Here is a 56,778-nt window from a genome sequence, read left to right as displayed (position 1 = left end):
TCCAGGTCGGTGTGGGTGCTGGGCGGTGTGGCGGTGGCCTCGGCGGCGTACGGCGCCTTCTGGCTGAACGGCTCCGGCCCGCCATGAGCACCCAGGGTGGCGGGTGAGCAGCCGGAGAAGCGCGTGCGAGCATTCGGTGAACGAAATTCAAAAGCACCCCAAAACTTCACATTGGAATGATCAATCGAATGGAAGGAAGAGCGCACGAGGGATTCCATAATCCAAGGAAATAAACGGCCTCCTGAGAGCAATCCCACATCACATCGTCATCACAAAGAGGGTGCTTCGGCCTGGAACACAGCTCACTCGCTGTAACGTCGATTGAGTGCGTACCGAACGAAAGCTGACTCGTCTGGACCGGGTCTTCGCCCGGCTGGACCGTGAGCCGGAACGACCGGCCCACATCGACGTGCCCAGGATGAGCCGGCACCGAGTGGTCCTCTTCGCGTCCACGCTCGCCTTCTACGTCGCCATCGTGTGGGCCATCGTGATCACGTCGTGGCTGGTCCGGTTCGACTGGCAGGTCATGTTCTTCCGGCCGTACCAGCAGTGGCCGGAGATCCACGCGTTCCTCGACTACTACGTGGTGCTGGGCCAGCGCGGCCCCACCGCCGTGATGATCGCGGCCTGGCTGGGCTGGCGTTCCTGGCGGCAGCACACCCTGCGTCCGCTGCTGGTCCTGGGCGCCTCGCTGCTGCTGCTGAACATCACGGTGGGCGCCGCCAAGCTGATCATGGGCCGTCTCGGCCCGCACTACGCGACCAGCGTCGGCTCGAACGAGATGTGGCTGGGCGGCGACATATTCCCTTCGGGCCACACCGCGAACGCCGTCGTGACCTGGGGCATCCTCGCCTATCTCGCCTCGACGCCGCGCGCCCGCCGCTGGCTGTCGGCCGTCTCCGCCGTGGTCTCCCTCGGCGTCGGCCTGACCACCGTCTACCTCGGTACGCACTGGCTGAGCGACGTGGTGCTCGGCTGGGCCGCGGGACTGCTGATCCTGCTCGGGCTGCCCTGGTGCGAGCCGCTGATCGCGCGCGCCGAGACCGGGCTCTTCGACCTGCGCGACGCCTGGCGCAACCGCCGTCGCCGCACCGCGCCCGCTCCGGCCGCCCCGGTGGGCGCTCCCGCGGCGCTCTCCCCGCTCGGCAGCCCGGCCGGCGGCAGTCCGGCCGGCGACGAGGAGCCCGCGGTACGCGAACCGGTGGCCGCCTCCCGGCCACCCCGGCCGCAGGGCTACCTGGCGCCGGGCCCGCATCTGGCCCGCTCGGAGCGCACCCCGGTGACGCCCGTCGGAAGCCGCAGACCTCCACAGTCGGACCGAGTGACACGTGGCACCACCTCGGCCCGCCCGCTGGCAGGCGGCTGAGCAGGACTGCGGGGCCGGTACGCACACACCACGCCCCGCGCACGGCGAAGGCCCCGGCTCCTGGAGCCGGGGCCTTCGCCGTGCTTGCGATGCTTCACGAGGCGCGCTCTCACGACGTGCACGCCTCACGGTGTGCGGACAGGTGGCGGGTCAGCCCTTCCAGCAGCGCCTCACCCGGCCGTCGGCGACCTCGAAGTTCAGCCGCCCCGAGAGGTACTCCATCGTGATGATCGCTCCCGGTGGCAGCGGCCTCACCTTGGACCAGCCGCGTTCACGGGCCAGCCGCTCGGCGCCGCTCGCCTCCAGTCCGACGTACGCGTCCGGAGTGTCCGAGGGCTCTGCGGGAGGAGTGGGAATCGGTGCCATGCCGCCACGTTAGGCGGCGGAATGCGGCGGCGGAAGCCCGGACCCGCCACGATCAGTCACCGGTCCCTCTCCGGTCACGCTTCTGTCACAGGACAACGACACCCGTTTCGACTGCGGTGACATCAGCAGGCCATCACACGTACGAGCGGTTCCGTGCATGTTCCGCCCGCCTTCGAACGTAATTCGGGAGTACCCGGGACTACCGCGGCCGCAGCCCGAATATCGGGCCGGAAAGCGTGTTGCCGACCAGTGTCCGCGCCATTCTTTTCCGATTCCGTGATGTGTTCCGGAAGCTGACACACCATAGGAAATGCATGGCTCAAGCACAGGACCCACGCCTCAGGACGCCGTGCGCGCCTCCTGCGACGGAACCCGCTCCAGCGCCCGGGTCAGCAGGTCCCGTGACGTCCTGATCGCCTCGACGAGCTCGACGGGTTCCAGCACCTCGAACTCGACGCCCATCAGCATCACGTGGATCACCATCACGTCGAGGCTCGCGGCCCCGGTGCGCAGGACGCAGCTGCTGTCGCTCTCCGCCTCCAGCGTCCCGGCCGAGGGCGAGATCCGCTGGGCCGCCTCCTCCTTCGGCACGAGCAGCCGGACGACGGCGTGCGTGGCGTACGCGCGGACGGACACCCCCTTTGACACATAGGCGGCCAGGTCCTCGGCGGGCGGCGGCCGGGGCGTGAAGCGCGGTCCGTGCGGCGGCCTGGGCGTGACGCGGTCGGCCCGGAACGTGCGCCAGTCGTCGCGGTCGACGTCCCAGGCGACCAGGTACCAGCGGCGCTCGGTGCACACCAGCCGGTGCGGTTCGACCGTGCGGCGGGTCGAGGAGCCGCCGTGGTCGCGGTACTCGAAGCGCAGCCGCTCCGAGTCGCGGCAGGCGGCTGCCAGGTCGGTCAGGACGGCCGGGTCGACGGCGGAGGGCTGGGGGCCGCGCAGCATCGGCACGGTGAAGGCGTTGAGGGCGCCGACCCGGCGGCGCAGCCGGTGCGGCAGCACCTGTTCGAGCTTGGTGAGGGCGCGTACGGAGGTCTCACCGATGCCCTCGATGCCCTGCCCGGCGGCGGTGCGCAGGCCGACGGCCACGGCGACCGCCTCGTCGTCGTCGAGGAGCAGCGGTGGCAGCTCGGCGCCCACGCCGAGCTGGTAGCCGCCGCCCGTGCCGGGGCTGGCGTTCACCGGATAGCCGAGTTCGCGCAGCCGGTCCACGTCGCGGCGGACCGTGCGCGGGGTGACGCCGAGGCGGTCGGCCAGGGCGGCGCCCGACCATTCGCGGTGCGCCTGCAGCAGCGAGAGCAGACGCAGGAGTCGTGCCGAGGTCTCCAACATGAATCCGAGTCTGCCAGGCATTGCGGACAGAAGCTGTCCGCAAGGGTGCGTACCTTACGAGACATGGCAGACAACGCAGACAACAGCGCAAGCGAAGAGATCCGCCCCTTCCGGATCGACATCCCCCAGGCGCAGCTCGACGACCTGCACACCCGTCTGGACCTGACCCGCTGGCCGGACGAACTCCCGGGCGTGGGCTGGGAGTACGGAGCCTCGCTGCCGTATCTCCGTGAGCTGGCCGACCACTGGCGCGGCGCGTACGACTGGCGCAAGCACGAGGCAGCCCTGAACGAGATCCCGCAGTTCGTGACGGAGATCGACGGCCGCGCAGGTGCACTTCCTGCACGTCCGCTCGCCCGAGCCGGACGCGGTGCCGCTGATCCTGACGCACGGCTGGCCGGGCTCGATCGTGGAGTTCCTCGGCCTGATCGGCCCGCTGAGCGACCCGCGCGCCCTCCCCCACTCTCGAACAGGCTCGAGCGGGGGGACCCCCATCGGCGACCCGGCCGACGCCTTCCACCTGGTGATCCCGGCCATCCCCGGCTTCGGTTTCTCGGGGCCCACGAGGGACCGCGGCTGGAACGTCGGCCGGACGGCCCGGGCATGGGCCGAGCTGATGCGCCGGCTCGGCTACGAGCGGTACGGCGCGCAGGGCGGCGACCTGGGCGCGCTGATCTCACCCGCGCTCGGACGGGTCGCGCCCGAGTCGGTGATCGGGGTCCATGTGAACGCGGCGTCCGTCGGCTTCATCCCGCTGGGTCCGGTGGACGAGGAGGTCCAGGCCGAACTGACGGACCGGGAGCGACGGAGCCTCGCGTCCATCGGCCGGTTCACCAGCGACGGTTTCGGTTACAACGTCCTGCAGTCGACCCGCCCGCAGACACTCGCGTACGGCCTGAGCGACTCCCCCGTCGGCCAACTCGCCTGGATCATGGAGAAGTTCAAGGAGTGGACGCACTCCTCCGCCGAGCTGCCCGAGGACGCGGTCGACCGGGACACGCTGCTCACCAACGTGATGCTGTACTGGCTGACCGGGACGGCCGGCTCGGCGGCGCGGATGTACTACGAGAACGGCCACAACGGTGACTGGTTCCCCGTCACGCGCTCCGAAGTGCCCACCGCCGTCGCGAACTTCGGAGAGGACGTGGCGATCCGGCGCTGGACCGAGGAGACCAACACCGTTGTCCGCTGGACGGAGTTCGACCGCGGCGGGCACTTCGCGGCCCTGGAGGTACCGGAGTTGCTGACCGGCGACATCAGGGCGTTCTTCGGCTCACTTCGGTGAGTTCACCGGGGTGACGGTCACCGACAGGTCGTTGTCGCTCGTGTAGTACGGCCCGGTCTCCACCGGGCCGTACGCCGTCTCCAGCGTGACCTTGGGGTAGCTGAAGATCGGCTTCTTGTCGGCGATGTCGTCGAGCAGCCGGGCGATCCGTACCCGCGGCCCGGTCTCCCCCGCCGGGCGCAGCCACAGATCCCAGACGCCCTCCGTCAGCTCGGAGTAGGCCACCGTGAGTCCGAACCGGGCCTGGTCCCGGGAGACTTCGGCCCGCACCACGGTCTCCGGCTCGTCACGGCCGCGCAGTTCGGCGTAGGCGTCGGGGGTGAGCTCGACGCCGTACACCTGGCCGCGTACGCCCAACTCGTCCTTTTCGATGCGCAGTTCGCCCGCCTCCGCGTGCGGGGCGCGCAGCCAGCTGCGGACGGAGAGGTTGCCGTGCTTGGTGCCGTACGGGATACGGACGGCGACATGTCCGCGGGCGCCGCTCGGCACCCGGTCGACGAGCGAGCGCAGGTCGTTGAGGCCGGGTGCCAGGCGCTGCGGCTCGCCGTCGGCGACCTGGGCGTAGGCGTCCCAGCGGCCCTCGGGCAGCTCGACGCCGCTGGGCAGCGCGGCGCGCAGCCGGCCGTCGGCGGCCGGCGTGAGCGGCAGCCGGACCTCCTGAACTCCGTCCCGGTGCCGGAGCAGGAGATGCGTGTCGCCGGCCGCGACGCCCGGACCGGGGTCGGTGACGTCGAAGGTGAGCCCGCCCGCCGAGTCGGCGACGCAGTCGGCGCCCGGAGACATGGTCACGTCCTTGTCGGAGTGCCGGTGCGAGGCCTGCGGAGCCACCGTCATCATGCGGAGCTCTCCTTCCCGAGTACGGTCCGTCCGGCATCCCGAACGGCATACGCGCCGCCGAGCAGAGCGCCCCGCGTGCGATGCAGTGAGCCGCGCATCCGGCCGATCTTCGAGGCGCCGCCGCGTGGGACGAGACCGGAGAAGATCCCCTCGTAGCGTTCGGCGATCCGGGCGGGGTCGAAGCGCGCGGAGTCCTTGAGCGCGGCGTGCGCCATCTGCTGCCGCAGCTCGTCGTTGTTGATCAGTTCGAGCAGTCCGTCGGCGATGGCCCCGACGTTGCCGACGGGAACGAGACGTCCGTCCACGCCGTTGTCGATGATCTCCCCCGGGCCGTGCGGGCAGTCCGTGGAGACGACGGGCAGGCCGCAGCGCATGGCTTCGACGATCGTCATGCCGAAGGACTCAAGGCTGGAGGTGACGGCGGCGATGGATCCCTTGGCCCACTCCGGTTCGATGGGATGCGCCGGGCCCATCAGCAACACGTGGTTGTAGAGGCCCAGTTCGTCGATGAGCTTGCGCAGTTTGTCCTTCTGCTTGCCGCCGCCGTAGATCCGCAGCCGCCAGTCGGGCCGCTGCTCGCGCACCCGGTCGAAGGCCTTGATCAGCAGGTCGTACCGCTTGACCGGGGCGAGCCGCCCGGCCGCCACGACCCACTTGCCGGAACCGTCCGCGGGCTCGATGCCGGGCGCGGGCACCGGGTTGGGGACGGCTTCGACGTGCACGCCGGGCAGCCGCATCTTCTTGCGGTACGCCCCCGCGTCCGCCTCCGTGGTCGTGGTGAGCGCGTCGAGCCGCGGGTAGGCGCCGCGCAGTTCCGTGCGCAGGGACTCCGAGTGGGTGTCGAGCGTGAGGTGCTCCTGGCCGACGCGGAGCGGGCCCCGTCTGGTCTCGCGGGCCAGATGCACGTTCAGCCCGGGCCGGGTGCCGATCACCACGTCGGAGTCGACCTTCGAGAGGTGGTCCGCGATACGGCGGTCGGTGAGAGCGCTGTACTGGTCGTAGCGGACCTCCCCACGCGGGAAGACCCGGGCCGGCGTCCGGTAGGCGGGGTCGTCCCCCTCGTATCCCGGGCTGTTCGGGCGGATGTCCACGAGGTGGCGCGCACGCACGCGTGGATCCAGTGCGAAGACCGGCTCGTCGCGGTGGCGGAGCACGGAGACGATCTCCACGTCGTGCTGCTCGGCGAGCGTGTTCGCAAGGTTGTACGTCGTCCGGATCGTCCCCCCGATTCCGTAGGCGTTGTGTATCAGGAAAGAGATCTGCATGCGTCCCCGTATCTCCGGCTCATCCAGCTACCTGTGGGTTAGACCGGGGACTTGGGGGGATGGTTGGGCTTACTTATCATCCTGTTCCCGAACAGTTGCGCTATCGGTAACCAGATAGTGGAACCTTTTGCCGCCGGGACGCATCAGGGCTTGTAGGACAACTGCGGCACGTCGAAGCATTCGTCGTTCATGTCGCCCTGGCTGACCCATCCGCGGGCGTCCTCCCAGCGGGCCACCGAGAGGCAGGTCCTGCGGGTCTTCGGGGGTTCGGGCAGGCGCTCGTACCGGACGGGCAGCAGCAGACCGTCGGCCGTGTACGGCTTCCCCGTGTCCATGAAACGGTCGACGCACGCACGCGTGACGCCCGTTCTCGCGCAGGACCTCGCCGCGTCCGTGAACCACATCGCGGCGGCCCAGCCCTCCAGCTGCCACTGGGAGTGGCTCTTCAGGTTCTTCGTGCCGTCCCGGAACTCCCGTACGGCCTCGTGTCCCGTCGCCGTGCCCGTGGCCGTGTCGTCGTAATTGCGGCTCGAACCCGTCGCCCACAGGGCGTTGCGGCAGCGCGGCGCGTCCTTGTAGTCCTCGCGGACGGTGGACGTCCAGTTCTGCACGTTGGTGACCTTGGCGACGACGTCGGCGCCGACGTCGTCCATCGCCTTGCACAGCCGCGCGTTTCCGTACGTGTCGATGGCGTCGAAGACCACGTCGGCGCCCTGCTCCTTCAGGTCGGCGGCGGCGGCACGGAAGTTGGGCAGTGCGAAGTCGACCTGCTCGGTGACCACCTTGTAGCCTTCGGCCTTCAGGCCCTCGGTGACGAGCCGGGCGTAGGCGGCGGACGCGGACTGGTTGTACGAGACGACGGCCGCCGTACGGGCGCCCTGCTCGCGCTTGAAGTAGCGGTAGGTCTCGGTGCCGCCGTACAGCCTGCCGTCCCAGCCGGGCTCGCCGTCCCGTGGGGCGAGGCTGCCGTAGATCCCGTAGAGGTGCGGATAGGTGTCGTACGCCGCGCCGATGGGCTGTCCGCCGATGTCGGGCACGCGCGCGCGTGACACCCGGGAGGCGCCCGCGTAGTCGAGCGCGCTGGTAGCGACGAGGGCGACCACCTTGTCCTCGTCGACGAGCTTGTGCACGCATTCGTTGTTGCCGACACCGCTGCCGCCGTCGTCGCACGTGCGGACGTCGACCCGGCGCCCGGCGACGCCGCCACGCGCGTTCAGCCGGTCGAAATACGCCTTCGCGCCGTCGCGCGGCCCGGTGAAGGCGTTGCCGCCGACCGGGCTGGTGGCGCTCGTGATGATCCCCACGCGCAGGGGCTCCGCGGTGCCCGGCGTGGGCGTACCGCGCGGCCGGTCGGACCGGTCGGCGAAGGCGCTCTCCGGGAGACGGCTGCCGCAGGCCGTGCCCACCAGGAGCAGCAGGCCCGCGACAGCGCACTCAGCAACCCGGACCCGGCGACGCATTGCCGCTCAGCCCGACCAGACCGCACAGCGTCTTGACGGACACCTTCCACGTGTCGTCCTGCTCGACGGCGGTCCCCGCGGCGTTCGGCATGACCGTGGCGCCCTTCAGGGTGAGCGTGTACGTCACGTTCGCCGCGGTCGGCGCGGTGAACTCGACCTGGTCGACGGTCGCCTCCACCTGCCCGCCCCGCTCGTCGCCGCTGAAGCTCTCCAGGACCTGCGCCATGTTGTCGCCGTTCTCCAGAAGGGCCTGTTTGTCCTTCAGGGGGACGTCGGGGTCGAAGAACTTCTTCCAGTTCCCCTTGATCTCCTTCTCGGCCGCCGCCGGATCGTCCGGAGCGCTCGCGCTCGGACTCGGCTCGGTCGTCGTGGGCTGCTCCACGGAGGGCGAGGGCGGAGTCGTGTCGTCGCCGCCGCTGTCGTCGCCGCAGGCCGTGAGAGCCGAGGCGAGGACGAGTACCGCCACCGCCAGCCCTCGGCCCGTCCCCCGCCTGAGGTCACTCCCGAGAACCATCTGGCTCACCACCGGGTGTCGGTCCGGGCCAAGTGCGCCCGGAGCTTTCAGGGTCAGCTTGCAGAAGGCATAGTGCAAGTCCATCGGCGGACTTGGAAGACAGCCGGACACATGACATGGGAGCCCCCATGCGAACAGCTCGACCGCGGACCGTGCACCCCGTCCTCTGGGCCGGGTGGGCCGCGCTCGCCGCGGGAGCGGTGCTGTGCGTCCTCGGCTGGTACGGGATCTCCGGCGAGCGGTACGCGGAACGCCAGCTGCCGTACCTCGCGTCCTGCACCGTGCCGGGAGCCGCGCTGATCATCGCGGGCGCGGTGCTCCTCGCCCACGGCAGGAACACCCTCGCGGCGGCCCGCGTGGAGGAGCTGTACGGGCTCCTGGTGGCCGCCGATCCCGCCGACGCCGACGAGTCCGGGCAGGCGGCCGCCGCGCCCGTGGCCGTCGGCGGAGACCTGCTGATGGTGCCCGGCGGCACGCTCTGGCACCGCGCGGACTGCCCGCTGGTCTCCGGGAAGGCGGAGGCCCTGCCGGTCGACTCACGGGTCCTCGCGGGCGGCGAACTGGCCCCCTGCCCGATCTGCGAGCCCACCACCCCGGACCCCCGGCCGTCCGGGGCGGACGACTGATGTCCGGCGGCTGACGGCCGATGGCGTCACTGACGTACGACCTCACGCTCGCCGGGCTCTCCGTCGGCAGCGCCGCCGCGCTCAGCGGGATCGGCCTGGTCGTCACCCACCGGGCGACCGGCGTCCTCAACTTCGCGCACGGCGCGATCGCCATGGTGTGCGCCTATCTGCTGTGGCAGCTCACGGTCGAGTGGGACTGGCCGCTGCCGCTCGCCGCCGCGCTCACGCTGCTCGTGGTGGCCCCGGGCATCGGCATGGCACTGGAACGGTTCGTCTTCCGTCCCCTGTCCGTCCTCGGCAGCGACCCGGCGCAGACCCTCGTCGCGTCCATCGGCGTGTTCGTCCTCCTAGTCGGCGGCGCGGCCCTGATCTGGGGCCCCGGCGCACGCTCGGACGCGCCGACGCTCGTCTCGGCGGACCCGTGGGGACAGCTGGCAGTGACACTGGTCCTCGCCGTGGGCGTGGGCGCGGTGATCCGCTGGACGCGCTTCGGCCGAGAGCTGCGGGCCGTCGTCGACGACCGTTCGCTCGCCGTCCTGGGCGGCATCGACGCGGACCGGGTGGCCGCGGCCGGCTGGGCCTTCGGCTCGTTCACAGCCGGCCTGACAGGCGTGCTGCTGGCCCCGTACGTACGCCTGGACCCGTACGGCATGCCGCTCCTCGTGATGGAGGTGGTGGCGGTCGCCGTCGCCGCCCGGATGCGCAGCCTGCCGGTGGCCGTGGTCGTGGCACTCGGCATCGGGGTCGCCCAGAGCCAGCTGACGCGGCTGCACCCGACGGGCTGGCGCGAGCCGCTGCTCCAGGCGGTGGGCGCGAACCTCTTCGTCGTCGCCCTGCTGGTCGCGGCGCTGGTCCTGCCCGGCATCGGCACCCGGGACGCGCTTCCGCGCACCGCGAGCGCCCGGGTGGCGACCCCGCCGGGCGCGTGGATCGTGGCCGTGGTCCTGTTCCTGCTCCCCCTGGGCTTCGCGGGCTCGGACCTGCACACGTCCGTCCAGGTCCCGGCCCTGGGGGTCGTCCTGCTGTCCCTGGTCGTGGTGACGGGCCGCGGCGGCCAGATCTCCCTGGGCCAGGCGGCGTACGCGGGTCTGGGCGCCCTCTTCACCGCGCTGCTGGCGGCGGGCCGCTTCCCGGGCCTGCCTGAACTCCCCGAACTGGCCGCGCTCGCGGTGGCCGTCCTGCTGGTGGCGCCCCTGGGCCTGCTGACCGGCTGGCCCGCCATCGGCCGCCACGGCCTGGCCCTCGCCCTGGCCACCTTCGCGGTGGGTGTCGGAGTCAGCCGCTTCGTCTTCGCCCAGCCGTACGCGACCTCGGGTCTGACCCTGGGCCGCCCGGCGGGCTTCGACGGCGACCGCGCGTACTACGCACTCGAACTCGCCCTACTCGCGGGCGCGTTGCTGGCCGCCCACGCACTGCGCAGGGGCCGTACGGGCCGGGCCCTGGCGGCGATGCGCGACCACGAGGCGGGCGCGTCGGCGGCGGGCGTCCGCGTGCCGGCGCTCAAACTGACGGCCTTCGTCGCGGGCGCCGCCCTGGCCGCGCTGGGCGGCGGCATGCTCGGCATGGGCCTGCGCGCCTTCGACCCCGCCGCGTACGACCCGGTCCGCGGCCTGCTGTGGTTCGCCGCGATCGTCGTCCTCGGCGCCGACAGCGTCCTCGGCGCGCTGCTCGCGGCGGCCCTCCTGGTCGGCCTGGACGCGGGGACACGCGGCGGCGTCGCGGCGGCCCTGATCGGCCTCCTGGCGGTCTTCGTCGGCCGCTTCCCGGGCGGCCCGTACGAGGCCCTGCGCCTGGCGGCCGAACGCCTGCGGCTGCGCCGCGAGGTGACGCTCACTCCACTCGGCGCGAGCGTGCGGCGCCGACTCCGGGCGACGCTCACGGGCCCCGGCACGCACCCCCGGCCGGCAGCCGCGGCGGGGGCGACGGCACTGGCGGGACCGTCCGCCACCACGGTCACGGGAATGAGCGTCCTCGGTGGGCGCCCGCTGGTGGAGCGGCCGGTACGACGATCCGCTCCCGCGGCAGGTGAGTCCGCGGCGCCCTGGACGTCCGGCTCGCCTTCGACGTCCGACACACCGGGGCGTACCGGTGCGCCCGGGACCACGGACTCCGGCCTGCCGCCGGTGCCCGGCGGAATCAGGGGCGAAGGCCGGGGCGAAGACCCGCTTCGAGCGTCCGCCGCACCCGATGCGGAGGACACCGGACCGGCGGCGGGCACCGGACCGGCCGAACCCCACGAGCGTCCCGCCCCGCCGCCCGGCGCCCCGGAGCCCGGCGCAGCCGACAGTGGCGGCACGCCCGGCACGCCTCGGGCCGCCGTGGGCCCCGCCGAGCGATTCGGCGCGGCTCCCCCGCCGGACGCGGGCCGGGCCGCGGCGGGCGGTGGCCGACCCGTGTCGTCCAAGCCCGGCTCACCACATGACCCGACCTCCGAAGACGGTGAACCGGGCACGGCGGCCATTCCGAGGGCTCCCGAGTCCGACGCCCGCGCTACGGCCGTGCCCCGCGCCGCGGACCCCACGGCACGCTGGCCGGCCCGGCCCCGGCTCTCCCCCGCCCCGCCCGTCCTCCCCCTTCTCCGCGCACGCGGTCTCCGCGTCGCCTACGACGGGTTCACCGCCCTGGACGGCGTGGACCTCGATCTGAGCCCGGGCCGGATCACCGCCGTCGTCGGGCCCAACGGGGCCGGGAAGAGCACCCTGTTCCACTGTCTCGCCGGGACCGTGCGGCCGGATGCCGGGCGGATCGGGCTCGGGGAGCGGGACATCACCCGGCTGCCCGCCCACGCGCGGACCCGGCTCGGTATCGCCCGCACTTTTCAGCAACTCGCCGTCTTCCCGACCCTGACGGTGGCGGAGAACGTACGCGTGGGCGCCGAGCAGGGGCGCGTCGTGGACGCGGACGCCGTGGAACGGATGCTGCGGCTGCTCGGGCTCGACGGAGCCGTCCGGGCACTCCCGGCGGCGGGCCTGCCGACCGGCACGCTGCGGCGGGTCGAACTCGCGCGGGCCCTGGCGGGACGCCCGCGTGTCCTGCTCCTCGACGAGCCCGCGGCGGGACTGGACACGGGCGAGGTGACGGCGCTGGCCCGGGTGCTGGGCGCGCTGGCCGCGGACGGTACGGCCCTGCTCGTCGTCGAGCACGACCTGGACCTCGTGGCCGAGCTGGCCGACACCGTGCACGTCATGACGGCGGGCCGCGTCGTCGCCTCCGGCCCCGCCGACCACGTACTGGAAGGCCTCGACCGGCTCGAGGCACACCAGGGGCACCAGGGCGGCCGGGGAAGCCAGGGGCTCGGAACGGCGGTCGACGGATGAGCCCGCCCGGCATCTCCCTGCGCCACGCGCGCGTGCGGTACGGCCCGCTGGAGGCGCTGCACGGGGTGACACTCCACGCGCCCGCCCCCGGCGTCACCGTCCTGCTCGGCCGCAACGGCTCGGGCCGTACGACCGCGCTGCGCGCCCTCGCCGGAACCGTGCCCCTGTCCCGCGGGGCCGTGGTCTGGGACGGCACCGACGTCACGGGGATGCCCGCGTACGAACGGGCCCGCCGCGGTCTGTGCCTCGTCCCGGACCGCCGGGCCGTCTTCGGCTCGCTCACCGTCCGCGAGAACCTCTCACTCGCCGCCCCCGGCCAGGACTTCGCGCCCGCCCTGGACGCGTATCCCCAACTGGGCCCCCTGCTCCCGAGGAGGGCGGGGACCCTCTCCGGCGGCGAGCAGCGCATGCTCGCCCTCTCCCGCGCCCTCCTGGCACGCGCGCGCGTGGTCCTCGTCGACGAACCCGCGCAGGGCATGTCCCCGACGGTCGCCGCCCGCACCTACGAGCTGCTGAGCGGCCTCGACGCCTGCGTGATCGTCGCCGAACAGCGCCTGCCGCCCGGCCTGCACGGCGGGACGACGATCGTGTACGAACTCCGGCGCGGCGCGGTCGTGTTCAGCGGCGAGGCGACGGAGACGGCGGTCTCGGCAGCGGCGGACCCATCAGGACCGGCGGAGGCGTCGTGGCGGCGCGGTCCTGGGGGTCCGCCTGGTCCGACACTCCCGGGAGACTCGGGGAGCCGGTGGCCGCGTCCTCCGGAGGAACCGTCGGAGAAGTCACCGGAGGCAGCGCCGGAGTGACCAGCCGCCCCGGCCGTGCCCCCTTCGGCAGCTTCAGCATGGTGCCGGGACTCAGCCGCTCCGGATGCTCTCCGACCATCTTACGATTGAGCTTGTAGAGCGCCTGCCAGCCGCCCTTGACGCGGTAGCGGCGGGCGATCGACACGAGCGACTCGCCGGACCTCACCACATGCGCCCGGCCCTTGAGCTTGTACCTCTTGGAACAGACGGGCCACGCCTCCCATCCCTGGACGCGCAGCACCTCCTCCGCGACCCGGATCTGCTCGGCGCGCGTGGCGAGGTCGGCACGCGGTGCGTAGGCCAGACCGCCGAACGCCTTCCAGGTGGGCTGCCAGAACTGCAGTCCTCCGTAGAACCTGTTCCCGGTGTTCGCGTCCCAGCGGCCACTGCTCTCGCACTGGGCGAGACAGCCCCACGGCCACTGGTCCTTGGCGCAGTCGTACGGCACCCGGTCCGGCACCGGCGGACCGGGTGCCGTGGGCGGTGGTCCCCCGGGCGGTGGTGCCGCGACCGCCACCGCGGGGGCGAGTACGGCCAGGACGACGGCGACGACGGCCGCGTACCGCATGCGCTTGATCGACATCGGGCCACGCTAGGCAGGGTGGTGACGGCCCATCCGCGAGCCGCGCAGGCGTCCGACGGGGCCCCACCCGGTCGGAGGACCGGGTGGGGCCCCGGGCTCACAGCTCCAGCCGCTGGCCGGGGACGATCATGTCGGGGTCCCCGCCGATGGCGGCCTCGTTGGCGGCGTAGATCCGCTGCCAGGTGGTTCCGTGCCGGGCCGCGATGGCGCTCAGTGTGTCGCCGCCGCGGACGGTGTAGTCACCGCGGGACGAGCCGCGGCCGGTGTGGCCCGCCGAACGCTCGGGCGCCTTCGCTGCCTTCGCCGGCTTCGACGGGACGGCCTTGGCGGTGGGGGCGCTGGGCGTGGACGCCGCGGGCGCACCGCCGGACGCGCCCGCGCGTGACGAACAGGTGGGCCAGGCGCCCCATCCCTGCCCGCGCTGCACCTTGGTGGCGACAGCGATCTGCTGCGTCTTGGAGGCCTTGTCGGCGGTGGACGCGTAGGCCGAGCCGCCGTACGCGCGCCAGGTGCCGGCGGAGAACTGGAGTCCTCCGTAGTAGCCGTTCCCGGTGTTGATGTGCCAGTTGCCGCCGCTCTCGCACTGGGCGATGCGGTCCCACACTCCGCTGTCCGCCGCCGCGGCGTTCCCGGTGGCGGCGAGCAGTCCGAGCGGGGCGAGCAGTGCCGCCCCGGCGAGGACCGCCGCGGTACGAGTCTTACGGGTGGTATCGGCACATTCGGACATGTAGTTCCCTCTCCAAGGACCCGGGCTCCCCCAAGGCGGCCCGGAAGGTCCCGCGTGTCGACGCGACCCTTCCGTTTCACCCCGTCCGCCGGAGATGGTGCTGATGGAACTGGTGGAACTGGTGGAACTGGTGACGCTTCTGGTGGTGCTGGTCATACTTCTGGCTGACTTGCGGTGCGTCGGCGGACGTACCCGAGCGGTGCTCGTTGCACACAGCGGAGCAATGTAGAGAGCCGGGAGGCCCGGTAACAACCAACTCCTTGTCGTTCCAGGCCAGTTCATCGTTACCCGGAGTATCAGCGAATTTGAGACACCCGCTTCATTCGCTGATTTCCGGATTTGTCGACCAACCGACCTGACGATCCGTGACTCACCTCACCGGATCAACTTCCTTGGAACCCCGAGAAGTTGGCGTGGAGTAACAGATTCCGCAGCCGGGTTCACCCTGTGCGCAGGATGGTTCGATTCCGTTCGCTCCCGGGCGTGACCCCCGCCACAGATCGTCCGTTGTCTTCTTCATGAGCCGGGAACCCATCCGGTTCATGGGCCGGGGGCCACCCGGCCGCACCACGCACCGCATCCCGAGGAGCCACCCGTGCCGCGCATGCTCGACGTCAGCGACGACGTACGCGCCGAGATCGGCGACGAAGAAGCCGACCGGCTGCTCGCCGGAGAGAACGCCCCGGGCAGTTACGACTGCACGTCCTGCCGCACCCAGGGCGACTCCGAACAGGAGCGCACCAGCACCGTCCTGTTCATCGGCGACGAGACCGCCGTACTCGCCTTCGCCCACGCCACCTGCCTGCCCTCGCAGGTCGTCCAGGTGACCGAGGAGCAACTGCAGGGCGCCGTCCGTTCCATCACCGGCGACTCCACCACCGGGGCCGAGCGCCCCGCCGAGGCCCTGCCCGAGCAGGCCGTCCTCGGTGTCACCAGCGGGCTCGTCCTGCTCGGCGGCGAGCTGCACCCCGCGCTCGTCGTCGAGCCGACGGCACGCATCGCCCGGCCCGGCACGACGGGAGGAGCGGGCGACGACTTCCTGCCGCTCCTCATCGAGCAGGGCTTCATGCCGCTGAGCCAGGTCACGGAGGTGCCGCCCGTGCTGCACGGCTGGTCCGTGCTGCTCGCCATGGGCCAGCTGCACGCGGTCCTGCAGCCCGGCACCGGCGGCGGCTCGCCCGTCGCCTGGTGGCAGGCCCACCAGCCCCTCCAGGTCACCGACAGCTGGCGGGCGGCCGCCAACAAGCACCAGCAGGTGCTGCTGTTCGCGGCCCCGGTCGGCTCGATCGGCCGCCAGCCCCGCGAGGACCTGCTGCGCCAGGCCCTCGACAAGGCCGCCGCCAATGGCCAGCTGGTGGCGAGCGCGATGCCCCTGGCCGGCACCTGAGCGCGGGCCCCGGTCCACGAATGCGCCGGAAACGCTCCCGGTGACCGGCCAATACGGACCGTCGGCCGCATCCGAAGGGCGGCGGGGTCGTTGGCACAGACGTGCACACCTACGACTCCCCCCGCCGCCTGCCGTACACGTCCCCGATCCCGGCCATGCGGCCGGTACAGGACACCGCGGGCATCCATTCGGCCACGCCGATCTACGACGCGCTCTTCGCGGAGTTCCGCAAGGCCTTCCGGACCCTGCCGGGCGACCGCAGCGGCGAGGAGGAGCTCGGCTTCACGGCGTTCGGGACCGGGCCGCACGGCGGCGGCCTGTACGGCTCGGGCCTGCACGGGACGGGGCTGCTCAGCACGAGCTCGTACAACTCGGGCGCGTACACGCCGACCGCGTACGGCATGCGGCACGTCGGGCAGCACCAGACGGGGCAGGTGTCCACGCACCAGAGCCAGACCGTCACGTCCGTCTGGCAGCCGGTGGCGCGGCAGCACGCCACCGGCCTGATCCCGGCGGCGCTCCCGCCCGGACCGCGCCGCGAACGCTGAGGCACCGGGAAGACTGAGGCACATGGGTGAGGGCCCCGCAGTTCTGCGGGGCCCTCACCCATGTGCGTACACGTGCCGTGCGGCTACTTCTTCCTGCCGCGCTTCTCGCGGACCCGCACCGAGATGTGGATCGGCGTGCCCTCGAAGGTGAACTCCTCGCGCAGCCTGCGCTCCACGAAGCGGCGGTAGCCGTGCTCGATGAAGCCCGAGGAGAACAGCACGAACCGCGGCGGCTTCGTGCCCGCCTGGGTGCCGAAGAGGATGCGGGGCTGCTTGCCGCCCCTGACCGGGTGCGGGTGGGCGGCGACCAGCTCGCCCAGGAAGGCGTTCAGCCGGCCCGTGGGAACACGCGACTCCCAGCCCTCGATCGCGGTCTCGATCGCCGGGACGAGCTTCTCCATGTGCCGGCCCGTACGCGCCGAGACGTTGACCCGGGGCGCCCAGGAGACCTGGGCGAGCTCGGTCTCGATCTCTCGCTCCAGGTAGTAGCGGCGCTCCTCGTCGAGGGTGTCCCACTTGTTGAAGGCGAGGACGATCGCACGCCCGGCCTCGACCGCCATCGTGACGATGCGCTGGTCCTGGACCGAGATGGTCTCGCAGGCGTCGATCAGGATGACGGCGACTTCGGCCTTCTCCACCGCAGCGGCCGTACGCAGCGAGGCGTAGTAGTCGGCGCCCTGCTGGAGGTGGACGCGCTTGCGGATACCGGCCGTGTCGACGAACTTCCAGGTGACACCGCCGAGTTCGATGAGCTCGTCGACCGGGTCACGGGTGGTGCCCGCGACCTCGTTGACGACCACGCGGTCCTCGTTGGCCACCTTGTTCAGCAGCGACGACTTGCCCACGTTCGGGCGGCCGATGAGGGCGATGCGTCGCGGGCCGCCGACGGCGGTACCGAAGGTCTGCGCCGGGGCCTCGGGCAGCGCCTCCAGGACGGCGTCCAGCATGTCACCGGTGCCGCGGCCGTGCAGCGCGGAGACGGGGTGCGGCTCGCCGAGGCCCAGGGCCCACAGGTACGAGGCGTCGGCCTCGCCGCTCAGGCCGTCGACCTTGTTGGCGCACAGGACGACGGGCTTGCCGGCCTTGCGCAGCAGGCGCACGACCGCCTCGTCGGTGTCGGTGGCGCCGACCTTGGCGTCGACGACGAAGACGACCGCGTCGGACGCGTCGATCGCGTACTCGGCCTGCGCGGCCACGGACGCGTCGATGCCGAGGACGTCCTGCTCCCAGCCGCCGGTGTCGACGAGCTTGAAGCGGCGGCCCGCCCACTCGGCCTCGTAGGTGACGCGGTCGCGGGTGACGCCCGGCTTGTCCTCGACGACGGCCTCCCGGCGGCCGATGATCCGGTTCACCAGGGTCGACTTGCCGACGTTCGGGCGGCCGACGACGGCGAGGACCGGGAGCGGGCCGTGGCCGGCCGCCTCGATCGCGCCCTCGATGTCCTCGACGTCGAAGCCCTCTTCCGCGGCGAGCTCCATGAACTCCGCGTACTCGGCATCGCCAAGCGCCCCGTGCTCGTGCTCGGCAGGGCCTGCCGAGCCGTCGGGCTGGATGTGGTCGTTCATGAAGTCCGTACCTCGTAGTTCATCGTGGTGATCGGTGGACCGCCCGTATCGGGTGATCCACTACTGAAGTGTCTCTCAACGCCCCGTGAGGCGCCTGGCGTTTTCCAGGTGCGCGGTGAGCTGCTTCTGGATCCGCACGGTCGCCTCGTCGAGCGCCTTGCGCGTACGCCGTCCGCTGCCGTCGCCCGCCTCGAACGGGTCACCGAAGACGACGTCGACCCGGCTGCGCAGCGGGGGCAGCGCCTTTATCAACCGGCCGCGCCGCTCCGTGCTTCCCAGGACGGCGACCGGGACGATCGGGGCCCCGCTGCGGACGGCGAAGTAGGAGAGCCCCCCGCGCAGTGCGGCGAAGTCGCCCTCGCCGCGGGAGCCCTCCGGGAAGATCCCGAGGACCCCGCCGTTCTCCAGCACGCCCAGCGCGCGCGTGATGGCCGTCCGGTCGGTGGTGTCACGGTCGACCTTGATCTGGCCGACGCGGGTCATGAACGGGTCGAGCGGGCCGACGAACGCCTCTTTCTTGACCAGGAAGTGCGAGGGCCGGGGCGCCACGCCGATGACCATCGGGCCGTCGATGTTGTGGGAGTGGTTGACCGCGAAGATCACCGGGCCGGTCGCGGGGACCCTCCAGGCACCCAGCACCCGCGGCTTCCACAGGCCGTACATCAGGCCGACGCCGATGCGCCGCCCGACCTCGGCGCCCTTGACCGAGGGCATGGACGCGACGCTCACTTCGTGGCCCGCTTCTCCTCGACGAGGGTGACGACGCACTCGATGACCTGCTGGAGCGTGAGGTCGGAGGTGTCCACCTCGACCGCGTCGTCCGCCTTGGCGAGCGGCGAGGCCTTTCGGCTGGAGTCGGCCGCGTCCCGCTTGATGAGGGCCTCGCGGGTGGCGTTGACGTCGGCACCCTTGAGCTCACCGCTGCGGCGGGCCGCGCGGGCCTCCGGGGACGCGGTGAGGAAGATCTTCAGGTCGGCGTCGGGCAGCACGGTAGTGCCGATGTCCCGGCCCTCGACGACGATGCCCTGCCCGGCCGCCGAGGCGATCGAGCGCTGCAACTCGGTGATCCGGGCCCGCACCTCGGGCACCGCGCTGACCGCGCTGACCTTGGAGGTGACCTCCTGGGTGCGGATCGGGCCCGCGACATCCGTACCGTCGACCGTGATCGTCGGCGCCGAGGGGTCCGTACCGGACACGATGTCGGGCTTCCCGGCCGCGTCCGCGATCAAGGAGGGGTCGGTGACGTCGATGCCGTTGGCCACCATCCACCAGGTGATCGCCCGGTACTGGGCACCCGTGTCCAGGTAGCTCAGGCCGAGCTTCGCGGCGACGGCCTTGGAGGTGCTCGACTTGCCCGTGCCGGAGGGACCGTCGATGGCGACAATCACGGCCGGAGCGGTCCGGGCGGCGGTGGTTTCCACGGGTGCGGGCACCTTCCTGGTACGGGGTGGTGGGCTGGTTCGGGCGCGATCGTGCCCCGAACAAGGTTACTGGCTTCCCGGGCCCCGTTTTACGGACCCCGCGGTGCCCCTGCCACAGCCCCCTGGGCCACCGCCGCAACGATCACCGGGACGATCATCAAGACGTCCACCGGAACCGGGTTCACGGCGTCGTGTCGCGCACCGCCCGGCCCTACTGCCGGATCGACCAGCCCCGCTCCCGCAGCGACGCCGTCAGCACGGGCGCAGCGGAGGGCTTCACCATCAGCTCGACCAGACCCGCCTGCTGGCCGGTCGCGTGCTCGATGCGGACGTCCTCGATGTTGACGCCCGCGCGGCCCGCGTCGGCGAAGATACGGGCCAGCTGGCCCGGCTGGTCGTCGATGAGGACGACGACGCTCTCGTAGACGGTCGGGGCTGCGCCGTGCTTGCCGGGGACGCGGATCTGGCCGGCGTTGCCCCGGCGCAGGACGTCCTCGATGCCGGTGAACCCCTCGCCACGTTTGGCCTCGTCGGAGGACTGGAGGGCTCGCAGGGCCTGCACGGTCTCCTCCAGGTCGGCCGAGACGTCCGCGAGGAGGTCGGCGACCGGGCCCGGGTTCGCGGAGAGGATGTCGATCCACATCCGCGGGTCGGAGGCGGCGATCCGGGTCACGTCACGGATGCCCTGACCGCAGAGGCGTACGGCCGCCTCCTCGGCGTTCTCCAGCCGCGCGGCGACCATGCTCGACACCAGGTGGGGCATGTGGGAGACGAGGGCGACCGCGCGGTCGTGGGCGTCGGCGTCCATGACGACCGGTACGGCACGGCAGTGCGAGACGAGTTCCAGCGCGAGGTTGAGGACCTCGGTGTCCGTGTCCCGGGTCGGCGTCAGCACCCAGGGGCGCCCCTCGAAGAGGTCCCCGGTCGCGGCCAGCGGGCCCGACTTCTCGCGGCCCGACATGGGATGCGTACCGATGTACGCGGACAGGTCGAGGCCCAGCGCCTCCAGTTCACGGCGCGGCCCGCCCTTGACGCTGGCCACGTCCAGGTAGCCGCGCGCGACCCCGCGCCGCATCGCGTCGGCGAGCGCCGCGGCCACGTGCGCGGGCGGTGCCGCGATGATCGCGAGGTCGACGGGCCCGGTGGGCTCCTGGTCCGTGCCGGCGCCGAGCGCGGCGGCCGTACGGGCCTGCTCCGGGTCGTGGTCGACGAGGTGCACGACGACGCCGCGTCCCGTCAGGGCCAGCGCGGCGGACGTACCGATCAGTCCGGTACCGATGACGAGTGCGGTTCTCACTGGGCGATGTCCTTGCGGAGCGCGCCCGCGGCACCCAGGTAGACGTGCGCGATCTCGGAGCGCGGCAGATCGGACTCGATGTGCGCGAGGACCCGTACGACCCGGGGCATCGCGCCCTCGATGTCCAGCTCCTGCGCGCAGATCAGCGGTACGTCGACGATGCCGAGCTTGCGTGCCGCGGCGGCCGGGAAGTCGCTGTGCAGGTCGGGCGTCGCCGTGAACCAGATGCTGATCAGGTCCTCGGTGGTCAGCCGGTTCCGCTCAAGGACGGCGGTGAGCAGCTCGCTGACCTGCTCGTCCATGTGGCCGGCCTCGTCCCGCTCCAGTTGGACGGCGCCCCGGACCGCTCGTACCGCCACGGTGATGCTCCTTGCTGATGTACGTTCCGTCTCTTTGTACATCCAGCCTAGTCAGCCCTCGACGGCCCGGTACCGGGCGCCCGCCTGCCGAGACGCCCGCCGCGCTGTCCTGGCAGGGCGCGCGGACAGGCCGAGAGCCTCAGAACCGCTGCCGCTCGACGAGGCCTGCGAGCGAGGCGTCCGGCAGGTGTCCGTCGGGGCTCAGCCGGTCGACCACCCGAGGCAGGATCTGCGCGATCTCGGTGGCGGCCTGGTCGGTCGTGACGCCCGCCTCGTCGGCGACCTGCTTGAGGGTCTCGTCGGGCAGCGCCTGCCGGATCTGCGCGCCGGTCACGGACTGGTTCCGGCCGGTGCCGACCCAGGAGTCCTTCTGCTCCGCGAGGCCGGACCGGGTCAGACAGGTCCATCAGTCCGCCCAGCGGGTTGCCGCCGCTCCCGGTGCCGCCGCCGCTCCGAGCGCCTCCGCCGAGAACACCGCCGAGCAGACTGCCCAGATCGTCACCCGAATCACCCCTTGGCACCACTTGGAGTCAAGTTGTCCTCTAAGGTGTGATCGTCCTTCAATTTCCGCGAAGTCGCTCCTGTGCGCCTCTGGACGCAGGGGCCGCGGGTCCGCTTGCATGGTGAGGCTGTCCGCGCCACGCCTCGGGGGAGGCTCGATGAAGCGTTCCGGACCACTTTTCACGCTCCTCGCGGGACTACTGCTCGCCCTGTTCATGCTGTCGCTCAACGCGACGGAAGGGACGCGCAGTACGTCGACCGGGAGCGAGTCCTCGGGCGACGTCGTGTCGGCGAGCCCGACACCCACGGCCTCGCCCCCGTCGGGCAAGCCGTCGCCCTCGCCCAGCCCGTCGAACAGCCCGTCGAACAGCCCGTCGAAGTCCGCCGTACCCAACGCCGACTACGCGGGCCGCACGGACGACGACTCCTCCGCGGTCGCGGTCACCCTGCGCGACGGCAAGGCGGTCGCGTACTTCTGCGACGGCAAGGACCAGGAGTCGTGGCTCAAGGGTGACGTCAAGGCCGACGGCAGCATGCGGCTCACCGGCCAGAACGGCAACGTCCTCACCGGCGAGCTGAAGGGCGAGCGGATCCGCGGCACGGTCGACATGGGACAGCGGGAGTACGGCTTCACGGCAGACAAGGCCGTCAAGCCCTCCGGGCTGTACCGCGCGACCGCCACCGTGCGCGGCGCCGAGGTCGACGGCGGCTGGATCGTCCTGCCGAGCGGCCGACAGGTCGGCATCCTCAACCGAGCGGGCAAGCCGAGCCCCGCACCGCGTATCGACCCCGAGACCGGCGCCGTGACGGTCGACGGACAGCAGCTCACGGCGGAGCCCGTGACCCCGTGATCCCCTAGCCCGCTCCTCCGCTCCACCCCGCACTGCGCTCTTCGCCCCGCCCCTTGCCCCATGCCCCGTGACCGCAGGGAGCCGACCATGACCGTGGACCCGAACGCCGCCACCCAGAACTTTCCGCCGCCCGGCCCCGCCTCCCGCCGCCCGGGAGCCGCCACCTATCTCGTACCGGCCCTGGTCGCGGGCGCGGTCGCGGTCGGCCTCGGCGTCTACGGCAACGTGCACGACCCGGAGGGCACCGCCTTCAACCTCGCGGGCTTCAGCAGCACGAGCGCGGTCAAGTCGTGGCTCGCCACGGCCGCGATGGGCTTCGCGGTGGTGCAGCTCGTGTCGGCGCTCATGCTGTACGGGCGCATCCCGGGCCCGAGCTGGTCGGGCGTACTGCACCGCTGGTCCGGGCGAATTGCGTTCCTTGTGGCGGTTCCGGTCGCTGTGCACTGTCTCTACGCTTTGGGCTATCAGACGTACGAACCGCGCGTTTTGTGGCACTCCGTCCTGGGTTGCTTCTTCTTCGGTGCATTCAGTGCCAAGATGCTGCTGCTCCGCTCGGAGCGTCTGCCCGGCTGGGTGCTGCCCATCGTCGGCGGACTCGTCTTCTCGGCCCTGACGGTGGTCTGGCTGACCTCCGCCCTCTGGTTCTTCCGCACCTTCGGAGTGACGACATGACCCATCCCTCCACGCGGCGCGCGGTCCTTGCGACGGGCGCGGCCGCATTGGTCGTCGGCTGCAGCAAGTACGGGGACGAGAACGGCGGAGGCAGTGAGGAGGAGGCGTCCTCCGTCGCCCCCGCGGAGAGCGGAACCGGGGGCGAGGCGCCCGCCGGTGAGGCACTGACCAAGACCGGCGACATCCCGGTCGGCGGCGGCAAGATCTTCAAGGACGAGAAGGTCGTCGTCACCCAGCCCGAGAAGGGCGGCTTCAAGGCTTTCTCCGCGGTCTGCACCCACCAGGGCTGCATCGTCGCCAACGTCTCGGACGGCACGATCAACTGCACCTGCCACGGCAGCGAGTTCCGCATCGCCGACGGCGCGGTGGCCAAGGGCCCGGCCCAGAAGCCGCTCCCCGCGAAGCAGATCACGGTCACGGGCGACTCGATCAGCGTCACCTGAGGCAGCGGGTCAGTCGTCCCAGAGCGCCCCCAACGCCATCAGGTCCCCCTGGTACTCGATCCTGTCGGCCCACTCCGTAGGCCATGCGTCGGCACCGAGGTAAGCCCCCGCGAAGGCGCCGGCGAGGCAGGCGATCGAGTCCGAGTCCCCCGAGGTGCAGGCGGCCCGGCGCAGGGCCGTCACCGGCTCGTCCACGAAGAGCAGGAAGCACAGCAGGCCGGTGGCGAGGGCCTCCTCGGCGATCCACCCGGCCCCCGTGGCCAGACAGGGGTCCGTCTCGGGCGACGGCGACCGCAGGGCCTGCTGAAGCCGCTCCAGGACCTCCAGGCACTCGTCCCAGCCGCGCGAGATGAAGTGCGTCGGCGTCGGGTCCTGGGAACGCGTCCACAGGTCGCCGAGCCAACGCTCGTTGTAGCGCGTGCGGTTCTCGTACGCGTACGAGCGCAGCAGGCCGACCAGTCCGGTCGGCTCGGCGCCCTGCGCGAGCAGGCGCACCGCGTGCGCGGTGAGGTCGGACGCGGCGAGCGCCGTCGGATGCCCGTGGGTGAGCGCGGCCTGCAACTGGGCGGCGCCCGCGCGCTGTTCGTCACTGAGCCCGGAGATGAGACCGAGGGGCGCGACACGCATGTTGGCACCGCAGCCCTTGGAGTGGATCTGGCTGGCGTCCTGCCAGGGCAGGCCCTCGCGCTTCAGCTTCTCGCAGGCGACCAGGCACGTACGTCCGGGTGCTCGGTTGTTCTCCGGCGACTGGAACCAGTCCACGAACTCCTCGCGTACCGGCCGCTCCAGCCGCTTGGGTCCCAGCAGCCCCCGGTCCATGGCCGTCCGCAGCCCCCGCCCCAGCGCCAGCGTCATCTGCGTGTCGTCCGTGACGTACGCGGGGGTGGGCAGTTCCATCTCCCGCCAGGGCCCGCACTTGGCGAGGATCGACGGCACGTCGTTGAACTCGGTCGGGAAGCCGAGCGCGTCCCCGAGGGCGAGTCCGACCAACGCCCCGGTGGCGGCGTGCTTCCTGACGGTCGTGGTCATGAGGATCGTCCTTCCGGAGACGGATTCGAAGACGGAGACGGGGATGGGGATGGGGATGGGGATGGGGATGGGGACGGTGGTCGCGAGGGCGCCGATGCCGATGCCGGTGCCGATGCCGGTCGCAGCAGCGGCGGATGCAGTGCGGTGGCGTCGCCCGCGCGGTACAGCGCGGCAGGCTTCCCCCGGCCTCCGGTCAGCCGGGCCGCGCCGGGGATCTGCTCGACGAACCCGGGCGTGGCGAGAACCTTGCGCCGGAAGTTCGGCCGGTCGAGGACGGTCCCCCACACGGTCTCGTAGACCTGCTGGAGTTCCCCGAGTGTGAACTCAGGCGGGCAGAACGCCGTTGCCATGCAGGTGTATTCGAGCTTGGCGCCGACCCGGTCGTGAGCGTCGGCGAGGATCCGGTCGTGGTCGAAGGCGAGCGGTCCGAGCCCGTCGTGCGCCAGCCAGCGCGCGCTCGCCGCGTCGCCGCCGCCGCGCGGCTCGGGAGGGTCCGGCAGCAGTGCGGTGTACGCCACGGAGACGACCCGCATCCGGGGATCGCGGTCCGGCTCGCTGTAGGTGCGCAGTTGCTCCAGATGCAGCCCGGAGACGTCCGACAGGCCGGTCTCCTCGGCGAGTTCACGCCGGGCGGCCGTCCCGGCGGACTCCTCGGGCAGCACGAAGCCTCCAGGCAGCGCCCAGTGGCCCGTGTACGGCTCCTGTCCGCGCTCGATCAGCAGCACCTGGAGCCCGCCCGCCCGGACCGTGAACACCGCGAGATCCACGGTGACGGCGAAGGGTTCGAAGGCGTATTTGTCGTAGCCCTCCATTGCCCCCTCCTCATGGCCTTCACGGCCGTCCTGCACCTCGCCGGGCGAAGCCCCCCCGGACCGGGACCACCCCCGTGGGCCCTGCTCCATCGGGCCGCGCCCGGCGAGGGCGCCCCTTAATGGTCAGTACGACTATAAATAGCGCGACGGGCCGCCACAACCCCCGAACGCACATCGGCCGGCCCCGGGAAGTCCCGGAACCGGCCGATGCCGTACAAAACACGTCTCTACGGAGGAGACGATTTTCTCTGCAGGTCCTCTGCAGATCCCTCTGCAGGTTCTTCAGAGGCCCCTTGAATGCCTGGGTTGACGCCTAGAGGCCGACTTCCTGCATCAGCATCCCGACCTCGGTGTTCGACAGCCGCCGCAGCCAGCCCGACTTCTGGTCGCCCAGGGCGATCGGTCCGAAGGACACGCGCACGAGCTTGTCGACCGGGAAGCCCGCCTCGGCGAGCATGCGCCGCACGATGTGCTTGCGGCCCTCGTGGAGAGTCACCTCTACGAGGTAGTTCTTGCCGGTCTGCTCGACGACCCTGAAGTGGTCCGCCTTCGCGTACCCGTCCTCCAGCTGGATGCCGTCCTTGAGCTGCTTGCCCAGGTCGCGCGGGATCGGGCCCACGATGTGCGCCAGATAGACCTTCTTCACGCCGTACTTGGGGTGCGTGAGGCGGTGTGCCAGCTCGCCGTGGTTGGTGAGCAGGATGATGCCCTCGGTCTCGGTGTCGAGCCGTCCCACGTGGAAGAGCCGCGTCTCACGGTTCGTCACGTAGTCGCCGAGGCACTGACGGCCCTCGTTGTCCTCCATGGTGGACACGACACCCGCGGGCTTGTTGAGCACGAAGAACTGGTACGACTGCGTGGCGACCGTCAGCCCGTCGACCCTGATCTCGTCGTTCTCCGGGTCGACGCGCATGCCCTGTTCCAGGACGATCTCGCCGTTGACCTCGACCCGGGCCTGCTCGACCAGTTCCTCGCAGGAACGCCGCGAACCGTAGCCCGCGCGCGCGAGCACCTTCTGCAGGCGCTCGCCCTCCTGCTCGGCGCCCGGGAAGGTCTTGGGCGTCTTGACCTCGGGCCTGCCCGCGTACCGGTCGCGGTTGCGCTCCTCGGTACGCGTCTCGTACTCACGGGAGCGCGCGTTCTCCGTACGGCCGCCGCGCTGCTGGCCCTGCTTGGGACCGCCCTTGGCGCCGCCGCGGGCCGCGCTGCCGCGCCCCGACTTCGGGCCCTCGTGGGTCGCGCCGGGGCCTACGTCGTAACGGCGCTCCTCCGGGCGGGGGTTGCCCGCGCGCTTCGGCCTGTCGTCGCGCCCTCCCGCGCTGTTCTGCTGGGAGCCGCTCCCACCGGTCCCCCGGAAGTTGCCTCCGCTGCCAGAGGTACGAGGACCTCCGCCTCCGGAGCCGCGGGGGTTACCGCCACCACCGCCGGAGCCGCGGGGATTGCCGCCACCACCGCCGGAGCCGCGGGGGTTACCGCCTCCGCCACCGGAGCCGCGAGAGCCACCGCCCCCACCGGTCCCGCGGGGGTTGCCGCGCCCGCCGCTGTTCCTGCCGCTGCCACTGCCACTGCTTCGCATCAAAGTTCCGTCGTCGTCGTGTCGTCTGCATCTGCATCCGGTGCGTCCGGATCGAACGACGGGACCCCTTCCAGCGTCTCTGCTTCGATCGCGTCCGCCTCCGGAAGGAAGGGCGCGAGCTCCGGGAGCTCGTCCAGGCCGCGCAGGCCCATTCGCTCCAGGAAGTAGTTCGTCGTCCTGTACAGGATCGCACCTGTTTCGGGTTCCGCGCCCGCCTCCTCGACCAGACCCCTCTGCAGGAGGGTGCGCATCACGCCGTCGCAGTTGACTCCGCGGACCGCCGAGACCCTGCTGCGGCTGACCGGCTGCCGGTACGCGACGACCGCCAGGGTCTCCAGCGCGGCCTGGGTGAGCCGGGCCTGCTGGCCGTCGAGGACGAAGCGCTCGACGGCCGCCGCGTACTCGGGACGGCTGTAGAAACGCCAGCCGCCGGCGATGAGCCGCAGCTCGAAGCCGCGTCCCTGGACTGTGTACTCGTCGGCCAGTGCCCGCAGCGCGTCCGCGATCTTCCGCTTCGGCCGCTCCAGGATCTTCGCCAGGTGCTCCACGGTCGCGGGCTCGTCCACGACCATGAGTACGGCCTCCAGGGCGGGCCTGAGGTCGAGATCGGCGACGCCGGGCGGGCCCGCCGGGGCCTCGGTGGTGTCCTCGCTCACGCCTTCTCCTCCTTGACCGGTTCCGGCGGCCTGTCGAACTCGTCCGTCACCGTCGGCTGCGCATCCCCGTCCCCGCCCGTCCAGCGCACCACCAGGTCCCCCAGAGCCTCCTCCTGGTCCAGGGAGACCGCCTTCTCCCGATAGAGCTCCAGAAGGGCCAGGAAACGCGCCACGACGGTGAGGGTGTCGTCGGTGTCCTCGACGAGCGAGCGGAAACTGGCCTCTCCGAGTTCCCGCAGCCGGGCCACCACGATCGCGGCCTGCTCCTGCACGCTCACGAGCGGCGCGTGGATGTGGTCGACGTACACCTGAGGCTTCGGTTTGGGCTGCATCGCCTTCACGGCGAGCCTGGCGAATCCTTCCGCCCCGATGCTGATGACGACCTCGGGCAGCAGCTCGGCGTGGTGCGCCTCCAGCCCGACGGTACGGGGGTAGCGGCGTGCCTCCTCGTCGAGGCGCCGGTTGAAGATCTCGGCGATCTGTTTGTACGCCCGGTACTGCAGCAGCCGCGCGAAGAGCAGGTCCCGGGCCTCCAGCAGCGCCAGATCCGCCTCGTCCTCGACCTCGGCGGACGGCAGCAGCCGGGCGGCCTTCAGATCGAGCAGCGTCGCCGCGACGACCAGGAACTCGGTCGTCTGATCAAGATCCCAGTCCGGGCCCATCGCCCTGATGTGCACCATGAACTCATCGGTGACCTTGGAGAGCGCGACTTCGGTGACATCCATCTTGTGCTTCGAGATCAACTGAAGCAGCAGATCGAACGGCCCTTCAAAGTTGGCAAGCCGAACTTTGAAGACCCCGTCACCGGGTTCGTCGGCCTCGACGGGAGCGGGCGGCTCTTCGGGCTCGACGGCCTCGGGCCGTTCTTCGGGGCGGACGGCTTCGGGCTCGCCGTCAGGCTCCGCCGCAGCCGAAGTACCGTCCTCAACCACGGACGGGCCCTCCGCCTCAAGCGGCAAGACCTGAGCCGGAGGCTCAGGCGGGGCGGCACCCCCAGGCCCCCGCCCCAGCACACGCCGACGGCCACCGGAACCGCCGGAGGCCGTGGCAGGGACGTCGTTCGAGGTCATAGCCGTCGCAGGCTACCGCTACCGCCCGCGCAAACGTCGTACGAGGATGCTCGCGTCCCCACGGGATTCGAGATCCGCGAGCACCACGGCGACAGCCTCCCGCACGATCCGCCCACGATCGACGGCCAGCCCGTGCTCGCCGCGGAGCACCAGCCGGGCGTGCTCCAGATCCATGAGCTCCTCGGCGGACACGTACACCGTGATCTTCTCGTCGTGCCGCTCACGCCCGCTGGGGCGCCGCCCGGAGCCGCGCCCGCGCTTGCGGGACTGCGCGCCCCCGGAGGGCCCGGCAGAACCTTCCTGCACCCCCTGACGCCGCCCGGAACCGTCCCCGGCGGCGCCCCGACTGCGGGACTCACCGTCGGAGGACTCGGCGTCGGCGGCGACATGTTCGTCGCCCTCGCCGTCGCCGCCCCGCACGGGTACCGACTGTGGGCCGTCCTCCCCGGCGGCAGCGGCGTCGCTCTCGCCCGCCGGAGCCGGTACCCGGGCCTCGCCGTTGGCCTGCCGCCTGGGGCTGGACGCCTGGAGCGCCATTCCCCCGGTCGTACGGAACAGTTCGTCGGCCCCCGGCAGACTCACTCGGCGTGACACCGGGCGAGCACCTCCCTGGCGAGCTGGCGATAGGCGGCGGCGCCGACGGAGTTGGAGGCGTACGTCGTGATCGGCTCACCGGCGACCGTGGTCTCCGGGAAGCGGACGGTCCGGCCGATCACCGTGTGGTAGACGTGATCGTCGAACGCCTCGACCACGCGCGCGAGCACCTCACGGCTGTGCACGGTCCGCGAGTCGTACATCGTGGCGAGGATCCCGTCGAGCTCCAGCTCGGGGTTGAGCCGCTCCTGGACCTTCTCGATCGTCTCGGTGAGCAGCGCGACACCACGGAGGGCGAAGAACTCGCACTCGAGCGGCACGATCACCTTGTGCGCCGCCGTCAGGGCGTTGACGGTGAGCAGACCGAGCGAGGGCTGACAGTCGATCACGATGTAGTCGTAGTCGGCCATCAGCGGCTTCAGGGCCCGCTGCAGCGTGGACTCGCGCGCGACCTCGGACACCAACTGGACCTCGGCGGCCGACAGGTCGATGTTGCTGGGCAGCAGGTCCATGTTCGGAACCGCTGTCTTCAGGAGCACCTCGTCGGCCGCCATGCCCCGCTCCATGAGCAGGTTGTAGACGGTGAGGTCGAGCTCCATCGGGTTGACGCCGAGGCCCACGGACAGCGCGCCCTGCGGGTCGAAGTCGACGAGCAGGACCCGGCGTCCGTACTCCGCGAGTGCCGCGCCCAGGTTGATGGTCGACGTCGTCTTGCCGACGCCGCCCTTCTGGTTGCACATGGCGATGATCTTCGCGGGGCCGTGATCGGTCAGCGGGCCCGGGATCGGGAAGTACGGCAGCGGGCGCCCGGTCGGGCCGATGCGCTCACGGCGCTGGCGTGCCGCGTCGGGCGCGAGCGTGGCCGCGTACTCCGGATCTGGCTCGTACTCGGCGTCGGGGTCGTAGAAGTGCCCCTCGGGCAGGTCGTCGTAGTCGGCGAAGTGGGTGCGGTTCTCGCCACTTCCGTTGCCGGCCATGGCGTTCACGTGATGGCCATCCATGCTCTGGTGTGCGGGCTGAGTCGTCCGCGAGGGGTGGAGACTCTGGTGGGCTGCGAAGGTGCGCACAGCAACGGAGCCGACAGCCTCGAGCCCCGTGGGCCTTGAGCCCTGCGCAGGCATTCCTGGTTGACCACCCCCGGGAGTAAATGTCGACTCATTCACAAGTCGTCTTACCTCCTTGGTGACCAGGAAACTTCTAGATAGGTCAGCGTGGCACCATGCCGACGGTTGGCGACTCTATGGCGTGTCACCGCTCCGCAGCAACACAATCCGCCGGACCCGGCCCGATGTGTCGGCAACGGAACACCCCTCTGTCAAGGGCGTAAGGGCGTCGCACGGCAGGTTTCAGGGGTGTGCGAAACGGTTCAAGGGTTACGTTCGAGGCGAGTTGAACGAGTCTCGCAAAGTGACTCGACACACATCCGGCCGGGCCTTGTGGGGCAAGGTCCGGCCGTAAGCGCGATGTTGACGACCTGTGTTGACGTATCGCCTTTTGTCGGTGGATAGATCGGCCGACGGGTCGGGGCAGATCGGTCGTATCGTCAGCCGAGCAGGGTGTCCAGCTCGACGTGCTCCAGGCCGTGCGCCTCCGCGACCTCGCGGTAAACGACCTTGCCGTCATGGGCGTTGAGACCCCTCGCGAGCGCGGGGTCACGGCGCAGCGCCTCGACCCAGCCGCGGTCCGCCAATTCCACGATGTAGGGCAGCGTGGCGTTCGTGAGGGCATAAGTCGACGTGTTGGGCACGGCGCCCGGCATGTTGGCGACGCAGTAGAAGACCGAGCCGTGCACCGGGAAGGTCGGCTCCGCGTGAGTCGTCGGACGGGAGTCCTCGAAGCAGCCGCCCTGGTCGATGGCGATGTCGACAAGAACACTTCCGGGCTTCATTCGCGACACGAGCTCGTTGGTGACCAGCTTCGGGGCCTTGGCGCCCGGGATGAGCACGGCACCGATGACGAGGTCGGCCTCCAGAACGGCCTTCTCCAGCTCGAAGGAGTTGGACATGATCGCCCGGACCTTGGTGCCGAAGACCTTGTCGGCCTCGCGGAGCTTGTTGATGTCGCGGTCGAGCAGCGTGACATGGAACCCCATGCCGACGGCGATCTGCGTGGCGTTCCAGCCGGAGACACCGCCGCCGATGACGACGGCCCGCGCGGGCTGCGTGCCGGGGACGCCACCGGGGAGCACACCGCGGCCGCCGACCGAGCGCATCAGGTGGTAAGCGCCGACCTGCGGAGCCAGCCGGCCCGCGACCTCCGACATCGGGGCGAGCAGCGGCAGGGCGCGCCCGGGCAGTTCGACCGTCTCGTAGGCGATCGCCGTGGTGCCGGACTCGACGAGCGCGTCCGTGCACTCCTTGGACGCGGCCAGGTGCAGGTAGGTGAAGAGCGTCTGGTCCTTGCGGAGGCGGTGGTACTCCTCGGCGATGGGCTCCTTGACCTTGAGCAACAGGTCGGCGGTGGCCCAGACCTCGTCGGCGGTGGCGACGATCCGCGCACCGGCCGCGACGTACTCCGCGTCCGGGATCGACGAGCCGACTCCGGCGTTCTGCTCGATGAGGACCTGGTGGCCGTGGCGCACCAGCTCGTGCACGCCGGCGGGGGTGATGGCCACCCGGAACTCGTTGTTCTTGACCTCGCGGGGGATGCCGACCTTCACGTCGATCACGGTCCTTGGCTCAGAAGGGGTCTGGGGTCACTCAACGCATGCCAGGACATGGCCCGACATACCGGTACGCACGGGAGCACACCGGGAGACACCACGAAAAGACGCGGCGGAGCCAGTCTAATGAAGGGATTCCCTCTGTCTAGCCTTTCAATGCATCAATCTTCTTCAGATGTACTACGGATTTCGCAGGCGTTAGCGTCGTGTTCCCTGGTTGATGCGTCCTCTGGGAGCTCGTCACCCAGCATTCGCTCGGCCGCACCGCGGTGCAGCCGGGCGGCCGCGGGGTCCCCCAGCCGGTCCAGCGTGTCGGCGAGCCGGAGGTGCAGCGCGGCCTGCAGACGGTCGTCCTCGGCCCGGCGGGCCCACTCGACCGCCTCCTGGCAGGTGACGAGGGACTCCTCGGGCCGGCCTGCGTACTCCTGCACCCGCCCCAGCTCGCTCAACGCCCTTGCCTGACCGGCCACATCGCCGCTCTTGCGGTAGCCGGTGATCGCCGAGCGCCAGTTGCGCAGCGCCTCGCCGTAGCGGCCCGCGTAGGTGTGCGCGGTGGCGATGCGTCCGTGCAGCCGGGCCACGTCCTCGCGCTCGTCGCGCGCGAGCCGCTGGGCGAGAGCGCGCCCGAACCAGTCGGCGGCCCGGTCGTGGTCCCCGAGCTCCTGGTGCGCGCCGCCTACGGATTCCATCGCGCGGCCGGTCGCGTACGGGTCGTTCGCCTCGCGTCCGGCGTCCAGAGCGGCCCGGTAGCGGGCCAGCGCACTGGTCGTACGGCCGGTCTGCGCGTCCAGGTCGGCGAGGTTCAGCAGCGCGGCGGCCTTCTCGCGGGGCAGGTCCCGGCGCTCGGCCACGTCCAGGACGAGCCGGTGGATGCCGTACAGCTCGGGCGCCGCCGCCTGCGTACCGAAGTGCGCGACCATCGCTCTGACCAGGGCGGCCATCAGGCGGCGGGCCAGTGTGTCCAGCTCTCCGTCGGCGACCGCGAGCCGGGCCGCCGCGAGCAGCGCGGGCTGCCGGATGCGCAGCCAGTCGGCGGCCGCGCGGGGGTTCGGGAAGCGCAGCGCGCGGGGCATCCCGGCGAGCTTCTCGCGGGCCGGGGAGCTGTCGGTCTCGGTGATCGCACGGCAGGACACCAGCAGCCGTACCGTCCGCTCCAGCATCCGGGCACGGGCCAGTTGGATCTCGGCCGGGCGGTCCTGGGTCTCGGTGAGCGAGCGCAGCAGCGGCAGCAGGCAGCCCGGCACCTCGTACTGCGGCAGGGGCGACTCGACGGACCGTACGAGGCCGAGCTTGGTGAAGTCGTCCAGGGTGGTGCGGGCGGCGCCGACCGAACAGCCGGCCAGCGCGGACGCGGTGTGCGGGTCCACCAGGCCCGCGGGGGCGAGCGAGAGCAGTCGCAGTATCCGCGCGGCGGCCGAGGGCAGGGCCGCGTACGAGAGGCGGAAGACGCGTTCGAGGACGTCGAGAAGGCGGCCTTCGTCACCCTCGGTGCGCAGTTGCTTGGCCAGGTCGGCCACGGCCGCCTTGGGCCGGTGGGCCAGCCAGGCGCCGGCGAGGACAAGCGCGGCGGGCTGGGACGCGCAGATCTGCACGAGCCCTTCGGCCGCCAGCGGGTCGACGGTGATGCGTACCGAGCCGGTGTACCGGTCGAGGAGTTCGAGGGCGGACTTGGTGTCGAGGCCGCCGAGGGTGCAGGGCCGGACGTCGGAGATCCCGGTCAGGGGCCCGCCCGAGACGGCCACGACGAGGCAGTCGGGGGTCTCCGGGAGAAGCACGTCGACATGCTCGGCGTCCGCCGCGTCGTCCAGCAGGAGCAGTACACGGCGAGTGGCGAGCCCCTCGCGCAGCCGCTCGGAGAGCTCGTCCCCGTCGGCCCCTGCCGGGGCGGTCAGTTCGAGAGCGGTGAGCAGGTCACGGGCGGTTCGTTCGGTCGCCACGGGCGTGCCGTCGGGCTCGGTGAGCCGGGCCCTCAGGACGCCGTCGGGGTAACTGTCCGCGACCTGCCGTACGAGTTCCTCGGCGAGCGCGGTCCTGCCCGATCCGGGCCTGCCCGCGATGAGCAGCACGCGCGCGCGTGGCGCTTTCCGGCCCGCGAGGGTGTCCAGACCGGCCCGCTCGATGTCGGCCCGCAGTTCCTTCAACTCTCTTGTGCGGCCGAGGAACTGACTCTCCGTGGGGGAAGGCTCGGCAGCCGGGCGCCGCTCCTCGTCCGACACCGCCGTGTCGCCGGCGTCCACCGCCTGATCCGTCACGGGCACACTCCCGTCCCACTGCACGCGCAAGCCCGCCGGGACTCCGGTCGGGGCGTTTCCAGAGCCTAGTTCACGCTCTGCGACGATCCGTGCGGAGCGCGGCGGGCACGTCCCCCGATCGGATCAGGCGATCGTCACACCGGCGGGTCGCACACATGAGCCCGAATGGATTCGGGCAACGGGCTCGGCAGCGGATTCAGGAACGGCTTCCGGAGCGGGAGCCGAAGCGGACACCGGAGTGGATCACGCCTCGAAGGGGCGGGCGGGCCACGGCGCCTCGGCCGGGCGCAGGGCGTCCAGGCCGTCGCCGTTCCGCGCCGCGATCAGTGAAAGCACGCCCACGACCAGGCAGTTGTTGTGCAGTTCCCCGGTGAGGACGCCCCGTACGAGCTCGTCGACCGGGACCCGGGAGAGCTCCATGTCGGCCTCCTCGTCCTCGACCTCGAAGCGCTGGCCCTCGGCCTCGGAGAGATCGCGGGCGAGGAAGATGCGCACGGCCTCGTCGCAGCCGCCGGGCGTGGTGAACACGTCGGTGAGCACGCGCCAGTCCTCGGCCTTGACGTGGGCCTCTTCGTAGAGCTCGCGCTGGCCGGCGTGCAGCGGGTTCTCGCCGGGGATGTCGAGCAGCCCGGCCGGGATCTCCCAGAGCTTGTGGCGTACGGGGTGCCGGTACTGGCGGATGACCAGGACGCGGCCCTGGTCGTCGAGGGCGAGGACGGCCACCGAACCCGGGTGGACCTGGTAGTCGCGGCGGGCGACGGATCCGTCGGGCATGACCACGTCGTCGGTGCGCACGGAGGTCTTGTTGCCCACGAACGGGGTCTCGGTCGCCCTGACCTCCCACTCCTCGGCGGTGTCCTTGATGGTCATGTCGACTTGTCCTCCCACGCGCACGAATCTGCGCCCAACGGAAATACGCCCAACAGAAGCGATACAGAAAGCGATAAAGAAACCGGGGCACACGCCTCGAAAGACGCGCACCCCGGCAACCGTACAACCCGCGTGCTACTTGGCCGTCTTGCGCTCCACAGCGGCCTTGACCAGGCCCGCGAAGAGCGGGTGCGGCCGGGTCGGACGCGAGCGCAGCTCGGGGTGTGCCTGCGTCGCGACCAGGTAGGGGTGGACGTCCCGCGGGTACTCCACGTACTCCACGAGCTTGCCGTCCGGGGACGTCCCGGAGAACTGCAGGCCGGCCTTCTTCTCCAGCTCGGCACGGTAGGAGTTGTTCACCTCGTAGCGGTGACGGTGACGCTCCTCGACGTACTCCTTGCCGTCGTACACCTCGCGCACGATCGAGCCCTCGGCGAGCTTGGCGGGGTACATGCCCAGGCGCATCGTGCCGCCCATGTCGCCGTCGCCCGCGACGATGTCGAGCTGCTCGGCCATGGTGGAGATGACCGGGTGGCCGGTCGCGGAGTCGAACTCGGTGGAGTTGGCGTCCGGGATGTCGGCGAGGTTGCGCGCGGCCTCGATCACGATGCACTGCAGGCCGAGGCAGAGACCGAGCAGCGGGATCCTGTTCTCGCGGGCGTACTGGATGGCGCCGACCTTGCCGGACACGCCGCGGTCGCCGAAGCCGCCGGGGATGCAGATCGCGTCCACGTCGCCGAGCTGCTTCGCGGCGCCCGCCGGGGTCTTGCAGTCGTCCGAGGTGACCCACTTGATCTTCACCCGGGCCTTGTTGGCGAAACCGCCCGCGCGCAGGGCCTCGGTGACCGAAAGGTAGGCGTCGGGCAGGTCGATGTACTTGCCGACGAGCGCCATGTTGATCTCGTGGACCGGGCGGTGGACACGGTCCAGCAGGTCGTCCCAGGTCGTCCAGTCCACGTCACGGAACGGGAGGTCCAGCTTGCGGACGACGTAGGCGTCGAGGCCCTCGGTGTGCAGGACCTTCGGGATGTCGTAGATGGACTTGGCGTCGATGGCCGCGACCACGGCCGCCTCGTCGACGTCGCACATCAGGGAGATCTTGCGCTTGATCGCGGTGGGCACCTCGCGGTCGGCGCGCAGCACGATCGCGTCTGGCTGGATACCGATGCTGCGCAGAGCCGCAACCGAATGCTGGGTCGGCTTCGTCTTCAGCTCCCCGGAGGGGCCGATGTACGGAAGGAGCGAGATGTGGACGACGAACACGTTGTCGCGACCGACCTCGTGACGGACCTGACGGACGGTCTCCAGGAACGGCTGCGACTCGATGTCGCCGACCGTGCCGCCGACCTCGGTGATGACGACGTCCACGTCGTCGGTGGCCATGCGCCGGATGCGGTGCTTGATCTCGTTGGTGATGTGCGGGATGACCTGCACGGTGTCGCCGAGGTACTCGCCGCGCCGCTCCTTGGCGATGACCGTCGAGTAGACCTGCCCGGTGGTGACGTTGGCGGAGCCGTCCAGGTCGACGTCGAGGAAGCGCTCGTAGTGGCCGATGTCCAGGTCGGTCTCGGCCCCGTCGTTGGTGACGAACACCTCACCGTGCTGGAACGGGTTCATGGTGCCCGGGTCGACGTTCAGATACGGGTCGAGCTTCTGCATGGTGACCCGCAGACCCCGCGCCTTGAGCAGCGCGCCCAGGCTGGAGGCGGTGAGGCCCTTGCCGAGGGAGGAGGCGACACCCCCGGTGACGAAGATGTGCTTGGTCGTCGTGGCTGTGCTGCTTCGGAAAGCAGCGGGCGGCATGGCCAAGAGGGGGCTCCCGTGGTCGCGGTCTGGAGTGCGGTACGGCTGCCCGACCCGGAGGTTTCCGGAGGTGCCGTCGCTGCGGTTCGGGGGTCCCTTTTCCTGCCGGGGCGCCCACCGGTCCACGGGCTACCAGGGTATCAGCGACGCGGCGAGGCCGCTTCCGGCCACGCTCTGCACACGGGTCGACACGGACCACACACGTGCTCACTCGTTCGGCTCAGACGGGTTGTCGGGAGCGGCGCGCGGATCATCATCGTGCGTCGTATCCTGCTCGGACGATCGCTGCCGAGTCAGGCCGGCAAACGGCACCACCCACGCCCGTCGCCCGGAACTTCGAGAGCTCGTCAGTTCGTTTCGCTACGACATCACCACGACAATTGACGTCGCGCGACGACGATTTACATACGTTCCCTTGACCGCAAAGAGCGACCGCCCCTCGGGGGGCGACGTGGCCGTTCGACTGGAGTTGCACGTGGCCGGGCGCATCGAAGACTACGCACTTATCGGAGACATGCAGACAGCTGCGCTGGTCTGCAGGGACGGCACGGTGGACTGGCTGTGCCTCCCCCGCTTCGACTCCCACGCCGTCTTCGCAGGACTTCTCGGCACGGAGGAACACGGATTCTGGCGGCTCGGTCCGGCGCATGCCGCCGACGCCGAACCGCCGACCGCGGTCCGCCGTCGCTATCGCGGCGACTCGCTGATCCTGGAATCCGAGTGGGACACGTCACGCGGCACGGTCCGCGTGACGGATTTCATGCCGCCGCGTGACGGCGCGCCGCAGCTGATCCGGATCGTCGAGGGCGTCACCGGACGCGTCCCGATGCGCTCCGCACTGCGGATGCGTTTCTCGTACGGGCGTGTGGTGCCCTGGGTGCACAAGCACGAGGGCCGGACGGTGGCCGTCGCCGGGCCCGACTCGGTGTGGTTCGACACCGAGTGCGAGACCTACGGCAAGGCCCTCACTACGTACTCGGACTTCACGGTCGCGCCGGGTGACCGGATCGCGTTCACGATCTCCTGGGAGCCCTCGCACAAGCAGCCGCCCGCGCTGCCGGAGCCCGAGGCGTCCCTGGAGGCCACCGAGGAGTTCTGGCGCGAGTGGGTGGACCAGTGCACGTACCACGGGCCCTACCGCGAGGCCGTGGTCCGCTCGCTGATCACGCTGAAGGCGCTGACGTACGGGCCGACGGGCGGCATCGTCGCCGCGCCCACCACCTCCCTCCCGGAGGACATCGGCGGCGTACGCAACTGGGACTACCGCTACACCTGGCTGCGCGACGCGGCCATCACCCTCTCCTCCCTCCTGCGCACCGGCTACCGCGACGAGGCCCGTGCCTGGCGCGAGTGGCTGCTGCGCGCGGTCGCAGGCGACCCGGAGAACCTGCAGATCATGTACGGCATCGCGGGCGAACGGGAGTTGGGCGAGGCCGAGCTGGACTGGCTGCCCGGCTACGAGAACTCGGGCCCCGTCCGGGTCGGCAACGGCGCCGCCCACCAGCTCCAGCTGGATGTGTACGGCGAGGTCACCGAGGCCCTGCACCTGGCCCATATGACGGGTCTGGCCCGCAACGACTACGCCTCCCTGCTCCAGTTGAAGCTGATCCGCTACCTGGAGCAGCACTGGGACGAGCCCGACGAGGGCATCTGGGAGGTGCGCGGTCCGCGCCGCCACTTCGTGCACTCCAAGGTCATGGCCTGGGTCGCGGTGGACCGCACGATCAAGCTCATCGAGTCCGGTGACGCTGACGGCCCGCTGGAGAAGTGGCGCGAGCTGCGCGACGACATCCACCGGGACGTGTGTGAGAAGGGTTACGACAAGGAGCGCAACACCTTCACGCAGTCGTACGGCTCGAAGGAACTGGACGCCTCGCTGCTGCTGATCCCGCAGATGGGTTTCCTGCCGCCGGACGACAAGCGCGTGATCGGCACGATCGAGGCCATCCAGCGCGAACTGTCCACGTCGGACGGCTTCATCCTGCGCTACCCGACCTCGGGCGGCGACGAGAACCTCGACGGTCTGCCGGGCGACGAGGGCGCGTTCCTGGCCTGCTCGTTCTGGATGGCGGACGACCTCGCGATGATCGGCCGCGTGGACGAGGCCCGCAAGCTCTTCGAGAAGCTGCTGGCCCTGCGCAACGACCTAGGTCTCCTCGCGGAGGAGTGGGACCCGCGCCTGAAGCGCCAGGTGGGCAACTTCCCGCAGGCGTTCAGCCACGTCCCGCTGATCGACACGGCACTGCGGCTGACGGCCTCCGGGGCGTACGGGGGCTGACCCTGGTACGGGGCTGACACGAGTACGGCGGCCTGCCCGGGGCCGCCGCACTCCGGTCGGCCGGCGGGCTCGGCGCGACCGATGCGCCGTGCCCGCCTAGGCTGGAGGACGTACATGCCCCTGCTCCGGAAGGGGGGCGGCCATGGCTTCCCTCTCGAACCTCTCGAAGGCGGGCGCGGCGCTCGCCGCACTCCGCGACGATCTCGCCGGTGACGTGATCACCCCCGAGGATCCGGGGTACGACGAGGCCCGGGCGGTCTTCAACGCGATGATCGACCGGCGGCCGGCGGTGATCGCGCAGTGCGCGAACGAGGCCGATGTCGGCCGGTCGGTGCGGTTCGCCCGGGACCTGGATCTGAAGATCGCGGTCCGCGGCGGCGGTCACAGCGTGGCGGGCATGGCCCTGAACGACGGCGGTCTGGTCGTCGACCTGCGCCGGATGCACGAGGTGACCGTCCACCCCGGAGCGGCGGCGGTGCGCGTCGAGGGCGGCGCGACGATGAGCCACATGGACCGCGCCACCGAGCCGTACCACCTGGCGACCACCGGGGGCCGCGCCTCGACCACCGGGGTCGGCGGATTCGTGCTGGGCGGCGGAAGCGGCTGGCTGGAGCGGAAGTTCGGGCTCGCGATCGACAACCTGCTCGGCGTCGATCTGGTGACCGCCGACGGCTCGACGGTCCACGCGAGCGCCGAGGAGAACCCCGAGCTGTTCTGGGCCCTGCACGGCGGCGGCGGGAATTTCGGCGTCGCGACCGCGCTGACCCTCAAACTGCACGAACTGCCCGAGTTCGCGATGGCCATGCTGCTCTACCGCCCCGAGTCCGGGCCCGAGGTGACCCGCGTCTTCCGCGAGATCATGGAGACCGGGCCCGTGGAGGCGGCCGGCGGCGTGCTCTACCTGACCGGGCCGCCCGAGGAGTTCGTCCCCGAGCACCTGGTCGGCACGCTGCTGTGCGGGGCCCTCATGACGTACGCGGGCAGCGAGGACGACCTGCGCAAGACCGCCCAGCCCCTGCTGGCGCTGCCGCACGAGGTGGAGATGGTCACGGCGATCCCGTACGCGGACCTCCAGTGCATGATCGACGATCCGCCGGGGATGCGGAACTACTGGTCGGCGGAGTACCTGACCGGCGTGCCCGACGAGCTGGTGGACGTCTTCTGCGCCCGCGCGGACACGATGCCGGTGCCCACCGGAACCCAGCACGTGCTGTTCCCGCTGGGCGGTGCGGTCACCGACGGCCCCCGCGAGTACCCGGTGCCGTACCGGGACGCGCCCTGGGCCGTGCACCCCTTCGGCATCTGGGAGGACCCCGCGGACGACGAACGCTGCGTCCAGTGGGTACGGGACGTCCGTGCCGACGTCCGGCCGTGGAGCACCGGCGCGGTCTACCTCAACTTCATCGGCGACGAGGGCGAGGACCGGGTGGAGGCGGGCCTTGGCGCCGATAACACCCGTCGGCTGGCGGCGGTGAAGGCGCGGTACGACCCGGACAACGTGTTCCGCTTCAACCACAACATCGCGCCCGCCTAGGCCCTGTCCGGCACGTCACGGCAGGTGGAGGACGAGGTAGCGTCCGCGTCATGGACAGCCGTATCGACACGCCTGACACGCGCGGTGGCGGGATCACCGTGCAGCGGGCCCTGGAGCTGCCCGGGCTGCGCGGCGGCCTGCCGGAGATCCTCGCGGGCGCCGACCGGCTGGGCCGCACCGTGCGCTGGGTGCATGCGGGCGAGGTCCCGAACATCGCGTCGCTCCTGAAGGGCGGCGAACTGCTCCTGACCACGGGGTACGGGCTCGGCACCCGGCCCGCCGACCAGCGTGCTTTCGTCCGCACCCTCGCCGAGCGCGGCATCGCGGCCCTCGTCGTGGAACTGGGGCCACGCTTCACCCGGCTGCCCGCGGCCCTCGTGGAGACGGCCCGCACGGCCGGTCTGCCGCTGGTCCAACTGCACCGCGAGGTGCCCTTCGTGACGGTCACCGAGGAGATCCACACCGAGATCGTCAACGGCCACTACGCCCTCCTCCAGCAGGCCGAGGAGGTGCACCGGCGCTGCACCCAGGCCCTGCTCGGCGGGGGCGGCATCCCCCAGGTCCTCGGCATCCTGGCCGACTTCAGCGGCAACCCGGTCTTCCTGGAGACCCCGGACGGACAGCTCCTGTACGCCGCCGGGGCCGGACCGGCGAACGCCGACCCGCTCCAGGTGTGGGAGGGGCTGCGCGGCCAGCACCAGGACGATCCGCCGGCCGGGTCGGTCCTCGTGGACGTGCCGGGCGGCGGTCCCGGCACCGGCTCGGTCCGGGCCCGGCTCGTCCTCCTGCCCGTGAACGCCCCCAACGCCCCGCTCGCGCCCGTGCACCGCATCGCGGCGGAACGGGCCGCGGGGATCCTCGCCGTGGTCCTGATGCAGGCCCGCCAGGAGGAGGAGCTGGCGGCGCGCGGGCGCGGCGACTTCCTCACCGACCTCGCCGAGGGCCGTATCGCCGCCGAGGACGCGCCCGCGCAGGGCCGCGTGCTCGGCTTCAAGCCCGGTCCCGGGCCGCTGCTCCCGGTGGTGATGAGGCTCGCCGACGGACTGGCCCCGGGCGGGGGCTGGGCCGTCCTGGCGCGCGCGGTCGCCGAGGAGCTGGCCTCGGTGGGCGTGCCGGTCCTGCTGGGCGTACGCCCCGTCGAGGGCCGCGTACCGCTGCTGCTGGGCCTGCGTGCGGAGTCCGAGCGGGCGGCCGTCGCGGACCGGGTCGCGGCGGCACTGCGGGCCGGTGTGGAGCGGGCGGGCATGCAGCGTCCGGGCGCGCAGCCGCCGGTCGTGGTGGTCGGCGTGGCGGGCGGCTGGACGGCGGCGTCGGCGGGCCTGCGGCACGCGGCCGAGACGGCCGCGGCGGCCCAGGGGCTGTCCGACCGCCCCTGGTACGACGCCCGCCGCCTGGACATCGACCTGCTGCTGTGGCGGCTGCGGGACCACCGGGACCTGGCCGCCTTCGTGGACCGCGCCATCGGCCCGCTCCGCGACCACGACCACCGCTCCAAGCCTCCGCTGCTGCCCACCCTGGAGACGTATCTGGCGCACGCGGGCCGCAAGGCGGAGACCGCGCGTGAACTGCATCTCAACCGGCAGACGCTCTACAACCGGCTCGCCCGGATCGGGGAGTTGCTCGGGACGGACCTCGACGACCCGCAGACGGTACTGGCGCTCAGCCTGGCGCTGCGGGCCCGCAGACTCGTGCCGTAGCGCGAGCCCCCGCGTCCGGGCCTACGGCAGCGGCAAAGGCTTCGTCAGTTCGTCGTACACGCTGAGGACTTGGGCCACCGTCTCGTCCTCGGTCGGCCAAGTGGCCACCTGGAGCGTGCCCTTGTCCCTGAGGAGCTCGCGCCGGGCCGGGTCGGCGAGCAGAGCCTCGACGGCCTCGGCGAGCGCTTCGGAGTCTCCGTGCGGGACGAGTTCGGCCGCGTCGCCGACGAGTTCGGGGATGCCTCCGGCGGCCGCCGCGACGAGCGGCACGCGCGCGTGGAGGGCCTCCTGCGCGAGTACCGAGCGCGATTCCCAACTGCCGGGCAGCAGCGCGAGATCGGCGGCGGCCAGCAGCTCCCCGATGTCGTCACGCGGGCCGACGAGACGCACGGGCAGCCCCTCGTTCACGATGCGCCGCTGGAGTTCACCGCGCAGCGGTCCCTCCCCGGCGATCACGAGCAGTGGTACGGGATCGAGCCGACGCCACGCGCGCGTGGCGTCCAGCAGCGTGTCGTACCCCCGGTGCCGGTCGAGTGAGCCGACGGCCATCAGCAACGGCCGGTCGGTCGCGCCGAGTTCGGCCCGTGCCTTGGGGCGCAGCCGGTCGGCGTCCTCGCTCTCGGCGAGGGGCCGGCGCGGGGCGGGCAGCGCGACCGCGGCGAGCCGCGCGTCCCGGGCGCCCCTGCTGCGGGCCCGGTCCACGAGGTCGGACGAGGATCCGAGGACCACGGAGGCGGCCTTGGCCACACGGCGCTCAAGGAGGCGCAGCAGATGCGCCCGCGCTCCCTCCGCGTACGGGCGGGAGTGCAGCGTGACGACGAGCGGCACGCGCCGGCCGCTGAGCGCGAGCGCGGCCCGCAGCGCCGAGTGCAGCCCGTGCGCGTGCACCAGGTCGGCGTCCGCGCAGGCGGCCCGCAGCGCGGCCACGGAGGCCGGGTCGTTCCGCCTCGGCACGTGCACGTGGTCGGCCCCGACGCCGCTGAAGTCGTACGTGTGGTCGGCGGTGGCCGGGGCGCACACGGTGACCCGCACGCCCCGGGCGACGAGCCCCGACGTCAGCGACCGCACATGGGCACAGCTGCCCGCGCTGCCTCCGCCGAGCACTTGGACAGTGCGCAGCGGCGACTGTCCTGGCGGTGAGTGGCTGCTCACGTGGATCACGTGGCCGGGGCTCCTGGTTCGGCGACGGGCGGTCACGAAGAAACGTACAGAAGGAACGGGCGGTGGGGGTGTACCGCTCGGGGTCCTCTTCCAAGGATGCCAGGGCTCGCGGGAGTTGCGGACCATCGAGGGGGTGAGGTGGGGGGGTGGCGGAGATGGGATGCGGGTGATCACTCACATGAGTGAGGGGTGGACGGGGGTCTGCCCGCGGAGCGGGCGGGATTCGGGAGCGAGCGGGATTCGGGGAGCGCGGAGCGCTCAACACGGGCGCGCGGGCGGGGAAACCGGCGCGGAGCGGCGGAGTTCGGACCGCGGAGCGGGCGGGCGCCCGGCCGTGGAACGGCACACAGCCCCCGCCGTGGAGCGGCGGCTACCCGTCGGCGCGGGCCGTCGCCAGCAGCTCCTCCGCGTGTGCCCGGGCCGTCTCCGAGTCCTCCTGGCCGGCCAGCATCCGCGACAGCTCCCGGACCCGCTCCTCGCCCTCCAGGACCTTCACCCCGGACCGCGTGACCGATCCGTCGTCGGTCTTCTCGACCAGCAACTGCCGGTCGGCGAAGGCGGCCACCTGGGGCAGATGGGTGACGACGACGACCTGCGCGCTCTTGGCGAGTTTGGCGAGCCTCCGCCCGATCTCGACCGCCGCCTTGCCGCCCACACCCGCGTCGACCTCGTCGAAGAGATACGTCGGCACCGGATCCGTACCCGCGAACACGACCTCGACGGCGAGCATGACGCGCGACAGTTCACCGCCGGACGCCCCCTTGGCGATGGGCCGCGGCGGCGCACCCGGATGCGGGGCGAGGAGCAGTTCGACCTCGTCGACCCCGGCGGGTCCGTACGAGACCGGACGGCCGCCGACCTCCACGCCCTCCGGGTCCTCGGTCTGCCGGATCTCGAACGACACGCGCGCGTGCGGCATGGCGAGCGAGGCGAGTTCGGCGGTCACGGCGGCGGCGAAGCGCTCGGCGGCCTCCGTACGGGCGTCCGTCAACGCCTGTGCCAGCCCGCCCAGTTCGGCCCGCAGCGCGTCCCGCTCGGCCGTCAGCTCGCCGAGCCGGTCGTCGTCGCCGTCCAACTCCAGGAGCCGCGCGGCCCCTTGTTCCGCCCAGGTCAGTACGGCACCCACATCCTCGCCGTACTTGCGGGTCAGCGCGGTGAGCGCGGCACGCCGCTCCTCGACCGCCGAGAGCCGCAGCGGGTCCGCGTCGAGGTCGTCGGCGTATCCCGCCAGCTCCCCCGCCACGTCGCCCAGCAGGATCCCGATCTCCCCGATGCGGCCTGCCAGCGCGCCGAGCTCCGCGTCGTGGGACCGTACGGCCTCCAGGGCCCGGTGTGCGCCCGCGACGAGCGTCGTGGCGTCGATGCCCTCCGGGTCCTCGGGGTTGCCCGCGAGGGCGGCGTGCGCGGCCGTGGCGGCGGACGCGAGTGCCTCCGCGTGCCCGAGCCGCTCGGCCTCGGCCGCCAGCTCGGTGTCCTCGCCCGGGCGAGGCTCCACCGCGGCGATCTCGTCGAGCCCGAAGCGCAGCATGTCGGCTTCCTGGGCGCGTTCCCGCGCGCGAGTGGTGATCTCGTCCAGCTCGGTGGAGATGGCGCGCAGCCGTCGGTAGGCGCCCGCGTACTTGGCGAGCGGCACGGCGACGGCGTCGCCCGCGTACCGGTCGAGGGCCTGCCGCTGGCGGGACAGCTTGAGCAGCCCCTGCTGGTCGGTCTGACCGTGCACGGCCACCAGGTCGTCGGCGAGCTCGGCGAGCAGCCCCACCGGCACGCTGCGCCCGCCCAGGTGCGCGCGCGAGCGCCCCTCGGCGGAAACGGTACGGCTGATGAGCAGCACCCCGTCGTCGAGCTCGGCGCCGGCCTCCTCGGCCCGTACGACGGCAGAGGCGCCGTCGGGTACGGAGATCCGCCCCTCCACGACCGCGTTCTTGGCCCCGATCCGCACGAGGGCCGGGTCGGCACGCCCGCCCAGCAGCAGGCCCAGGCTGGTGACCACCATCGTCTTGCCCGCGCCGGTCTCACCGGTCACGGCGGTGAAGCCGGGTGACAGCTCGACGACCGCGTCGTCGATGACTCCGAGCGACCGTATCCGCATCTCCTCCAACACGGACATGACCATACGAGGTTTCCCCCACCCGGCGCGACGCCGCCCCAGTCCCTCCACATAAGCCCTGGTGCGGTTGACCGAATTGCCCGTTCCCCGCGCCCCTGAAAGACGGGGCGGTAGCCCCTGCTTTCAAGGGGCGCGGGGAACGACGCGGCCAGCCCCCACCGACCCGCACCAACCCAACGACATCCCCCGGCTCCCCGCGGAGCACTCAGTGCGGAGCGCCCCGCCAACCCGCCACCGGCAGCGCGAACTTGGCGACGAGCCGGTCGGTGAACGACGCGTGGTGCAGCCGTGCCAGCCGCACCGGCACCGCCCCACGCCGGACCTCCACCCGCGCACCGGGCGGCAGCTCGATCGTGCGGCGGCCGTCGCACCACAGCACCCCGGGCGGGATGTGCGGCAGGACCTCCACGGCCAGCACCGAGTTCGGCGAGGTCACCAGCGGCTTGGCGAACAGGGCGTGCGCGCTGATCGGCACCATCAGCAGCGCCTCGACCTCCGGCCACACCACGGGACCGCCCGCGGAGAACGCGTACGCCGTCGACCCGGTCGGCGTCGACAGGACGATCCCGTCGCACCCGAACCCGGTCACCGGCCGCCCGTCGATCTCCAGCACGACCTCAAGGAGCTTCTCGGCCCCCGCCTTCTGCACGGCTGCCTCGTTGAGCGCCCAGTCCGTGTGGACGACATCACCGTTGCTGTGCACGACGACGTCGACGGTCATGCGCTCCTCGACCTCGTACGCCCTCGTCACCACCCGGTCGACGACCTTGTCGAGATCGTCGCGCTCGGCCTCCGCGAGGAAGCCGACACGCCCGAGGTTGACGCCCAGCATCGGCACCCCGGAGGCGCGGGCGAACTCGGCGCCGCGCAGCAGCGTCCCGTCACCGCCGAGGACGATCAGCAGTTCACACCCGTCCAGGCACTCCGGTGTCGCCTCCTTGACGAGCTCCACGCTCTCCGGAAGCGGCAGATCGGCCGCTTCCGCCTCCAGGACCCGTACGCCGAGACCGGAACGCACCAGCCCCTCGACGACGAGCTCGGCACTGCGGATGGCCGCGGGCCGTCCGGTGTGGGCGAGCAGGAAAACAGTACGAGCTCGGGTCTGTGTCAACGCGGCCCCTCCGCCACTGCACGGTCAACGTCGGCCGGGTCCAGTGCGGGTGCCCCGGCACGCAGCCACAGAAAGTACTCGACATTCCCCGAGGGGCCGGGCAACGGACTGGCCGTCACGCCGTTCACCCCGAGTCCAAGCTCCCCCGCCTGCCGGGCCACACCGCGCACGGCGTCCGCCCGTAGCTCGGGGCTGCGGACGACTCCGCCGCTCCCGAGCCGTTCCCTGCCCACCTCGAACTGCGGCTTGACCATCATCACCAGGTCGGCTCCGGGCGCCGCGCACCGCACAAGGGCGGGCAGCACCAGGCCGAGTGGGATAAAGGACAAGTCACCGACAACAAGATCCACCGGCTCCCCATCGATCGCCTCCAACGTCAACTCGCGTACGTTCGTACGGTCCTTGACGGTGACGCGTTCATCACTCTGAAGAGACCAGGCCAACTGCCCGTATCCGACGTCCACGGCGACGACGTGGGCGACGCCCGCGCGCAGCAGTACATCGGTGAAACCGCCGGTCGAGGCGCCGGCGTCCAGCGCCCTCCGTCCCTCGACCGCCAGGCCGAGCGGTACGAAGGCCTCCAGCGCTCCGGCGAGCTTGTGGCCGCCGCGCGAGACGTAGTCGGGGTCGCCGTCGTCCTGGGTGACGAGGATGGCGGCGGCGGTCTCCACCTGGGTGGCGGATTTGGTCGCGAGGGTCTTGCCGACGGTGACCCGCCCGGCGGCGATCAGCTGTCCGGCGTGCTCGCGCGAGCGGGCGAGTTTACGTCGGACCAGTTCGGCGTCGAGGCGGCGTCGTGCCACTCCTGCCACGTTCGGTTCAGCTCCTGTTGCTGTTGCTGTCGTTACTGCTGCTGTACGGCAGAGAGGGCCCCGGAGGTCCCGGGCGGGCGTCGAGTGCGGTGAGCGCGTCGCGCAGCCCCCTGTGCACATCCTCGTACACCTCCATGTGGCCGTCCGTGGCGAGGTGGTCCACATCGGCCAACCGGTCGAGCTGGGCGTCGGCCTCGGCGTTGCCCGTGGGCGTACGCGGCACGTGGAGGGGAGCGGGGGCGGCGGGATCGTCCTCGGGTTCCGCGGCCTCGGACCCGGCCATGGCCTCGGGGTCCGCGGACGGCACCGGCACCGGCTCGGGCACGGGCTCGACCGGAAGCCGGGCCTCCGCGCCGAGGGGCTCTGCGTCGGGGGCCCCCGTCTCCGGGCCGGTCATGGAGTCGCTCATGACCCGACGCTACCGCGAAGCGCTGGGGTACCGTCGATCGCGATGGCCACGATTGAGGAGTGCCGCAGCGCACTCGACAAGCTCTCGGACAACATGGCGGGCGCGGACGGCGACGTACGCGGCGCGGCGGCGTTGGACCGCTCGCTGAGCTGCCGTATCACCGACCTCGACATCACCTTCGTAGGACGTCTCGTGGACGGCCGGATCGAGGTGCTCGACACGGTCCAGGGCCCGCCGCCCGACAAGGCCGAGATCCGGCTCACGATGACCGGCGACGACCTGGTCGCGATGGTCGACGGCGAGCTGAACTTCGCGAAGGCCTGGGGCTCGGGCCGGGTCAAGCTCGAAGCGGGCCTGCGCGACCTGCTCCGGCTCAGAAAGCTCCTCTGAGCGCTCCTCTGAACGCCCGTCCGGATCCGCCCGGCCCGCCTTCAGCGATCCCGCGGGAGCACTGGCTCTTCGCGACACCGACAGGCGCGGCGGCGGTCGTACGTGCCTTCCGCGCCGCCGGCACCACCAGCGGCGTGCCCGTCTCGGGGTCGTCGATGACCTGGCAGCGCAGCCCGAAGACCTCCTCGACCAGCTCGGCAGTGACGATGTCGGCCGGGGTGCCCTCGGCGATCACCGAGCCCTCGCGCAGGGCGATCAGATGGGTGGCGTACCGGGCCGCGTGGTTGAGGTCGTGCAGTACGGCGACCAGGGTGCGGCCCTGCTCCTCGTGGAGCTCCGCGCACAGGTCGAGCACGTCGATCTGGTGCTGGATGTCGAGAAAGGTGGTCGGCTCGTCGAGCAGCAGCAGCGGGGTCTGCTGGGCGAGTGCCATGGCGATCCACACGCGCTGGCGCTGGCCTCCGGACAGCTCGTCGACATAGCGGTCGGCCAGTTCGGCGACGCCGGTGGAGGTCATGGACTCGCGCACGATCCGCTCGTCCTCGGTCGACCACTGGCGCAGCAGCCCCTGGTGCGGGTAACGCCCGCGCCCCACGAGGTCGCCGACGGTGATCCCGTCCGGCGCGATCGACGACTGCGGCAGCAGCCCGAGCGTCCTGGCCACCTTCTTCGCGGGCATCGACTGGACGACCTGCCCGTCGAGCAGCACCCGGCCCTGGCTCGGCTTCAGCATCCGGGACAGGGCGCGCAGCAGCGTGGACTTGCCGCAGGCGTTCGGGCCGACGATCACCGTGAACGAGTTGTCCGGTATCTCGACCGACAGCTGCTCGGCTATGACGCGCTGGTCGTAGGCGAGGGTGACGTTCTCGGCGGACAGGCGGTTCACAGTGCTCCTTCGGGTGTTCGTGTGCGGCCAGCCATCGGAGCCCGTACGCGTCCTACTCGTCCTACTCGTCTTGCTCGGCGTCCCGTCGTCGGCCGTACTCGTCGTGCGGTCGGCGTTCATATCCGGCCCGCCTTCCGCTCGGTGACCAGGAGCCACAGCAGATAGACGCCGCCGAGCACTCCGGTCACCACGCCGACGGGCAGCTGGTCGGCGCCGAAGACCCGCTGCGAGGCCCAGTCCGCGACGACCAGCAGAGTGGCGCCCATGCACATGGCGGGTACCAGGTTGGGTCCGGGCGAGCGGGTGAGCCGCCGCGCGAGCTGCGGCGCGGTGAGCGCGACGAAGCCGACCGGGCCCGCGGCGGCGGTGGCAGCCGCGGTGAGCAGCACGGCGGCCACCAACAGCAGCAGCCGCGTCCTCTCGACCCGCACCCCGAGGGCGTACGCCACGTCGTCGCCCATCTCCAGCATCCGCAGTCCGCGCGCGTTGCCGAGGACCAGCGGTACGAGGACGGCGCACAGGCCGAGCAGCGGCCAGACCTGGTCCCAGTCACGGCCGTTGAGCGAGCCGGTCATCCAGACGACGGCACGGGCCGCGTCGACGAGGTCGGCCTTGGTGATCAGATAGCCGTTGACGGCCGTGACGATCGCGGAGACACCGATACCGACCAGAACCAGTCGATATCCGTGCACACCCCGCTTCCAGGCGAGCACATAGATGGCGAGCCCGGTCACCAGCCCGCCGACCAGCGCCCCGACGGCGACCTGGCCGGCGCTCCCCGAGAACAGCACGATCATCACGAGCGCGCCGGCCGTCGAGCCCTGCCCGACACCCAGTACGTCCGGACTGCCCAGCGGATTGCGGGAGATGGCCTGGAAGAGCGCGCCGCCGAGCCCGAGCGAGGCCCCCACCAGGAGCCCGACCAGGACCCGCGGCAGGCGCAGCTCGTTGACGATGAACTCCTGGCCCGCGTCGCCGTTGCCGAGCAACGTCCTGAGGACGTCGGCGGCCGGTATCGGGAAGTCGCCGGTACCGATGAGCACGACACTCGCGGCGAGCGCGGCCACGAGCAGCAGCACGACGACCGTGAACCCGCGGACATCGACACGCACCGACATCCCACCGCCGGTGCGGACAGTCCGAGCCCGAAAGGCCCGGACGGGACCTGTCTGATCGAGGACTGCCTGATCGCGCCCGGTCTGGTCGTGTCCGGCCTGGTCCTGTCCTGCCCGATCGTGTCCGGCCTGATTGCGTGGGGGCTTCACAGCTGCGCCGTCCTCCGCCGTCGTACGAGAAAGATGAAGACCGGCCCGCCGAGGACCGCGGTGACGATGCCGACCTGGAGCTCCGCGGGCCGGGCGATCATCCTGCCGATCACATCGGCGCCCAGCAGCAGCACCGGCGACAGCACGGTGGCGTACGGCAGGATCCAGCGCAGGTCGGGCCCGGTGAAGGACCGTACGACGTGCGGAACCATCAGCCCGACGAAGACGATCGGCCCGCAGGCGGCGGTCGCGGCCCCGCAGAGCACGGTCGCGGCGGCCATGGCCAGCCCGCGGGTGCGGTTCAGATGCGCCCCGAGCGCGCGGGCGGTGTCGTCGCCCAAGGCCATGGCGTTCAGCGGCCGGGCGAGCGCCAGCGCGAGAACCGTGCCGATCGCGAGGAACGGCAGCACCTGCTCGATGGTCGTGTTCGTGGCCGAGGCCAGCGAACCGACCGTCCAGAAGCGCATCTTGCCGAGCGCGGCCTCGTCCGTGATCATCACGGCCTGCAGATAGCCGTAGAGCGCGGCGCTGATCGCGGTGCCGGCGAGCGCGAGCCGCACCGGCGTGGCACCCCGGCTGCCGCCGAGGAAGTACACGAGCGCTCCGACGACCGCCGCGCCCGCGAAGGCGAACCACACATAGCCACTCAGCGAGGTGACACCGAAGAAGGTGATCGCCGTGACGACCGCGGCCGACGCGCCGGCGTTGATGCCGAGCAGCCCCGGGTCTGCCAGCGGGTTGCGGGTGAGCGCCTGGAGGACCGCCCCGGAGAGCCCGAGCGCGGCACCGACGAGCAACCCGAGGACCGTACGCGACAGCCGCTCGCTCACCACGACGTCGCCGTACGTCCCCGAGTCCTCGAACAGACCGTGCCAGACCTGCTCCAGGGACAGCTCTTTCGCGCCGATCGCGATGCTCGCCAGGGCGACGAGCACCAGCACGGCGAGGGACACGAGGAGCCCAGCGGCCCGTATCGCCCGGCGGGTCGGGGGCGCGGGGGCGGTCTCCGCGCTCGGTTCGGGGGGACTGTCGACCAACACCTGGTTAGGTTAGCCTACCCTCGCTACGAGCTACGATTCCCGTACGCGGTGACCTGCGCAACCACCCTTCCCGAGGCTGCGCTCCAGGCCCCACCAAGGGCCTGCCGAAGGGCCCGCGGAGATCCACCCAACCCGTGCTCAGAGCCCCAGCCGCGCCAGCGCCTTGCCCCCGTCCAGCTCACACGCCCCGTCCCCGGCAGCCGTCCAGGCGGCGGCACACAGCGCCCGCAGCCCGTCCATCGCCTCGCCCGCACCCTCCAGTTCCAGCCGCTCGGTGCCGGCCGTCGCAGTCCAGCCCCCGCAACGGAACCCTTCGCCCGCCTCGACGACCTCCGGCTGCCCGGTCAGCATCCCCCGCAGATCGGCGTCGACGTACGTCGGCCGGTGCTGCGGCGGCGCGGCGAGGAGCTGCGCCCCGTCGGTCACACCGGTCAGCACCAGCAGGGAGTCCACCTCGCCGTTGAACGCCCCCTCGATGTCCGTGTCGAGCCGGTCCCCCACCACCAGCGGCCGCTCCGCCCCGGTCCGCAGGATCGTCTCGCGGTGCATCGGCGGCAACGGCTTGCCCGCCACCTGCGGCTCGGCGCCGGTCGCGATCCGTACGACCTCCACGGCCGCGCCGTTGCCCGGGGCGATCCCGCGCGCGCCGGGAATCGTCAGATCGGTGTTGGACGCGAACCACGGCACCCCGCGCGCGATGGCGTAACAGGCCTCCGCGAAACGCCCCCAGGGCAGATCAGGCCCGCCGTACCCCTGCACGACCGCCACCGGCTCGTCCTCGGCCGACTCGACCGGTTCGAGCCCGCGCTCGCGCAGCGCGACCCGCAGCCCCTCCCCGCCGATGACCAGCACCCGCGCCCCCCGGGGCACCTGCTCGCTGATCAGCCGGGCGACCGCCTGCGCCGAGGTGATGACGTCCGGCTCCTCGGTCGGTATCCCCAGCTCCGTGAGGTGCGCGGCGACGGTGTCGGGCGTCCGCAGCGCGTTGTTCGTCACGTACGCGAGACGCATTCCGCCCGCGCGGGCCGTGCCGAGCGAGTCGACCGCGTACGCGATCGCGTTCCCGCCCGCGTACACCACCCCGTCCAGGTCGAGCAGCGCCGTGTCGTACGCCTCGCTCAGGGCCCGGTCACTGCCCTCGGGGCGCGTCCTCACGGTCTGGCTCATTACGCATCGCTCCTCGTTCGATCCCTTTCCCCCGATCATCCCGCATGGCACTGACACACTTACGATGCACCAATGAACACTGCAGGTCCCGCGGACGTACCGGCACGCATGGGCCTTGATCTGACCCCGTTCCGGGGTCTGCGCTACGACCCCGACCGGGTCGGCAGCCTCTCCGCCGTCACGTCCCCGCCGTACGACGTGGTCGTACGGCCCGACGGTCTCCACCACCTCGAATCGGCGGACCCGCACAACATCGTCCGGCTGATCCTCCCCCAGGCCACCACGCCCAGCGTCCGCAACGAGCAGGCCGCGGACACCCTGCACCGCTGGCTGTCCGAGGGCATCCTGACCACGGACTCCGAGCCGGGTCTGTACGTCTACGAGCAACGCCACGGCGACGGCATGCTGCAACGGGGCGTCATCGGCGCCCTGCGCCTTTCGGAGGCATCTGAGGGCGTGGTCCTGCCGCACGAGGACGTCATGCCGCACGTCGTCGCGGACCGCGCGGCCCTGATGCGCGCCACCTCCGCGAACCTCGAACCCCTGCTGCTGACCTACCGCGGCAACGGCGCCACCTGCGGCACGACCGCCGTCGTGGAGCGCGCCGCCAAGCACCCTCCCCTGCTGTCCACCACCACGGAGGACGGCTTCAGCCACCGCCTGTGGGCCGTGACCGACCCGGCGCACCTCGCCGAGATCCGGACAGACCTGGCCAACCACCAGGCCCTCATCGCCGACGGCCACCACCGCTGGGCCACGTACTTGCGTCTACGCGCGGAGCATCCCTCCCCCAGCCCCTGGGACTTCGGCCTGGTACTCCTCGTGGACACCGCCCGCTACCCACTGCGCGTCCGCGCGATCCACCGCCTCCTGCACCAACTCCCGGTGGCCGACGCCCTGGCGGCCCTGGCCGACGACTTCCGCGTACGCCGAGTCAACGGCCCGCTCTCCGCAGCCTTGGAGGCCCTCTCCATAGCGGCCGCCGAGGGAAACGCCTACCTCCTCGCGGGCGACGGCACCTTCCACCTCGTCGACCGCCCGTCCCCGGACCTGCTCGCCCGTACGATCCCGGCGGACCGCCCCGAGACCTGGCGCACCCTCGACGCGACGGTCCTGCACGCCACGCTCCTCGACCATGTCTGGCGGATACCCGACGTCCCGGAGCACATCGCCTACATCCACGACACCGCCGCCACGGTCACCAAGGCGGAGCACGACGGCGGCACGGCCGTCCTGATGCACCCGGTCCACGAGGAAGTCGTACGCGAACTGGCGAGCCAGGGCGTCACGATGCCCCGCAAGTCGACGTCGTTCGGCCCGAAGCCGGCGTCGGGCCTGGTGCTGCGCACTCTGGGCCCCTGAAAACACGAATGGGCGGGACCCCCGAAGGGATCCCGCCCATGCACTCGTATGCGCTCGTGGTCGTACTCGTGCTCGTACGACTCCTGCGGGGCTGTCAGCCCTTCAGGTCGCCCTCGTCGCCGTCCGTGTCGTCTACGTCGTCCAGACCATCGTCGACGACGCTGTCATCGGCGGACTCCGCCTCCGGCACCGACTTCGGCTCCGGAGCCTCGGAGTTCACGACCTCGATGTCGCCGTCGACATCACTGTCGCCATCGCTGTCATCCTCGACGAGGGCGTCGACGAACTCCACACCGTCCAGCTCGGCAAGCCGGTCCGAGGCGTCCGTGCTGCCGTCCTTGTCGGACTCGACGGCCTTGGCGAACCACTCGCGCGCCTCGCCCTCACGCCCGGCCGCGAGCAGCGCGTCGGCGTACGCGTAACGCAGTCGCGCGGTCCACGGCTGTACGGAGTTGGAGGCGAGCTCGGGGCTCTGCAGTGTGACGATGGCCGCGTCGAGCTGGTCCATGTCCCGCCGCGCACCGGCCGCCACGAGCCGCATCTCGACCTGGCCGGCCTTGTCGAGCTTCTGCACCTCGGGGGCCCCGGCCATTTCGAGCGCCTTCTCGGGCCGCCCGAGACCACGCTCGCAGTCCGCCATGACGGGCCACAGATCCACGTTGCCCGTCATGCGCCGCGCGGCCCGGAACTCGGCGAGCGCCTCGCTGTACTTCTGGCTCGCGTACGCGGCGAAGCCGGCCGCCTCCCGCACAGCGGCGACACGCGACGCCAGCCGCAGGGCGACCCTGGAGTAGCCGTACGCCCCCTCGGGGTCCTCGTCGATGAGCCTGGCCACCATCACCAGGTTCCGGGAGACGTCCTCGGCAAGTCCCTTGGGCAGGCTTTGCAGCTCCTGCCGTACGTCCTTGTCGATCTCCTCACCCGTGACGTCGTCCGGGATCGGCAGCCGCTTGATCGGCTCGCGGTCGCGATCCCGCTCGTCACGGAAGCGCCCGCCGCCACGACGGTCGTCGCCGCCCCGTCCACCACGGTCGTCACGCCCGCGGAACCCGCCTCCACCGCCGGCGGGACGGCCACGGCTGTCATCGCGACGCGGTCCGCCACGACGGTCGTCGCCGCCTCGTCCACCGCGGTCGTCGCGCCCACGGAACCCGCCACCGCCGCCACTGGGACGGTTGTCGTCCCGACGGAACCCGCCACGGTCGCCACCGCCGCTGCGGTTGTCGTCACGCCTGTCATCGCGACGGTCGTCACGCCGATCATCACGACGAACGTAACCGGCACGGTCGCCGCCACGGTTGTCGTCACGGCGGTCGTCGCGACGGAAGCCACCACGGTCGCCGCCGCCAGTGCTGCCGCCGCGGTTGTCATCGCGACGGTCGTCACGGCGGAAGGGCGGACGGTCACTGCTGCCACCGCGGTTGTCGTCGCGACGGAAGCCACCACGGTCGCCGCCGCCGGTGCTGCTGCCGCGGTTGTCGTCGCGACGCGGGGCACCCCGCTCGTCGTCACGGCGGAACGCCGGACGGCCACCACGATCGTCGTCCCGACGGAACCCACCACGGTCACGGTCGTCACGGCTGGGCCCACTGGGACGGTCATCACGCCGGAACGGCGGACGACCACCGCGGTCGTCGTCCCGACGGTCGTCACGCCGGAACGCCGGACGATCGCCATCGCGCCTGAACCCGCCACGGTCACCGCCACCACCGCGATTGTCGTCCCGACGGAAGCCACCACGGTCGCCGCCGCCACCACTGCTGCTGCTGCTGCTGCTGCTGCTGCCACGGTTGTCATCACGACGATCGTCACGACGGAAGGGCGGACGGTCACCATCACGCCGAGGGCCACCACGATTGTCATCGCGCCGGAAACCGCCACGGTCACCGCTGCCACCGCGGTTGTCGTCGCGACGGAAGCCACCACGGTCGCCGCCGCCGGTGCTGCTGCCGCGGTTGTCGTCGCGACGCGGGGCACCCCGCTCGTCGTCACGGCGGAACGCCGGACGGCCACCACGGTCATCGTCCCGACGGAACCCGCCCCGATCACGGTCGTCACGGCTGGGCCCACTGGAACGGTCATCACGCCGGAACGGCGGACGACCACCACGGTCACGGTCGTCGCGCCCGCGGAATCCACCGCCACTGCCGCTGCCACCACGGTTGTCATCGCGACGGAAGCCACCGCTGCCGCCGCCACGGTTGTCATCGCGACGGAAGCCACCGCTGCCGCCGCCACGGTTGTCATCGCGACGGAAGCCACCGCTGCCGCCGCCACGGTTGTCGTCACGGCGGAATCCGCCGCGGTCGCCACCACCACTGCTGCCGCTGCTGCTGCTGCTGCCACGGTTGTCATCGCGACGGTCGTCACGCCGGCCGTTCCCGCCACGGTCGTTGTCGCGGCGCGGGCCCCCTCGGTACCCGCCGCGGTCACCACTGTCCCGGCGTCGCTGGTCGCGCTCCGGTCGCTCGTCGGGAGAGTTGGTGGACATGGGTGACTCCTGTCATCGGTACCGCAAGTCATTCTCGCGCAGCCGGGTACCCAGCGCGCTTCGGAAAACAAAAAAGGACCTCTGGTCCCAGCGAGTCGCTGGGACCAGAGGTCCTCCAAATATTGTTCGGCGGCGTCCTACTCTCCCACAGGGTCCCCCCTGCAGTACCATCGGCGCTGTAAGGCTTAGCTTCCGGGTTCGGAATGTAACCGGGCGTTT

Annotated in this window: 49 protein-coding genes, 1 rRNA gene and 3 pseudogenes (1 of these 53 only partly in view); 16 read left to right on the top strand and 37 right to left on the bottom strand. The window is 71.5% G+C overall.

The features are described from left to right. On the top strand, window positions 1–87 hold the 3' end of the coding sequence (locus ACH4YP_RS45405; protein ID WP_398497266.1) for a glycosyltransferase family 39 protein. Its footprint begins 1,083 nt before the window's first position; 87 of the gene's 1,170 nt are visible here — the last part of the coding sequence; its start codon lies off the left edge, out of view; it ends in the stop codon at window positions 85–87. Window positions 88–325: 238 nt separating this feature from the next. Next, on the top strand, window positions 326–1,366 hold the full coding sequence (locus ACH4YP_RS45400; protein ID WP_398497264.1) for a phosphatase PAP2 family protein: 1,041 nt from the start codon (window positions 326–328) through the stop codon (window positions 1,364–1,366). 150 nt (window positions 1,367–1,516) lie between these two features. On the opposite strand, the gene ACH4YP_RS45395 is transcribed toward ACH4YP_RS45400, so the two are convergent. Further along, window positions 1,517–1,732, bottom strand: coding sequence for an I78 family peptidase inhibitor (locus tag ACH4YP_RS45395; protein WP_398497262.1), 216 nt, complete (start codon window positions 1,730–1,732; stop codon window positions 1,517–1,519). 339 nt (window positions 1,733–2,071) lie between these two features. Then, window positions 2,072–3,064 (bottom strand): YafY family protein, encoded by a 993-nt coding sequence (locus tag ACH4YP_RS45390; RefSeq protein ID WP_361064642.1) that lies wholly within the window; start codon window positions 3,062–3,064, stop codon window positions 2,072–2,074. A gap of 63 nt (window positions 3,065–3,127) precedes the next feature. On the opposite strand from ACH4YP_RS45390, the pseudogene ACH4YP_RS45385 reads away from it, so the two are divergent. Then, window positions 3,128–4,349: pseudogene (locus tag ACH4YP_RS45385) on the top strand (epoxide hydrolase family protein). On the opposite strand, the gene ACH4YP_RS45380 reads toward ACH4YP_RS45385, so the two are convergent. The 4 genes from ACH4YP_RS45380 to ACH4YP_RS45365 form a co-directional block, all read right to left on the bottom strand. Continuing rightward, window positions 4,338–5,186, bottom strand: a complete 849-nt coding sequence (locus tag ACH4YP_RS45380; protein WP_398497260.1) for a hypothetical protein — start codon at window positions 5,184–5,186, stop codon at window positions 4,338–4,340. The pseudogene ACH4YP_RS45385 and the gene ACH4YP_RS45380 sit on opposite strands and share 12 nt — an antisense overlap. Then, complete coding sequence (locus tag ACH4YP_RS45375) at window positions 5,183–6,451, bottom strand: glycosyltransferase family 4 protein (protein WP_361064651.1); 1,269 nt, start codon at window positions 6,449–6,451, stop codon at window positions 5,183–5,185. Before ACH4YP_RS45375 ends, ACH4YP_RS45380 begins: the two co-directional genes overlap by 4 nt. A 143-nt stretch (window positions 6,452–6,594) precedes the next feature. Further along, window positions 6,595–7,911, bottom strand: a complete 1,317-nt coding sequence (locus ACH4YP_RS45370; RefSeq protein ID WP_398497258.1) for an ABC transporter substrate-binding protein — start codon at window positions 7,909–7,911, stop codon at window positions 6,595–6,597. Continuing rightward, complete coding sequence (locus ACH4YP_RS45365) at window positions 7,886–8,425, bottom strand: hypothetical protein (protein ID WP_398497304.1); 540 nt, start codon at window positions 8,423–8,425, stop codon at window positions 7,886–7,888. Before ACH4YP_RS45365 ends, ACH4YP_RS45370 begins: the two co-directional genes overlap by 26 nt. A gap of 128 nt (window positions 8,426–8,553) precedes the next feature. Between ACH4YP_RS45365 and ACH4YP_RS45360 the strand changes: the two genes are divergently transcribed. From ACH4YP_RS45360 to ACH4YP_RS45350, 3 genes and pseudogenes are all read left to right on the top strand, one after another. Further along, window positions 8,554–9,051, top strand: a complete 498-nt coding sequence (locus ACH4YP_RS45360) for a hypothetical protein (RefSeq protein WP_398497256.1) — start codon at window positions 8,554–8,556, stop codon at window positions 9,049–9,051. Between the two features lie 20 nt (window positions 9,052–9,071). Next, entirely contained in the window at window positions 9,072–12,368 is a 3,297-nt protein-coding gene (locus tag ACH4YP_RS45355) for an ATP-binding cassette domain-containing protein (RefSeq protein ID WP_398497254.1), read from the top strand. After that, window positions 12,365–13,006, top strand: a pseudogene (locus ACH4YP_RS45350) (ATP-binding cassette domain-containing protein); the annotation flags it as partial. The gene ACH4YP_RS45355 and the pseudogene ACH4YP_RS45350, both read left to right, overlap by 4 nt. Here ACH4YP_RS45350 and ACH4YP_RS45345 read toward each other — a convergent pair. Beyond that, complete coding sequence (locus ACH4YP_RS45345) at window positions 12,987–13,739, bottom strand: transglycosylase family protein (RefSeq protein WP_398497302.1); 753 nt, start codon at window positions 13,737–13,739, stop codon at window positions 12,987–12,989. The pseudogene ACH4YP_RS45350 and the gene ACH4YP_RS45345 sit on opposite strands and share 20 nt — an antisense overlap. A gap of 112 nt (window positions 13,740–13,851) precedes the next feature. Then, window positions 13,852–14,481, bottom strand: coding sequence for a transglycosylase family protein (locus ACH4YP_RS45340; RefSeq protein ID WP_398497252.1), 630 nt, complete (start codon window positions 14,479–14,481; stop codon window positions 13,852–13,854). 595 nt (window positions 14,482–15,076) lie between these two features. Here ACH4YP_RS45340 and ACH4YP_RS45335 point away from each other — a divergent pair. Both ACH4YP_RS45335 and ACH4YP_RS45330 read left to right on the top strand, forming a co-directional pair. Then, window positions 15,077–15,868 carry a hypothetical protein gene (locus tag ACH4YP_RS45335; RefSeq protein WP_361067621.1) on the top strand — a complete coding sequence of 264 codons (792 nt, stop codon included), beginning with the start codon at window positions 15,077–15,079 and terminating at the stop codon, window positions 15,866–15,868. A 155-nt stretch (window positions 15,869–16,023) separates the two neighbouring features. After that, window positions 16,024–16,416, top strand: a complete 393-nt coding sequence (locus ACH4YP_RS45330; RefSeq protein ID WP_361067618.1) for a hypothetical protein — start codon at window positions 16,024–16,026, stop codon at window positions 16,414–16,416. An 83-nt stretch (window positions 16,417–16,499) separates the two neighbouring features. Here ACH4YP_RS45330 and der read toward each other — a convergent pair whose 3' ends face one another. The 6 genes from der to ACH4YP_RS45300 all read right to left on the bottom strand — a co-directional run bounded on the left by der (window position 16,500) and on the right by ACH4YP_RS45300 (window position 21,455). Beyond that, the gene (gene der / locus ACH4YP_RS45325; protein WP_361067615.1) at window positions 16,500–17,981 is read right to left on the bottom strand and encodes a ribosome biogenesis GTPase Der; all 1,482 of its coding nucleotides are present in this window, start codon (window positions 17,979–17,981) and stop codon (window positions 16,500–16,502) included. A gap of 75 nt (window positions 17,982–18,056) precedes the next feature. After that, window positions 18,057–18,695, bottom strand: coding sequence for a lysophospholipid acyltransferase family protein (locus tag ACH4YP_RS45320; RefSeq protein ID WP_361067633.1), 639 nt, complete (start codon window positions 18,693–18,695; stop codon window positions 18,057–18,059). Between the two features lie 11 nt (window positions 18,696–18,706). Next, complete coding sequence (cmk, locus tag ACH4YP_RS45315) at window positions 18,707–19,402, bottom strand: (d)CMP kinase (protein WP_361067612.1); 696 nt, start codon at window positions 19,400–19,402, stop codon at window positions 18,707–18,709. 211 nt (window positions 19,403–19,613) lie between these two features. Beyond that, entirely contained in the window at window positions 19,614–20,699 is a 1,086-nt protein-coding gene (locus ACH4YP_RS45310) for a prephenate dehydrogenase (protein WP_398497249.1), read from the bottom strand. Further along, on the bottom strand, window positions 20,696–21,058 hold the full coding sequence (aroH, locus tag ACH4YP_RS45305) for a chorismate mutase (RefSeq protein WP_361067607.1): 363 nt from the start codon (window positions 21,056–21,058) through the stop codon (window positions 20,696–20,698). The genes ACH4YP_RS45310 and aroH overlap by 4 nt, the downstream gene beginning before the upstream one ends. 139 nt (window positions 21,059–21,197) lie before the next feature. Next, on the bottom strand, window positions 21,198–21,455 hold the full coding sequence (locus ACH4YP_RS45300) for a YidB family protein (RefSeq protein WP_398497300.1): 258 nt from the start codon (window positions 21,453–21,455) through the stop codon (window positions 21,198–21,200). Between the two features lie 262 nt (window positions 21,456–21,717). Here ACH4YP_RS45300 and ACH4YP_RS45295 point away from each other — a divergent pair, with 262 nt between their 5' ends. From ACH4YP_RS45295 to ACH4YP_RS45285, 3 genes are all read left to right on the top strand, one after another. Further along, window positions 21,718–22,410 carry a hypothetical protein gene (locus ACH4YP_RS45295; RefSeq protein ID WP_398497247.1) on the top strand — a complete coding sequence of 231 codons (693 nt, stop codon included), beginning with the start codon at window positions 21,718–21,720 and terminating at the stop codon, window positions 22,408–22,410. Window positions 22,411–22,497: 87 nt separating this feature from the next. Continuing rightward, complete coding sequence (locus ACH4YP_RS45290) at window positions 22,498–23,082, top strand: DUF6529 family protein (RefSeq protein WP_361067602.1); 585 nt, start codon at window positions 22,498–22,500, stop codon at window positions 23,080–23,082. Continuing rightward, window positions 23,079–23,525, top strand: a complete 447-nt coding sequence (locus ACH4YP_RS45285; RefSeq protein ID WP_361067599.1) for a Rieske (2Fe-2S) protein — start codon at window positions 23,079–23,081, stop codon at window positions 23,523–23,525. Before ACH4YP_RS45290 ends, ACH4YP_RS45285 begins: the two co-directional genes overlap by 4 nt. 9 nt (window positions 23,526–23,534) lie before the next feature. On the opposite strand, the gene ACH4YP_RS45280 is transcribed toward ACH4YP_RS45285, so the two are convergent. The 11 genes from ACH4YP_RS45280 to ACH4YP_RS45230 all read right to left on the bottom strand — a co-directional run bounded on the left by ACH4YP_RS45280 (window position 23,535) and on the right by ACH4YP_RS45230 (window position 36,849). Beyond that, window positions 23,535–24,554, bottom strand: a complete 1,020-nt coding sequence (locus ACH4YP_RS45280) for an ADP-ribosylglycohydrolase family protein (protein WP_361067596.1) — start codon at window positions 24,552–24,554, stop codon at window positions 23,535–23,537. Further along, on the bottom strand, window positions 24,551–25,366 hold the full coding sequence (locus tag ACH4YP_RS45275; RefSeq protein WP_398497244.1) for an NUDIX hydrolase: 816 nt from the start codon (window positions 25,364–25,366) through the stop codon (window positions 24,551–24,553). The genes ACH4YP_RS45280 and ACH4YP_RS45275 overlap by 4 nt, the downstream gene beginning before the upstream one ends. Window positions 25,367–25,679: 313 nt before the next feature. Beyond that, the gene (locus ACH4YP_RS45270) at window positions 25,680–26,942 is read right to left on the bottom strand and encodes a pseudouridine synthase (RefSeq protein WP_361067590.1); all 1,263 of its coding nucleotides are present in this window, start codon (window positions 26,940–26,942) and stop codon (window positions 25,680–25,682) included. Further along, window positions 26,942–27,598 carry an SMC-Scp complex subunit ScpB gene (scpB, locus tag ACH4YP_RS45265; RefSeq protein WP_398497242.1) on the bottom strand — a complete coding sequence of 219 codons (657 nt, stop codon included), beginning with the start codon at window positions 27,596–27,598 and terminating at the stop codon, window positions 26,942–26,944. Before scpB ends, ACH4YP_RS45270 begins: the two co-directional genes overlap by 1 nt. Continuing rightward, window positions 27,595–28,668 (bottom strand): segregation and condensation protein A, encoded by a 1,074-nt coding sequence (locus tag ACH4YP_RS45260; RefSeq protein WP_398497240.1) that lies wholly within the window; start codon window positions 28,666–28,668, stop codon window positions 27,595–27,597. Before ACH4YP_RS45260 ends, scpB begins: the two co-directional genes overlap by 4 nt. A gap of 18 nt (window positions 28,669–28,686) precedes the next feature. Continuing rightward, window positions 28,687–29,262: a hypothetical protein gene (locus ACH4YP_RS45255; RefSeq protein WP_398497238.1), complete on the bottom strand. Its 576-nt coding sequence runs from the start codon at window positions 29,260–29,262 to the stop codon at window positions 28,687–28,689. Then, complete coding sequence (locus ACH4YP_RS45250; RefSeq protein WP_143635976.1) at window positions 29,247–30,383, bottom strand: ParA family protein; 1,137 nt, start codon at window positions 30,381–30,383, stop codon at window positions 29,247–29,249. Before ACH4YP_RS45250 ends, ACH4YP_RS45255 begins: the two co-directional genes overlap by 16 nt. Window positions 30,384–30,805: 422 nt before the next feature. Then, window positions 30,806–31,930, bottom strand: coding sequence for an alanine dehydrogenase (gene ald / locus ACH4YP_RS45245; protein ID WP_398497236.1), 1,125 nt, complete (start codon window positions 31,928–31,930; stop codon window positions 30,806–30,808). A gap of 155 nt (window positions 31,931–32,085) precedes the next feature. Next, a complete protein-coding gene (locus ACH4YP_RS45240; RefSeq protein ID WP_361067577.1) occupies window positions 32,086–34,176 on the bottom strand; it encodes a tetratricopeptide repeat protein in 2,091 nt (696 codons plus the stop codon). 243 nt (window positions 34,177–34,419) lie between these two features. Beyond that, the gene (locus ACH4YP_RS45235) at window positions 34,420–35,046 is read right to left on the bottom strand and encodes an NUDIX domain-containing protein (protein WP_398497234.1); all 627 of its coding nucleotides are present in this window, start codon (window positions 35,044–35,046) and stop codon (window positions 34,420–34,422) included. Window positions 35,047–35,181: 135 nt separating this feature from the next. Further along, complete coding sequence (locus ACH4YP_RS45230; protein ID WP_359726353.1) at window positions 35,182–36,849, bottom strand: CTP synthase; 1,668 nt, start codon at window positions 36,847–36,849, stop codon at window positions 35,182–35,184. Window positions 36,850–37,324: 475 nt separating this feature from the next. On the opposite strand from ACH4YP_RS45230, the gene ACH4YP_RS45225 reads away from it, so the two are divergent. The 3 genes from ACH4YP_RS45225 to ACH4YP_RS45215 all read left to right on the top strand — a co-directional run bounded on the left by ACH4YP_RS45225 (window position 37,325) and on the right by ACH4YP_RS45215 (window position 42,358). Continuing rightward, entirely contained in the window at window positions 37,325–39,127 is a 1,803-nt protein-coding gene (locus ACH4YP_RS45225; protein WP_361067626.1) for a glycoside hydrolase family 15 protein, read from the top strand. Window positions 39,128–39,269: 142 nt separating this feature from the next. Then, entirely contained in the window at window positions 39,270–40,661 is a 1,392-nt protein-coding gene (locus ACH4YP_RS45220) for an FAD-binding oxidoreductase (protein ID WP_361067571.1), read from the top strand. Window positions 40,662–40,711: 50 nt separating this feature from the next. Next, entirely contained in the window at window positions 40,712–42,358 is a 1,647-nt protein-coding gene (locus ACH4YP_RS45215) for a PucR family transcriptional regulator (protein ID WP_398497232.1), read from the top strand. A gap of 21 nt (window positions 42,359–42,379) precedes the next feature. Here ACH4YP_RS45215 and ACH4YP_RS45210 read toward each other — a convergent pair whose 3' ends face one another. The 5 genes from ACH4YP_RS45210 to ACH4YP_RS45190 all read right to left on the bottom strand — a co-directional run bounded on the left by ACH4YP_RS45210 (window position 42,380) and on the right by ACH4YP_RS45190 (window position 47,958). Beyond that, window positions 42,380–43,519, bottom strand: a complete 1,140-nt coding sequence (locus ACH4YP_RS45210; protein ID WP_398497230.1) for a glycosyltransferase family 4 protein — start codon at window positions 43,517–43,519, stop codon at window positions 42,380–42,382. Window positions 43,520–43,889: 370 nt separating this feature from the next. Then, window positions 43,890–45,632, bottom strand: a complete 1,743-nt coding sequence (gene recN / locus ACH4YP_RS45205; protein WP_398497228.1) for a DNA repair protein RecN — start codon at window positions 45,630–45,632, stop codon at window positions 43,890–43,892. Window positions 45,633–45,831: 199 nt separating this feature from the next. Further along, window positions 45,832–46,737, bottom strand: coding sequence for an NAD kinase (locus ACH4YP_RS45200; RefSeq protein ID WP_361071513.1), 906 nt, complete (start codon window positions 46,735–46,737; stop codon window positions 45,832–45,834). Beyond that, window positions 46,734–47,549 (bottom strand): TlyA family RNA methyltransferase, encoded by an 816-nt coding sequence (locus ACH4YP_RS45195; RefSeq protein ID WP_361071516.1) that lies wholly within the window; start codon window positions 47,547–47,549, stop codon window positions 46,734–46,736. Before ACH4YP_RS45195 ends, ACH4YP_RS45200 begins: the two co-directional genes overlap by 4 nt. Before the next feature lie 7 nt (window positions 47,550–47,556). Continuing rightward, entirely contained in the window at window positions 47,557–47,958 is a 402-nt protein-coding gene (locus ACH4YP_RS45190) for a hypothetical protein (protein ID WP_398497225.1), read from the bottom strand. A 42-nt stretch (window positions 47,959–48,000) separates the two neighbouring features. Between ACH4YP_RS45190 and ACH4YP_RS45185 the strand changes: the two genes are divergently transcribed. Continuing rightward, window positions 48,001–48,348 carry an SCP2 sterol-binding domain-containing protein gene (locus ACH4YP_RS45185; RefSeq protein WP_398497223.1) on the top strand — a complete coding sequence of 116 codons (348 nt, stop codon included), beginning with the start codon at window positions 48,001–48,003 and terminating at the stop codon, window positions 48,346–48,348. On the opposite strand, the gene ACH4YP_RS45180 is transcribed toward ACH4YP_RS45185, so the two are convergent. The 4 genes from ACH4YP_RS45180 to ACH4YP_RS45165 form a co-directional block, all read right to left on the bottom strand. Then, window positions 48,332–49,354: an ABC transporter ATP-binding protein gene (locus ACH4YP_RS45180; RefSeq protein WP_398497222.1), complete on the bottom strand. Its 1,023-nt coding sequence runs from the start codon at window positions 49,352–49,354 to the stop codon at window positions 48,332–48,334. The genes ACH4YP_RS45185 and ACH4YP_RS45180 overlap by 17 nt on opposite strands. Next, entirely contained in the window at window positions 49,351–50,352 is a 1,002-nt protein-coding gene (locus ACH4YP_RS45175) for an iron chelate uptake ABC transporter family permease subunit (RefSeq protein ID WP_361071525.1), read from the bottom strand. The genes ACH4YP_RS45180 and ACH4YP_RS45175 overlap by 4 nt, the downstream gene beginning before the upstream one ends. A 143-nt stretch (window positions 50,353–50,495) precedes the next feature. After that, window positions 50,496–51,539, bottom strand: coding sequence for a FecCD family ABC transporter permease (locus ACH4YP_RS45170; RefSeq protein ID WP_398497220.1), 1,044 nt, complete (start codon window positions 51,537–51,539; stop codon window positions 50,496–50,498). 138 nt (window positions 51,540–51,677) lie between these two features. Continuing rightward, complete coding sequence (locus ACH4YP_RS45165) at window positions 51,678–52,706, bottom strand: HAD hydrolase-like protein (protein ID WP_361071531.1); 1,029 nt, start codon at window positions 52,704–52,706, stop codon at window positions 51,678–51,680. A gap of 72 nt (window positions 52,707–52,778) precedes the next feature. Here ACH4YP_RS45165 and ACH4YP_RS45160 point away from each other — a divergent pair, with 72 nt between their 5' ends. Continuing rightward, window positions 52,779–54,068, top strand: a complete 1,290-nt coding sequence (locus ACH4YP_RS45160; RefSeq protein ID WP_398497218.1) for a DUF1015 family protein — start codon at window positions 52,779–52,781, stop codon at window positions 54,066–54,068. A 94-nt stretch (window positions 54,069–54,162) separates the two neighbouring features. On the opposite strand, the gene ACH4YP_RS45155 is transcribed toward ACH4YP_RS45160, so the two are convergent. From ACH4YP_RS45155 to rrf, 3 genes and pseudogenes are all read right to left on the bottom strand, one after another. Further along, entirely contained in the window at window positions 54,163–55,014 is an 852-nt protein-coding gene (locus tag ACH4YP_RS45155; protein ID WP_398497298.1) for a hypothetical protein, read from the bottom strand. Between the two features lie 342 nt (window positions 55,015–55,356). Next, window positions 55,357–56,559: pseudogene (locus ACH4YP_RS45150) on the bottom strand (hypothetical protein); the annotation flags it as partial. A gap of 124 nt (window positions 56,560–56,683) precedes the next feature. Beyond that, window positions 56,684–56,778, bottom strand: a 5S ribosomal RNA gene (gene rrf / locus ACH4YP_RS45145); the annotation flags it as partial.

Origin of the sequence: Streptomyces sp. NPDC020747 (genome assembly GCF_044334695.1) — a bacterium.
GTDB lineage: Bacteria > Actinomycetota > Actinomycetes > Streptomycetales > Streptomycetaceae > Streptomyces.
This window is presented reverse-complemented; position numbering and strand designations above follow the sequence as displayed.

Coding starts and splice junctions, on each gene's coding strand:
- ACH4YP_RS45395 (WP_398497262.1), bottom strand. CDS start 1,732: ATGGCACCGATTCCCACTCCTCCCGCAGAGCCCTCGGACACTCCGGAC.
- ACH4YP_RS45390 (WP_361064642.1), bottom strand. CDS start 3,064: ATGTTGGAGACCTCGGCACGACTCCTGCGTCTGCTCTCGCTGCTGCAG.
- ACH4YP_RS45380 (WP_398497260.1), bottom strand. CDS start 5,186: ATGATGACGGTGGCTCCGCAGGCCTCGCACCGGCACTCCGACAAGGAC.
- ACH4YP_RS45375 (WP_361064651.1), bottom strand. CDS start 6,451: ATGCAGATCTCTTTCCTGATACACAACGCCTACGGAATCGGGGGGACG.
- ACH4YP_RS45370 (WP_398497258.1), bottom strand. CDS start 7,911: ATGCGTCGCCGGGTCCGGGTTGCTGAGTGCGCTGTCGCGGGCCTGCTG.
- ACH4YP_RS45365 (WP_398497304.1), bottom strand. CDS start 8,425: ATGGTTCTCGGGAGTGACCTCAGGCGGGGGACGGGCCGAGGGCTGGCG.
- ACH4YP_RS45360 (WP_398497256.1), top strand. CDS start 8,554: ATGCGAACAGCTCGACCGCGGACCGTGCACCCCGTCCTCTGGGCCGGG.
- ACH4YP_RS45355 (WP_398497254.1), top strand. CDS start 9,072: ATGGCGTCACTGACGTACGACCTCACGCTCGCCGGGCTCTCCGTCGGC.
- ACH4YP_RS45345 (WP_398497302.1), bottom strand. CDS start 13,739: ATGCGGTACGCGGCCGTCGTCGCCGTCGTCCTGGCCGTACTCGCCCCC.
- ACH4YP_RS45340 (WP_398497252.1), bottom strand. CDS start 14,481: ATGTCCGAATGTGCCGATACCACCCGTAAGACTCGTACCGCGGCGGTC.
- ACH4YP_RS45330 (WP_361067618.1), top strand. CDS start 16,024: ATGCGGCCGGTACAGGACACCGCGGGCATCCATTCGGCCACGCCGATC.
- der (WP_361067615.1), bottom strand. CDS start 17,981: ATGAACGACCACATCCAGCCCGACGGCTCGGCAGGCCCTGCCGAGCAC.
- ACH4YP_RS45320 (WP_361067633.1), bottom strand. CDS start 18,695: ATGCCCTCGGTCAAGGGCGCCGAGGTCGGGCGGCGCATCGGCGTCGGC.
- ACH4YP_RS45295 (WP_398497247.1), top strand. CDS start 21,718: ATGAAGCGTTCCGGACCACTTTTCACGCTCCTCGCGGGACTACTGCTC.
- ACH4YP_RS45290 (WP_361067602.1), top strand. CDS start 22,498: ATGACCGTGGACCCGAACGCCGCCACCCAGAACTTTCCGCCGCCCGGC.
- ACH4YP_RS45285 (WP_361067599.1), top strand. CDS start 23,079: ATGACCCATCCCTCCACGCGGCGCGCGGTCCTTGCGACGGGCGCGGCC.
- ACH4YP_RS45280 (WP_361067596.1), bottom strand. CDS start 24,554: ATGACCACGACCGTCAGGAAGCACGCCGCCACCGGGGCGTTGGTCGGA.
- ACH4YP_RS45275 (WP_398497244.1), bottom strand. CDS start 25,366: ATGGAGGGCTACGACAAATACGCCTTCGAACCCTTCGCCGTCACCGTG.
- ACH4YP_RS45270 (WP_361067590.1), bottom strand. CDS start 26,942: ATGCGAAGCAGTGGCAGTGGCAGCGGCAGGAACAGCGGCGGGCGCGGC.
- ACH4YP_RS45260 (WP_398497240.1), bottom strand. CDS start 28,668: ATGACCTCGAACGACGTCCCTGCCACGGCCTCCGGCGGTTCCGGTGGC.
- ACH4YP_RS45250 (WP_143635976.1), bottom strand. CDS start 30,383: ATGCCTGCGCAGGGCTCAAGGCCCACGGGGCTCGAGGCTGTCGGCTCC.
- ACH4YP_RS45235 (WP_398497234.1), bottom strand. CDS start 35,046: ATGACCATCAAGGACACCGCCGAGGAGTGGGAGGTCAGGGCGACCGAG.
- ACH4YP_RS45230 (WP_359726353.1), bottom strand. CDS start 36,849: ATGCCGCCCGCTGCTTTCCGAAGCAGCACAGCCACGACGACCAAGCAC.
- ACH4YP_RS45220 (WP_361067571.1), top strand. CDS start 39,270: ATGGCTTCCCTCTCGAACCTCTCGAAGGCGGGCGCGGCGCTCGCCGCA.
- ACH4YP_RS45215 (WP_398497232.1), top strand. CDS start 40,712: ATGGACAGCCGTATCGACACGCCTGACACGCGCGGTGGCGGGATCACC.
- recN (WP_398497228.1), bottom strand. CDS start 45,632: ATGGTCATGTCCGTGTTGGAGGAGATGCGGATACGGTCGCTCGGAGTC.
- ACH4YP_RS45190 (WP_398497225.1), bottom strand. CDS start 47,958: ATGAGCGACTCCATGACCGGCCCGGAGACGGGGGCCCCCGACGCAGAG.
- ACH4YP_RS45185 (WP_398497223.1), top strand. CDS start 48,001: ATGGCCACGATTGAGGAGTGCCGCAGCGCACTCGACAAGCTCTCGGAC.
- ACH4YP_RS45180 (WP_398497222.1), bottom strand. CDS start 49,354: ATGAACGCCGACCGCACGACGAGTACGGCCGACGACGGGACGCCGAGC.
- ACH4YP_RS45175 (WP_361071525.1), bottom strand. CDS start 50,352: ATGTCGGTGCGTGTCGATGTCCGCGGGTTCACGGTCGTCGTGCTGCTG.
- ACH4YP_RS45165 (WP_361071531.1), bottom strand. CDS start 52,706: ATGAGCCAGACCGTGAGGACGCGCCCCGAGGGCAGTGACCGGGCCCTG.
- ACH4YP_RS45160 (WP_398497218.1), top strand. CDS start 52,779: ATGAACACTGCAGGTCCCGCGGACGTACCGGCACGCATGGGCCTTGAT.